Below are 57,671 nucleotides of genomic sequence, written 5' to 3'. Positions count from 1 at the left end.
GACAAACCTTAGTGGGGGAGGCGGTGTTGATTGGGGCAATACTGCTTCTGATCTGGATCCCAATGATATTGAATCAATGACAGTTCTCAAAGGAGCGAATGCTGCTGCTTTGTACGGTAGCCGTGCAACAAATGGAGTTATACTTATTACCACTAAAAAAGGATCCAAAGGCCGAAAATTAGGTGTGGATTTTAACTCATCCATAGTAGCTAATAAACCGGGATATTGGCCCAAATATCAAAATCAGTACGGCGGAGGATGGGACGGAGAAGAATATATCTATAAGAAGTTCCTTGCTGCAAATCCCGGATCTACGATGAGCTATAATGATTATGCTAAAAAATATTCATATAATTATGTAGACGGAAACGGCGGCGGCGTAAATGATGCATGGCCTATCAACTGGGGACCGCGCCTGGATATCGGGCTTAAACTTGACCAATGGTCAACGGGGCCCAACAGCCCGTGGGTTTCAAGGCCCAATAATTACAAGGATTTCTACAGCACACAGGTTACAACTGTGAACAGTGTTGCTGTTACTGCAGGCAGTGACAAAGCTACCGGCAGACTATCATTTACCAATGAGAGTACACCGCAGGGAATTTTACCCAACACGGATCAAAAACAAAATACAATAAATACAAGTTTTACGCTTAACCCAACGGATAAGCTTTCGATAGTTACAAATCTAACCTACTTGCTAAAGTCCAGCAATAATATCCCTTATACGGGTTATACCGGAGTAGGGGTTGATTTTGCATGGACTGAAAGAGATTTTGATACTAAGTATTTATATCAGCAATTCAAGAAAAATGGTAATGTTTCCATGTGGCCAACGCAGTCGGATAATTATTACTATTATTATCATAACTTGAATGGATTAAATAGAGAAAGAGGGTACGGTAATGTAAGTGCAACTTATAAAATTACAAATTGGCTGTCGGCTATGGCGAGGGGAGGAGTTGATTTTTATAGAGAAAGACGTAAATCAATTACACAATCTGGTACGGAAGGAAATGTTAGAAAAGGCCGGGGCGGGCAGTTCAATCAGACAGATATTTTTACTAAGGAACAAAACCTCGATTTTATTTTAAGTTTCGATAAAACGTTAGGTAATATTCGGATTGACGGACTTGCAGGAGCTAATTACCGGGATAATACTTACAATAATACATATCTGGCAGCGAGTGACCTTACCGTTCCCGATTTATATACCATATCAAACGTGAAAGGCGCCCCCACCGCCTCAATGTACGACCAGGAAAAAAGAAGCAATAGTGTTTTTGCAGAAGCAAATGCGTCTTATAAAGATTTTCTTTACTTAGGAGTTACAGGACGTAATGATTGGAGTTCAACGCTACCCGCCAACAATCGTTCTTATTTCTATCCCTCTGTAAGCATGGGGCTTGATATCACAAAAGGTTTCGGAATTACATCGGATATTTTAAGTTATGCCAAGATAAGGGGCAGTTGGGCAAAGGTCGGTGGAGATACGGATCCTTACCAATTGAGCAGAACTTATAGTGCGAGCTCTTTTAATGGTATTTCAGTATTTGCGCCAAGTTTAACGTTACCACCAACTAACTTAAAACCCCAGCAGACAAAATCATATGAAATAGGTACTAATCTAAGATTCCTCAGAAATAAATTATCTCTTGATGTAACCTATTATGATCAAACTACTATCAATCAAATCATAAGTGTTTCTACCTCCAGCACCACTGGTTTTACGGGAATGCTAATAAACGCGGGCGAAATTGAGAATAAAGGTGTGGAGGTTATGTTCAACGGAAAATTGCTAGAAGCAAAGTCAGGACTCGATTGGGATATTTCTGTTAACTGGGCTAAAAACAATGATGTTGTTAATAAGCTTTATGGCGGGTTACAGTCCTACCGGATTTCCCCGGGATTTGGAGGATGTGTAACAATGGCAATTCCAGGCCAAAAGTGGGGCAGCCTGTGGGGATTGCCATTTGTAAGAGACGTTAAAACCGGTAAAATTGTGGTAGATGACAGTGGCATACCGCTCACTACTAATGTAGCCAAGAACTTTGGTACCGTTACTCCTGATTGGATAGGAGGTGTAAATAATTCATTCCGCTATAAGAATATCAATTTGAGTTTTTTGGTTGACATGAGAAAGGGAGGCAAATTCTTTAGTACTACTGCATGGCATTCATATCCAACGGGCAGCTATACGGTGACCACCGCCAATCATGTCAGAGAAAATGGGATGATAGTTGACGCTGTAAAGCAGGATGGAAGCCCCAATAATGTACGTGTTTCTGCCGAGGATTATTTTGGCGGAGCGTGGGTTTGGAACAATCATGAATATTCTATTCTCGACGGAACTTACATTAAGCTTAGAGAAGTCGTTCTTGGATATAACATAAATGTTAAAAACATTCATTGGCTCACAAAACTAAACCTTTCCGTTTTCGGAAGGAACCTTGCAATACTTTACCAGGACAAAAGTACGCGACAATATGGAATAGACCCTGAGGTAGGACTTGGCGGTGGTGATTACGGAGTAGGGTTTGAAAATTTCCAGATACCAACTACGAGAAACTTTGGTTTTAAACTTTCTGCGGGATTCTAAATTTTCTTAAATAAGAAGATTCACAGAAAATAAAAAATCTAATAATTTAAATACTTTGGAAATGAAAAAAATATCAATTATAAAATTACTATTTATCAGTATTACACTGTTGGTTGTGAGTTGCACTAAGAAATTTGATTCGATAAATGTAAATCCAAACGCACCTACGGTAGTTCCTGCTACTAATATATTGGCCCGTGGAATTTTATCTTCTGCAAGTACCTTGTTTGGGGAGAGGCTGGATATTTATTATACCGGTTCTTACGCCGGCCAGACTGCTGCCATTGGACTTGGAGATTATGAATATCGGGTAGATATTAATAATAGTATGTGGCGGGGAATGTATATCGCCATGAGTTATCTTGTGAATGCGGCAGATGTAGCAAAGAAAGCAGGAAATACCAATCTTTATGCGGCTGCAATGACAATAAAAGCATACGACGGACAAAAAACAACCGACATGTGGGGTAACATTCCCTATACAGAGGCCTTTCATTTACAAGATTCCGGCATATTGTATAATCATTATGACGACCAGGCAACCGTCTATAAAGCACTATTGGCAGAGTTAAAAGAGGCGGCAGAAATTTTTAAATCCGGAGGAACCGGCTCAATTGGTGTAGGCGACCTTATTTTTAAAGGAGATTTAGCAAAATGGAGAAAGTTCTGCAATTCACTACGTTTAAGGGTTGCTATTCGTATGTCATTGGTGGATCCAACCACTGCTAAGTCAGTCATTTCTGAGATATTGGGTGATCCGAATTCTTATCCTGTAATGACCGACAATGTTGACAATGCTTACCTGTGGTTCCCAGGTGTTTCGCCTGATCTGGAGTACTGGTATCAGCGTTTAGGTACGAGCGGAAGTTATACAGATCAATACAGGATGAATGACGTGTTAATAAGCGCGCTAAAAAATAACAACGATCCACGTCTTCCCGTATATGCCCGTTTGGATAATAACGGGGGCTATAATGGCTACAAATTTGGCGCTGGCCAATTGAGTGATCCAAATAACAATGGAAATAACGTTTCCGGAATCGGACAAAGATTTGCTAATAACCCTGCTGGTTTTTCTCCATTTATGAATTGTTCGGAAGTAAGTTTTATCAAAGCAGAGGCTTATGAAAGAAATCTGGCAACAGGAGACGCACAAACAGCATATGAAAACGGAATCAGGTTGTCATGTAAGGAAAATGGGATTGACGACGCCTCAATAGCTACGTTTCTTACCCAGCCAGAAGTAGCATGGGGAAGCGGTAGCACCTCAAATCTTGAAAAGATTTATTTGCAAAAATGGATCAGCCTTTTCAAGCAAAGCGAGGAAGCCTGGTCTGAGGCAAGAAGAACTGACATACCGCTTATGACGAATATTTCAAAAGATTATTCAACCAAACATAATCGTCCTCCATTCAGATTAGCTTATGCCGATGAAGAAAAAACCTTGAATCCGAATTTTCCAACTAATATCGTTGAAACAGATATTTTTTGGGGAACTCAGGTATGGTGGGACACCAGAACAGGAGTTCATTAATATTCAATTTAGTTGTATCCGGCTGATTTGTACTTATACTTTTAAGTTCGATGCTGGTTTTGTTTATATATAATGCAAATGTGAGGTAAAAGGCATTCATAATGGACTATTAGTTTTAAACGCAGTTTTTCAAATTGCTATCAATAATTTACTAAGACCCTGGTCAGGTACGACTAATCGATATTGACATGAAAAGAGTTGCTATCAGCATATTTCTCATCCTATCTTATTCTCTGAATTCACTTTATTCCCAAGACATAATTACTCCTGCGGCAATCGATCAAAAGAATTTCGATCCTTCAACCTTACTTTGGTATAAGACTCCGGCTTCTGCCTGGGAAGAGGCACTTCCGGTAGGGAACGGGCGGCTTGGCGCGATGGTATTTGGAAAATACGCTGAAGAAAGAATTCAGTTGAATGATGATACTTATTGGTCAGGAGGCCCTTATTCAACGGTTGTTAAAGGAGGATATAAAAAATTGCCTGAGATTCAAAAGGATATTTTTGAGGGGAGGCCTTTAGACGCACATAAACTTTTTGGAAGATATCTTATGGGATATCCGGTAGAACAGCAAAAGTACCAGTCCCTGGCAAATCTTATTCTCTCGTTTAAAAATGAAAAAGAAGTTTCCGGCTATAAACGCTGGCTGGATTTGAACACAGGGATAACTTCTGTTCAGTATACAGCACATGGAGTTACGTATAAAAGGGAAGTCTTCTCTTCAGTTCCGGATCAAACAATTGCTATTAGAATTACGGCTGACAAGCCTGGAAGCATTTCACTTACTGCAGAATTGAGAGGTGTAAGAAATAGTTCAATGTCAAACTATGCAACTGATTATTTCAGGATGGATGGTGTGGGGAATGACGGTTTAGTGCTTACAGGAAAATCAGCTGACTATATGGGGATCGAAGGTAAACTTCGTTATGAAGCAAGGCTAAAAGCAGTGGCAGACGGAGGTACGGTAAAAGTAGATGGTGTTGATCTTATAGTTGAAAATGCAAATGCAGTAACGCTCTATTTTGTAGATGCTACTAACTTTGTGAATTACAGGGATGTCACCGGTGATTATCACGCAAAAGTTGAGAAATACTTAAAAGATATTGAAGGCAAATCATATAAAAATATCAAAGATGCTGCTGTGGAGGATTACCAATCTTTATTTAACAGGGTGACCCTGGCGCTTCCTGCTACAAAGAACTCATTTCTTCCAACTGATGAGCGCATAAAGAACTTTTCTACAGAATCCGATCCTCAACTGGCTTCACTTTGCTATCAATTCGGCAGGTACGTTCTTATTTCTTCTTCCCGGCCTGGGACCCAGCCAGCAAATCTCCAGGGAATTTGGAATGATAATATGAATCCTCCGTGGGATTCTAAATACACCACTAATATCAATACGGAGATGAATTATTGGCCGGCAGAAACCGGAAACTTATCTGAATTAACAGAACCCCTTGTAAAAATGGTCAAGGAACTTACAGACCAGGGAAGCCAGGTGGCGAAAGAAGAATACGGTGCCCGGGGGTGGGTTTTACATCAGAATACGGATATATGGAGAGTAGCGGCACCAATGGACGGACCGACCTGGGGAACATTTACTGTTGGAGGTGCATGGTTAACGACGCAACTTTGGGAACATTATTTATTTACTTTGGATAAAAATTATCTTAGAGATATTTATCCGGTTCTAAAAGGATCTGTTGAATTTTTTATGGATTTTTTGGTCGAATATCCCAACAATAATAAAAAATGGTTAGTTACTTGTCCTTCTACATCGCCTGAAAACCCTCCAAAAGGACCAGGTTACCGATATTTCTTTGATGAAGTAACCGCCATGTATTATTTTACAACTATTTGTGCGGGCTCGTCTATTGACATGCAGATATTGACAGACTTATTTGGCGATTATATTAAGGCTTCAAAAATTCTTGGAATTGACCATGAATTTTCAGATAAGGTTGAAAAGGCGAGAGCGAGGCTGGTACCACCCCAGATTGGTTCTAATGGAATGTTGCAGGAGTGGACGGAGGACTTTGATCAGTTGGAACCCAAACACAGACACATCTCTCTACTATATGGCCTTTATCCCGGAAATGTTATTTCAGTTAAAAGAACGCCATCGTTAATAGAGCCGGTAAAAAAAGTTCTCGAAGAAAGGGGAGATGAAGGAGCTGGTTTTTCAAGAGCATGGAAAATGAGCATTTGGGCTCGTCTCTATGACGGAAATAAGGCTTATAAGATTTTTAAGGGCTATTTGGATAAGCAATGCTTCCCGCAATTATTTGCAAAATGTTTTACTCCCATGCAGGTAGACGGAACACTGGGGGTAACGGCTGCTATAACCGAAATGTTAATGCAATCTCATGAAGGGGTTATTGATTTGTTACCAGCTTTACCTGATGAATGGAGCGAAGGGAAATTCCATGGAGTTTTTGCCAGGGGTGCCTTTGAGGTAAATTTTGATTGGAAAGAGCATAAGATTATAAAAGCCGTTGTTTATTCTAAGCAAGGTGGTTCTTGCAAACTCGATGCAAAAGTGCCGATCGTGGTATTTTGTAACGGGCAGAAAATACCCCTAAAAAATGTTGGAAATGGGGTTGTGGAATTTTTAACAAAAAAAGGAGAGCATTATAATATAAATGCAAAATGAATAAGATCGATATAATAAGATTAATTTCATAATCAAATTATTTTAGAAATTAAGCCGATCTTATTTTATTGTTTTCCAATTCATATTTTCTTCGGTTGTTGCGCTACCTGAAATAATATACCCAACGAATGTTACAAAGATTTGAAGGGGTAATTTTCCAGCAAATGCAGCCGCCATTAAAAGCTTTGGTTTTTGGATAAGTTATTATTCAGGTGCACGGCCGTTACTTGAAAACTCGCCCTCAGTCTTCAGATCAGGGTGCCTTCGACATGGATACCACCGGATAATAAGGGCATAATCAACCCTTTGTTCCACGGGAACGATAGTAACAAAATGTATAACGAAATTAAAACAGGTATAATTAATTAAAGAACAAATGAGAAGAACACTTAAACTAATTAGCCCCTTATTCGTAGTCCTTGTTTTTTTTGTAAATACTTATTTACATGCTCAGGAAAAAAGAACTGCATTGACCCTTGAAGATATCTATAAAAATGGGACTTATGAACAAAAAGGTTTTGGACCCGTTCGGTGGATGAAAGACAACCAAGGTTATTCTACTTTGGAAAATAACAAGGAATTTGGCGGGAGTGATATTGTCCGTTATGATGCTTCATCCGGAAAAAGAACAGTTTTGGTATCAGCAAAACAACTCATTCCAACAAATGAAACGAAACCATTATCAATTGCCAATTACGAATGGTCAGATAATGATGGTAAGTTATTAATTTTTACCAATACCCGAAGAGTTTGGCGATACAATACCCGTGGAGATTACTGGGTACTCAATCTTAAGACAGGTAAACTGCAGCAGATTGGTAAAAATGTAGAACCTACAACATTGATGTTTGCAAAATTCTCTCCGGATGCTTCAAGGGTAGCTTATGTAAGTAAGCAAAATATTTATGTGGAAGACCTTGCCACTGGAATGAATAAACAAATTACTTTCGACGGGGGAGCAAATATTATTAACGGCACATTCGATTGGGTGTATGAAGAAGAACTGGATGACAGAGATGGATTCAGATGGAGTCCTGATGGAAATTACATCGCTTATTGGCAATCCGATACAAAAAATATTGGAACATTTTACCTGATAGACAATATTGACTCTATCTATTCAAGACCAATACCATTACCTTATCCCAAAGTGGGAACAAAACTTTCTGCGGTAAAGGTGGGGGTGATTTCAGCTGCTGGTGGCAAAACCAAATGGTTTAAGATTCCCGGAGATCCTGCTAACAATTATCTGACTCGTATGGATTTCATACCACATTCCAGTGAAGTGATGGTACAGCAACTAAACCGCCCACAGAATTCAAACAAAATATGGATCGGAAACGTAAAAACGATGGCACTCAAAAATATTTACACAGAAACTGATCCTGATTTTCTTGATCTCCATGATGACATTCGCTGGCTTGATGGGGAAAAGTATTTTACCTGGACGAGTGAGAAAGACGGATGGAAACAATTGTATAAAGTTTCAAGAGATGGAACAGAATCAAAAATAATTACAAAAGGTAATTTTGATGTGGTACAGATAAATTGTATTGACCCTCAAACTGGTTATGTCTATTACATTGCCTCTCCGGACAATTTTACACAACGCTATCTTTACAGAAGCAAAATAGATGGTAGCGGTGAAGCTGAAAGAGTTACTCCCGCCAGTTATGCAGGACAAAGCAGTTATCAGATTTCCGGAAATTCGGAGTGGGCTATTCAAACTTTTCAAAATACAACTACGCCACCTGTAATATCGTTGATCCATCTTCCTGATCACAAAGAAATGAGCACACTTCAGGATAATCATGAACTGAAAGAAAAATATGCTGACCTGCATTTAAACCCAAAAGAATTCTTTAGGGTTGACATAGGCGACATTACGTTGGATGCATGGATGATAAAACCGAAAAATTTTGATCCTTCAAAAAAGTATCCTTTACTTTTTTATGTTTACGGTGAACCCGCCGGTGCTACGGTTCAGGATAATTGGGAAGGTGGCGCTCTTTGGGATCAGTACATGGCGCAACAGGGATACCTTGTAATGAGTATAGACAATCGTGGCACCAAAACGCCACGGGGTAAGGCCTGGCGCAATTCTATTTATGGACAGATTGGTATTCTTGCTTCACAGGATCAGGCTGGTGCGGCAAAAAAAATTTTCACCATGTATCCGTTCATTGATACTTCCAGAATTGGTATCTGGGGATGGAGCGGGGGCGGTCAAATGACGTTAAATTGTATGTTCCGTCATCCTGATATTTATAAAACGGGGCTTGCAGTTTCTTTTGTATCTGACCAACGTCTTTATGATGCCACCTATCAGGAAAGATACATGGGTTTGCTTACTGATAATGCCAAAGGCTATCATGATGGTTCTCCCATCAATTTTGCGCAAAATCTTCAGGGTACCCTTATGATTATTGCAGGCACCGGTGATGATAATGTGCATTATCAGAATTTTGAAATGCTTTCGAATGAACTTATAAAAGACAACAAACTTTTTTATATGATGTCCTATCCTATGCGTTCTCACGGCATTTATGAAAGAGAAAATACTTCGCTTCACCTACGTGAAACAATGGCAAAATATTGGAAGGAGCATCTTTGATGTGATTAACCCTTTAATAAAAAGTTATGGAAAGCCTCCCAAGTATATTTAATGATGTGATAGGTCCTGTGATGCGTGGCCCCTCAAGTTCTCACTGTGCTGCTTCCTTGCGGATTGGCAGGTTGTGCAGGGACCTGGTGGAAAATAATATAACGAATATTTTAGTTGAATTCGATCCGAACGGCTCTTTAGCGGACACGCATACAGGCCAGGGATCCGATATGGGACTATTTGGAGGCTTCCTGGGATGGGAAGCAGATGATGAACGGCTGCCGTCGTCGGATCAGCATATTTCTGAAGTCGGAATAAAAGTTCAATTTGGTATAAGAGATCTTAACGCGAAACATTTAAATACGTATCACATTACTTTGAGTAACCGTAGAGAAACCAGGACCGTAACGGCTATTTCCACAGGCGGTGGCATGATTGAAGTTATAGCCATTGACGGAATTGAAGTTTCTATACTGGGTGATTTTTACGAAACGCTGATTTATTGCAAGAGGACGGACAGGATTTTGGAATTATTAAATAGTGAGATGTCTTATGACTATTTAATTGTGCATGATGGAAATCTGGTGTTGATTGAAATAAAAGCGCAAAGTTTTCCTAGTGAAATACTTCAGGCACAATTGAACTCTATGGAGGATGTAATATCCATAAGAAAACTACGCCCGGTGCTTCCTGTCCTGTCAAGAAAAGGTATTAAAGTACCCTTTTCGACATGTAATGAAATGCTGGATTATAATGAAGATAAAAATCTTTCTTTATTGGAACTGGCTATTCTTTATGAAAGCGAAAGAGGAAACATTTCTCAAGAAGAAATTTATGAGAAGATGAGAAAGATAGTACGTATTCTAAAAGATTCCATTAAGAATGGGCTGCAGGGTACGCAATATGCTGATCGGTTGTTAGGTAGTCAGTCTGTAAATTTCAGAAATCAATTACAAAACAAACGGTTAATAGAAACAGGTGCGCTCAATATTGTTGTGATGTATGTTTCTGCATTAATGGAAGTGAAGAGTTCAATGGGAGTTATTGTAGCGGCTCCTACTGCCGGTTCATGCGGAGCACTTCCAGGTGCTGTGATTGGAACTGCCGATTTCCTCGGAGTTTCAGAAGACGAAATCATTAAAGCCATGTTGGTAGCGGGTATAATTGGAATATTCATTGCAACCCAGTCCACTTTTGCAGGAGAGGTGGCGGGTTGTGGAGTTGAGTACGGGTCCGGAGGTAGCATGGCTGCGGCAGGCCTTGTCTATCTGGCGAAGGGATCGCTTGCTCAATCTGTTGCTGCAGCTTCGCTGGTATTGCAAAGTACCCTTGGTACAACATGTACACCCATTGCTAATAGAGTGGAAGCGCCGTGTTTGGGAAATAATGTGATGGCAGCAACGATTGCTATATCGTTTGCGAATATGGCACTCGCGGGATATGATGAATTAATACCATTAGATGAAGTGATCGAAACGATGTACGTAATTGGTAAAGGAATACCGCACGAATTTAAATGCACTAATATAGGTGGGTTGTGTGCTACAAGAACCGCTAAAATTTTGGAAGCCAAATTAAATACCAAACAATGAATTCTTACGATGGGTAATCTTAATTTAAATATAACAGTAAAAAATATCTGGAAATAAACTTGGTAAAAAGAAAATTGAAAGTGCATTATGTTTGATAAGGAAATTTATATAAAACGAAGGAAGATATTAAAAGAACAGGTGGGCAACGGCCTGATCTTATTATTAGGAAGCGAAGAAAGTAGCATGAACTATAAGGATAATCTTTATCCATTCAGGCAGGACAGTACTTTTTTATATTTTTTCGGAATTGATCAGCCGGGTTTAACCGCGTTAATTGATATTGACAATGATAAAGAGATTTTATTTGGAGATGACCTTACGACCGAACAAATGGTTTGGACAGGATATAAGGAACCTTTGCAGTCAATAGCTGATAGGGTCGGTATCCCTGAGGTAAAAACGAAAAAACATTTGAATGCTGAAGTTGCAGTGGCACTAATGCAAAAGCGTAAAATTCATTTTCTGCCGCCCTATCGGCCGGAACAGGTTGCAACACTAAAGCACTTGCTGGGAATTGAGCCCCTGATAATGCCGAATCTGGCTTCTGTTGAACTCATACATGCTGTCGTTAATCAACGATCATACAAGTCTCCCGAAGAAATTGCGGAGATTGTCAATGCAGTCAATACAACCGTTGACATGCAACTATCAGCTATCAAAATGGCTAAGGAAGGAATGACAGAAGCCCAACTTGCAGGAAATATCCAGGGCATTGCTATAGGGGCGGGGGGTAATCTTTCTTTCCCTACTATCCTTACAATGCACGGGGAGATATTACACAATAGCTATAGCCAATCAGTTCTTAGCGACGGTAGCATGGTCTTATGTGACTGCGGAGCCGAAACGGGTATGCATTATGCCGGTGATCTAACCCGGACTTTCCCGGTAAGTAAAAAATTTACCAATATTCAAAGGGAGCTTTACGACATTGTTTTTACTGCGCACAAGGCGGCCGTTGAATTATTAAAACCGGGCATATTATTTAGAGATGTCCATCTTTTTGCCTGCGAAAAACTAGTTGAAGGATTACATCAGCTTGGACTAATGAAAGGAGATATAAAGGAAACTGTTGCCCTGGGAGCACATGCACTTTTTTTCCCTTGCGGACTTGGCCATATGATGGGTTTAGATACCCATGATATGGAAAATCTGGGAGAGCAATATGTTGGTTACAATAAATCAATAAAACAGAGTACGCAATTTGGCCTAAAATCTTTGCGCCTCGGAAAGGAACTCGAAGAAGGTTTTGTTATTACGGTAGAGCCTGGATTGTATTTTAATCCGGACCTCATAAATGAATGGTCAGCAGAAAAAAAGTTCGAATCCTTTATTAATTATGATAGGCTAGAAAATTTTAAAAACGTGAGCGGGATCAGAATTGAAGAAGATTTTCTCATTACCACGCAGGGAAGCCAATTGTTAGGAAAACCTTTGGCTAAAACGGCAGACGAAATCGAAGAACTCAGATTAACGTGAACTTATCAGCAAATAAATCGTAAAGAATGGAAATTCAAAGTAAACAGAATAATGGAAAATTGATTGTATTGTTTATACTCCTCATCATATTATGTCAAAATAATCTGACAGCGCAACAGAGGGATATTTCTTATGTTCCCAAACCGTGGCTGGCTAGAGTTTGGGTGCCGGAAATTCCGAACGATTGTCCTTTCAAAAGATCGAACGACTTTTCAGCAATTGCTTTTCTTGGAAACCATGTTAGCTACACGGATGCAGACACGTGGTATCCTTCCTGGGCCATAGATGGTAATATGTACAGTGGATTTGCAGATGGAGAGATTGGGCTGGAAAGTACACATTCCAGCGGCGGAGTTAAAGCTAATACCGGAAATGCGAAAATAGAAGGCGATGATCCTATGCATCTCAAAATATCCTCCCTGGGATTACAATATGCATCTGCTTTGCCTTACCAGGGAAGATATCCATGTGCTAATCTGGTGTACAATGGAATATGGTATTATGGTACTTATGGAATCGACTTCGATCCTAATCCCGATAATAAAAAATATAGTTGGGCGATCTGTGGCCCTTTGCCAGGATTTCGCATATCCAAAGACTATGGTAAAACCTGGATACCCTGTCCATATACTCTTGACAATCCTTTGTTTCCTGAATCGGGTAAGAACGGAAATTTTGTCAAGATGGGCACGCCTCATTTTGTTGATTTTGGTCAAAACCTGGAAAATTCTCCTGATGGCTATGCCTATCTTGTTGGTCATGGAGGCGCTAATGATGATCCGTATCCCCGTGTGGCTAATAATAGTTGGATAGCCGGAGATGCAGTTTATATGGCCAGAGTTAAGCCTTCACCGGAAACCATAAATAGCCTGGATAGCTATGAATTTTTCGCTGGCAATGATAAAAACGGCAACCCTGTGTGGTCACATAATATTTTAGATATAAAACCAGTTATGGAATGGATGCATCATATGGGGTGTACCAATATTACTTATGATAAACCGCTCCATAAATATCTAATGTGTGTAACCGACGGATGGCCTGGTATAGAAAATATGAACTCCTATATTCTCGAATCGGATAATGTTACCGGCCCTTACAAACTGATCACCTATATGAAGGACTTTGGATCGCAGGGATATTTTATGACCATTCCGTCAAAATTTATCGCTCGGGACGGTAAAACATTTTGGCTTAGTTACTCTGCGAATTTCAGCCAGGATTATTTTGGCGATATTACCAAAGCTAACCCGGTTGGCAGCCGTTATGCCTGGAATTTGCAGCAGGTGCAAATGGTAGACAACAAACAAGAGCAAGCCCTTTTGATGAAAATGAAAACGGGAGAACCTGATCCAATAAAAAGTGATAAAAACATCGGTCTTCGGGCAAATGTTGTGGTGTCATCCGCGCTGCGGGATGCCCGGCCTATGACAGAGTTACATCAATATTTTGGTGAAGGCGCAGTAGATGGCGTTGTAGACCCTGAGTCTAAGAACAAATTAAATGAATGGGTTAGTGATGGCGAAACGAATACAGCCTTCATCAGATTGAACTGGAAAGAACCTCAAAAAATATCCAAGATATGGCTTTTTGACCGCCCTGATCTCAAAAACCAGATCACATCGGGCATGTTGGTATTTAGCGACGGATCTACTATCAATGTTTCTGCTTTACCAAATAATGGTAATGTAACAAAGGAGATAACGTTCCCTGAAAAGAAAGCTACATGGTTGGCATTTATTATAAAAAGCGTTTCTAAAACAACTACCAATGTGGGGTTGGCAGAAATAGCAGTATTTAAATAAACTTTGTTTTAACGACCGATCAAGCAGATATAGTTTCCCAGTAAATCAAAGGGAAATATTTTGTTAAGTCATTTGAAAATTCTTGAAATGAAAGCTGTTGTTTTAAATGAACCTGGATTTCTTACCAATGCTAATGTTCCTTCACCCGGGGAACCTCAGGCGAATGAAGTGTTGTTAAAGGTAAAATGTTTGGGTATCTGCGGAACTGATCTCCACGCTTATAAAGGAAGACAACCTTTTTTTACTTATCCGAGAATTCTCGGTCATGAAATTGCAGCCGAGGTTATTTCCTTTGGGGATCGGGTTACTAATTTAAAAAAAGGAGACCTGTGTACCGTATTGCCCTATCGAAATACTATAATTGATCAGGCAGTAAGAACCGGAAAGGTCAATTGCGGAAGCGGTTTATCTTATATGGGAGTTCATGAAGATGGCGCTATGCAGGAATATTTTATCCGGGATGCGAAAGACGTCTTTGTTACTAACGGGCTTAGTCCTGAGCAGACAGCGATGATCGAACCACTGGCCATTGGCAGCCATGCTATTGAAAGAGCAAATATAAAACCTGACGATATTGTGTTGGTGGTGGGAGCCGGGCCTATCGGTATTACTGTAATAACGATGGGCATTTTAAAAGGGGCAAGTTTTATAGTTGCCGATACAAATGAAAACAGATTGAATTTTGTAAAAGATAATTATCCGGGCGTAACTACTTTAGTGGCAGATGAACACCTAATAAATGCTATCGGCAACCTTTACAATGGTAACAAGCCTACTGTAGTAATTGATGCCACCGGAAACAGTAACTCTATGCAAAAATGTTTCGATTATTTAGCTCATGGCGGAACAATTGTTTATGTGGGATTATTTATTGGTAACCTGGAATTCTTTGATCCCTTGTTTCATGCAAAAGAGATTACGCTTAAATCTTCGAGGAATGCGTTACCCGAAGATTTTAAAAAGATAATCAGGCTGATGCGTTCCGTTCATGTTACCATTGGTCATCTGGTCACTCACAGGCTTCAATTTGATTCTTTAACAGAAAGTTTCCTTCAATTGTATAACCCGGATGCCAATGTTATTAAAGCCGTCGTTGAATTTTAATTTATGAATGATAACAACTATGGAACGAATCGATAGCCATCAGCATTTCTGGAATTACGATCCGGACCGTCAAAACTGGATGACCGAAGAAATGGGTATTTTAAAGAAAGATTACGGACCTCAGGAACTTGCCGTATTACTTGAAGAATGCCAGGTGCAGGGATCGGTGGCAGTACAGGCCAGCCAAACAGAATGTGAAAATGAATTCCTTTTAGGGCTGGCAGAAAAAAATGAACTTATCAAAGGAATAGTAGGTTGGGTTGACCTGCAAAGTAAATCAGTTTCCGATAGACTTTCCTATTACAGTACCGGGAAAAAAATTAAAGGGTTTCGACATGTTATTCATGACGAGCCTGATGTCGACTTTATGTTGCGGCCCGCTTTTTTACATGGTATTAAAGCACTAAGATATTTCGATTATACCTATGATCTTTTAATTTCTCCTATTCATTTAACTAACACATTACAATTGGCCAGGCAATTCCCTGATCAGCCTTTTATAATTGATCATATCGCCAAACCAAAAATCCGGGACAAAGAAATTTCCGGTTGGAAGAAGCAGTTGGCGGCTATCGCGTCACTCCAAAATGTCTGTTGTAAAATTTCAGGAATGGTTACGGAAGCGGCGTGGCACAATTGGAATCCGGAAGATTTTATTCCTTACATGGACTCAATAGTTGAATTGTTTGGAACAAAAAGAATTTTATATGGATCTGACTGGCCTGTCTGCACCCTTTCAGCATCCTATGCAGAGACCTACGAAATTGTAAAAAGTTATTTTGACAAATTTTCTGGTGATGAGCAAGATGACTTTTTTGGCCGGAACGCAAATAGATTTTACCATTTATAATAGACTATCACTCAAATGGAATTAACGCCAACATATAAGCCTGATATTTATAAAAGCAACTTTCCAGGCGAGGGTAGCAGGCTAGTCTACGGCACATCCGGGTTGGGAGGTGTTTGGGGTAAAGTAGAGGAGCAGGAAAGCATTGATTGTATCCTTTATGCACTCGAAAATGATATCTTTAGTTTTGACACCTCGCCCTCTTACAGCAAAGCTGAACTGTATCTTGGGAAGGCGCTGGCAAAATGGAGGGGCGAAACGCCTTTTGTTAGCACAAAGGTTGGCCGCCTAAAGGCTGAAACAGCCTTCGATGCCAAGTTAGATTATTCGCCAAAGGGAATGCGTGAAAGCCTTATGCGCAGTCTTGATTTGTTGGGGCTTAACCACGTGGACCTTTTGTTTTTACACGAGCCTCAATGGGTTCCCATCGACAGGATCAATGAAATTTTGGAAACACTGCTTTCATTCAGGGAAGAAGGATATACGAAGATGCTTGGTATTGGCGGCAATCCATCCGGATTATTTGCAACTTATATAGACAATAGATATTTCCAGGTTATTTCCAGCTTTACCAAAATGGATGCCTGCAATCTTTCCGCTTTTGAGGACATATTGCCCAAAACGATTCCACAACATATTAGTTTCTATGCGGCCTCGTCATTGCATTTTGGTCTTTTGGGAAATCGATTTGAGCATTTTGTTGCACAGGGAAATAAGGGATATGAAGACAACATCTCGTTGAAAGACATTGAAAGAGCAGTTCGTGTAAATGCGCTGGCATTAAGAAACGAAATACCATTGGCAGAACTGGCACAACGGTATCTTTTTTCAGTTGAAGAGGCAACTCGGGTTGTTATGGGTGCGAGAAAACTCAGCCAGGTCACTGATACCGTTTCCTGTTGGAAAGTGGGTGCATTGTCTAAATCTTTATTTGATGAAATAACGCAAATAATTCTTGGAACTTGATGGCCTTACCTGGATGGAAACTATTTTGATTTAACAATATTAAATCAGCCCTCCTGTTAAGCACAATTTCTGATCTACTCATAAATCATAAACTTATTTCGAATGAAAAAGCAATCAAATCGAAGATATAATTATGCAATAACAGTTTTATCTACGATCATTTTCCCTCTTATTTCTTTTGCCCAACAGCCTGTAAAAGTCTTCATACTTGCCGGTCAATCTAATATGGTCGGGCATGGGGAAGTATATGCAAATGCAAACAGAAGGGCTGTAGGTTCTTTAGAGTATGAGGTTAGCCATGATACTTCCGGATTGTATAAGAGCATAATAGATAATGAAGGACATTGGAAAGTTCGAAAAGACGTTTGGGTACGATTTGACAGAACGGACGGCTTAAAAAAAGGAGATCTTACGCCAGGGTGTGGCGCCTCAGACAATGAGATCGGACCTGAATTCCAATTTGGAAATGTGATGGGCGATTATTTTCCTGAGCAGGTTTTACTGATAAAAACAGCGTGGGGTGGTAAAAGTCTTGGTGTCGATTTTCGTCCTCCAGGTTCGGGGGGAACAAAGGGATCGTATTATAATAGAATGATTGAAGATATACACACGGCTTTGAATAATCTGCCAGGTGAGTTTCCGGAATATAAAGGACAAGGTTATGAACTTACCGGCTTTGTCTGGAACCAGGGATGGAATGACGCAGGAGACTCTAGTTTGTTTAAGCAATATAAAACTAACATGATTCATTTTATCAAAGATGTTCGTCACGATCTTCAGTCTCCCCAATTGCCCTTTGTTTTAATCAATTGTGGTCAGGGAGGTTTTCGACCAACGCCAGATAAATGGATGAGCAATGTTCAAAGGTTCATCGTGAAAGCACAGGCCGATGCGGCTGCCGATCCGCAATTTTCCGGCAATGTCGCATTAGTGGATAGCAGGCCATTTTGGAAAGATAGCCTGCGATCCCCGGCAAGAGAAATACATCACTACAACCGGAATGCCGGTACTTATTTCTTAATGGGAAACGCAGCGGGCCATGCCATGATAAATTTATTGAATCATGATAAGGCTGGGAACGTCTCAAAGATTAGCACTAATGATGATAATTCAAACGGGGAAATAAATAATAGCGGTTTGATGGGTTACATTTCCTTCCGTACATCTCCTCAGCCAGCGGGCTATGCGTCCGGTATCGGTTTTTATTCAGCGGTGTATCCGATGCTGCCGGAACCTATTGCCAATTTTCAGATCGGCCTCGCTTCCACGTGGATCACCCCCGATAATTCCGATGATCTAACTCAACCTTTATGCCCGCCGGGATCTTATGCCAGAGAAAACTGGGGCGAAAGGCGTGGCCCCACATTCAAGGATGTTTTTCAGACGATAGAGGGCGGCTTAGGCATTTGGGGTAGTACTCAGTTTCGCTCCGGATACACTTCTCCCAAATTCCAGATCGTAGGCGTTCCCGATTGTTACTCCGGTAATTACCTAATATCCCCCGGTTGGGGAAACAGTACTACCGCAACACCGGATAGTCAAATGGGAGTTGCTCAACTTAGCAATCGTTTGCTTATTCCACCCGACGGAATTACTTTTAAAGGACATCCCAACGGTGAATTGTTTGGTTATTCCTGGATGGCTCTGCCCTTTTCCGATGTAAAAAAAGAAACCCCTCCCACTGGCAACCAGTACTGGACTCTTTTTTTCGCCCTTTCAAATTTTAAAGGACCTGTAGCCTTTATCATTCCCGAATCATGGAGCAAGATATCAGCTAATTATTCCTTCGATTATAACCGTGGTCTCGATAGCCGTGGCGGGCGATCCGGCGGTGGAGCTCAGGAAATAAATACCGTGCCGTATTTTGAAATGAAAGATTCCAAGGGAACAAGCTATTCCAGGATACCGGAATTTCTATATCCGGTGGATGATAACAATAAGACTCTTCTTATACAAGATGTAAGATATTATTCCAGCAAAGCATTGGCCGATGCCGTGGAAAATTGGCGAAAAGGCGGGCCTGCATGCTCCGGAGAATTCTTGATTTCAGATTCGTCAAGTGTTTTGGCAAAGCTAAAGGCATCAGCTTTAAATTTCCACCAGACAAACGAAAAGATTCCTTTAACCGGTTTTGATCAGTTGGTACAAACTGCGGTGTTTGATGATTCAACCGCTTTTGGTCTTAAATGGCTTCATTCAGAGATGAGCAATACGAGGGCGTTACCCCAATATTTTAAGCAAGTAAACAATAATCGTATAGCCGTTTCCGCCAGAGAGGTCCCGGAAGATTTGGTTAAGAAAAAATTTGCTCCTGTCAGGAACGGGAAGATCTATACTTCGCCTGACTCCGGCGCATGGACTAATCCCGGTTCGGCACGCGGGCCATACTATGCTTATCTCACAGATGGCTCCCGTGTTACTTATTACTGGTACCGGTTTATTGATCAGCCGGCTTTGCAGCAATATAAAAATATCTGGAGCGATTCAGTAAAGGCAACGATGCAATCTCTTATGGAAAAGATGCATAAAAACTGGACTATCAACAGGGATTATATGCCCGCACCAGGCAATGGGAAATCTCTTGTATCGATTGATCCTGGTTTGATAGTAACTCCACCGCAAGGCCTTGAAATAGGATATGTGCCCATTGTAACAAGACAAGAGGAAAGTCATCGGGAAATTAGTAAGGTAAAAGCTGCAAGATAAATTGAATATGAAGCAGGTTAAACGGTGCAAAAAAAGGTAATAATTGTAAAAATCTTGATATTTAACGATTATTATCTTATATCATGAGGTTTAATTTTGAACATAAATAAAAACTAACTTTTATGAAGGCTTTAAAATGGGAAGGTATTTATTCCGCATTGCTTACTCCTTTTGACAGTGCAGACAACATTGATTTTAAGATTTTCGAGAGAAATATTGAAGCACAAACAGAAGCGGGCATTGACGGATTAGTGCTCGGCGGTTCTCTCGGTGAGTCAAGTACATTAACTTATGAAGAGAAGAGGGACCTGCTTACCTGCGCCAAAGAATTGGTACAAAAAAAATTACCGGTAATCTTAAATATAGCGGAGCAGTCAACGCGGGAAGCTATAAAAGCAGCTCAAAACGCGGAAATTAACGGTGCCGATGGTCTCATGATTTTGCCACCCATGCGTTATAAAGCAGATGAATCAGAAACAGTCGAATATTTTAAAAATATTGCTGCAAATACTTCTTTACCGATTATGATTTACAATAATCCCTATGATTATAAGATTGAGGTTACCTTGGAAATGTTCGATCAACTTGAAAAGATTTCTGCGATTCAGGCAGTAAAGGAATCAACAAGGGATGTATCCAATGTTACCAGACTAAAAAATAAATTCAAAAACAGATTTAAGATTCTTTGCGGAGTTGATACACTAGCTTTTGAGGAGTTGGCATTGGGTGCCGATGGGTGGGTTGGAGGACTGGTTGATGCTTTTCCTGTGGAAACGGTTGCGCTTTATAAACTGCTGAAAGCCGGCAGGTATCAGCAAGCTTTGAATATATACAGGTGGTTTTTGCCGCTCCTTGAGTTGGATACCCATTCAAAATTTGCGCAGTATATAAAACTTGCGGCTACTCAAACTGGCTTAGGCAGTGAATATGTAAGAGCGCCACGTTTAAGGCTCATAGGTTCTGAAAGAGAAAGGATTCTTACGACAATAAATAATGCCATCAAGACAAGACCTGAAATAGCTGATGATTTCTATTTAGCAATAACGGAGAATGGTGAAGGCCTATAAATAAGGTTTATAAAGCGGCATGAAACAAGATGGGACCTGCAAATTTTTCTAATTCAATATGGGAATGATGAGCATCCCGGCCAAGTATTCATAGGCCGTAGAAGGAACGTTTTTATGAAATACATATCTTTTCCTTCCTTGGAACATTAATACCCCTCAGGAGATAAAGATTTAAATAGCGAGATTTTGATAGATTTAAAATCGAAAATCATGTGTTCAAAATTTAGGGTATTATTTTTTTGCATTTTCTTTTGCCCACTATTGATTTTTTATTCTCAACTGAAAGGGCAACAAGGTTCCAATAGATCTGGTAAATTGCCCACACAATTTTCTATAAAGGATTATGGATTAAAAGACTATATATATTTATCCAAAGATCTTCCACATTCTGAAAACAAGTCCTGGAAACTTGTATGCCAAATGCCCTATAATTGCCAGTTTCAGCCCTGGATTCGCCTGAAAAGCCCCGAAGGAAAAAAAATAAGTCTGAACTCGAGTAATCCGTTGGTCTTATATCTCACAAAAACAGAAGAGGTTGCTACCCAGGCTGGTGTTAACACCTATGAGGCGAAGAATTGGATAAGTGGCGAAGGTGCAGTTTATACGATACCTGCGGGGGTAACGGTTGAAGCTGTAAAATATCGTGAAACGGGATATGATACAAAAATTGCCGGATCCTTTGAATGCAACGACGATGATTATAATCTTCTTTGGAAAAAGGGGGCAAGAACAGCTTATATATGCATGAGAGACCATTTTTATGATTGTCCTGACAGAGAGAGAGTAGGATTTTGGGGAGATGGGACTCCGGAATTAGATCAGTGCTTTTACGCTTTCGATACCTCATCTTACGCATTATGTAAAGATCTTGTTCTACGACCTTTAAAAGCGGGGTTTTATCCGGGACAGCAACTTGAGTTTCTTGGTGAATATGGTTTGTGGTTTTATTACATGCATACGGGGGATATTCAATCAATTGGTTCTGTTTATGAATCGACCAAAAATTTCCTTTTTAATACTTATAAATTCGGCAATAAAAATCAGTGGTTCGATTGGGGAAATGAAATAAAAGATATTGCTGTTATTGAAAATTGTTTTATGTATATCGACCTGAAGACGTTAAAGAAAATGGCTTTACTTACCGGTCATGCTGATGATACCGTTGCAATTAATTTAAGACTTGATACAATAAAGACCACTTTTAATAAACAATTCTGGAAAGGCAATTATTATATGTCTTCACAGGTAAATTCACCAGATGACAGGGCAAATGCGATGGCGGTAAATGCCGGATTAGCAGAACCTTCCAAATGGAATACGATCTATATTAATGTCCTCACAAAAGTCAACAACGCCAGTTGCTTTTTTGATCGGTGGATTTTTGAGGCACTCTGTACGATGGGAAAGCAGGAGTATGCCCTATTAAGAATGTATGATCGCTACAAAACCATGATACCCTGTAGCTTCTCAACATTATGGGAGCATTATGATCGCTGGTGGGCAACAAGAAGAAATGCGTTTGACGACGCATCATCACTAAATCATGGATGGAATCCTCCGGTCATTTTACTTTCCCAGTCTATAGCCGGGATTTCACCGGAGAAACCCGGATGGGAAGAGTACCATGTTTTCCCCAGGGAAGCATTTTTAAATTCGATCAACGTCGTAGTTCCATCAGTTAAGGGCGAAATAAAAGTTGAAATGAAAAAAACTACCACTGAGTACTCATTGCAACTCAATTCTCCTTTACGCACAATGGCTATTGTGGGTATACCCAAAGGGTCTTTCTCGTCACTGAAGTCAATAAAAGTAAATGGAACAAATATCTGGAATGGATCTTATACCGGGGGCATAAAGGGCATTTCCTGGGTCGGGGAAGACGCAGCGAATATTAAATTCAAAGTTTCCCCAGGCAAATGGAATTTTTTAGGGCTGGGATCATTGGTAATTAATTCACCGAAACCTGTAAGAAACCTTTCCGTAAATGGAATTAAACTAAATAAGAAATCATGGACGGCTAAAGCCTCTGTGAAAGATAGTACCTTTCTTTTCAGCGGGGACAATATTCCCGTTGATGTGTCAGCTGCGAATGCAATTGATGGGGATCATTGGACGGGATGGCGGGACATGTCCCACAAACAATATGCCGGGCAATGGTTCATGATTGACATGAAAAAAAAGCAAAAATTTAATCACATCGTCCTCGATAATACCTGGGCGCTTTGGGATTCTCCTAACCATTACATTGTAACAGTTTCGAAGGATGGAAAAGAATGGGGAGATCCTGTTGCCTCAGGGACAGGAAAGCTGGGCATTACCGATATCACTTTTCCAAGTCAGAAAGCCCAATTTATAAAGATTACACAAACAGGCCAAGATTCAACTTATAATTGGTCCATTTATGAAATTGATATTTATCGGAAAAAATAAGTTATAAACGTTATGAAGTTCTTTTTTCGGTCATCTATAATAAATATCGGAGAGAGACGTGGAACCTTGTTTTATGATGATTCGATGCAAATAAAGAATTGAAAGTAATTGCATATTCGCGAAAAAATCATTCTGATCAAATATCTGTGGAGAAATCAGCTTAATGAATTGATAAGGATAGTTAGTACAATTATGAGAACTGGATGATAAGAATAAGAACAACCTTCTCGAGTTTTCTCGGAGGTAGGGTTAATCCGGTTGAAAATCTAATCTGATTTCTTTAGGTTAGAAATTACTTATTATAAATCTAACTGATCAGTAAATACTGGTTTAAATATTTTAAAAATGTTGCGGTGTTCAATAGAATCATCAAAATAACGACAAAGCCTAAAAGCCGTGCTTGCGGTAGTTTTATAGGAGCTCTATTGCTCATATTTGCTAATGTATTTATTCCTCAAAATACTTTTTGCCAGGAAAAATTACAACCCAACGTCATTTTTATTTTAGCTGATGATTTGGGTTACGGTGATGTAAAGTCATTTAACCCGGAAGGAAAAATACCTACCCCCAATATTGACCGCCTTGCATCTGAGGGTATGAAATTTACAGATGCTCATTCCAGTTCTTCGGTATGCACGCCTTCGCGTTACAGCATCCTGACGGGTAGATATTCTTGGCGTTCGAGATTGCAAAGATCGGTCATGGGGGGATTTGGACCACCCTTAATCGGGGCTAATCGAATGACTGTTGCATCCCTTTTTAAAAAGAATGGGTATTATACAGCTTGCTTAGGCAAATGGCATCTGGGATTAACCTGGCCTATAAAGGATTCAACCCTCAAAGATGGCTGGGGTATAGATTATTCAAAGCCGGTAAAAGATGGTCCTACCACATTAGGGTTTGATTATTTTTATGGTATAAGCGCATCTCTTGATATGCCCCCTTTTATTTTTTTAGAAAACGATCATACTTTAGGCATCCCTACTGTAACCAAGACGTGGATGCGTCCTGGGCCCGCAGAAAAAGATTTTGAAGCGAAAAATGTAGTACCTTCTATCACTCATAAGGCAAAGGAAGTAATCGTAAACGGGTTTACAAAAAAACAGCTTTTTTTCTTGTATCTCGCCCTACCCTCTCCTCACACTCCTATCGTTCCTGACAAGGATTTTAAAGGCAAAAGCGGAGTTACGGATTACGGAGATTATGTTATGGAAACGGATTGGGCAGTTGGACAGGTGATGCAAACGCTTGATTCCCTCGGTATAACGGACAACACTATTGTATTTTTGGGAAGTGACAATGGATTCGCACCTTATGTATTGCCTCATTTCAATGTTGAAAAGCTGGGGCATTTTCCAAGTTATATTTTCAGGGGATACAAATCAGATATATGGGACGGAGGTCATAGAATTCCTTTTATAGTTCGCTGGCCAGGAAAAATACAAGCGGGATCTGTGTGTAATAAATTGGTTTCATTAACTGATTTTATGGCTACAAGTGCAAATATTTTAGGGAAAAGGCTGCCACAGAATGTTGCTGAGGATAGTTATAGTTTTTTGCCATATCTTTTGAATAAAACAAAAAAATCTATTCGCCCGGCAATAGTATATCACTCAATTGAAGGATACTTTTCTATACAAGAAGGCGACTGGAAATTGGAATTCTGTCCCGGATCTGGAGGATGGGAATCCCCTTCGAATAAAGAAGCATTTAAAGAAGGATTACCGCTGGTTCAACTATACAATATGAAGTCTGATATTTCGGAAAAATTAAATGTGGCATTACAGCATCCGGATATTGTGAAACGGCTTACGAGCTTGATGGAACAATATATTGATAAAGGAAGAAGTACCCCGGGTAAACCACTAAATAATGATGCAAAGATTGATTTATGGAAAAAAGGATATATGGAATAGTAAACTTAAATTAAATGAAAAAATATAAGTAGAAAAGTAATGTGAGCAAAACACCGTTAAGTTCTTTTTAAAAGTTCAGGAAAGGGTTTTATTGTCTTCATTGAAGCCCTTTCAAATTTTTGACTTAATAGCAAAATGATTTTGCTTTTTTAAATGGAGTCCGGTAATCGGGAAATGAATGCAAATCGAAGCAGATCTAAAAGAATGAGATAATCGCCTCGTCGTTTCGGAGAATCTCTTTAGCCTTAGGGAATATATGAGTAAAAACGTACGTGTTAATCATCAGATAATAACGCGGAAAAGTGGTAATTGCCCGATCCAAGTTGAAATACCGATTCGTTATTTTCTTTACCAATAGAATGAATTGTACGTGCATCAGAAATAGCAATTCCTCCTTCTTTTAAATCATCCAGCCCGGATGGAATATAAACCACGGCGGTGGCATTTACCGGGATAGTAATATCCATTGTAAATGTTTTACCGGTCTTCTTCCAATATGAGCTAACCTCTCCCAGCATTGATTTATATGAGGCTTTTGCCCAGCGCAAATCAGCTATCTGAGGTTGAATTATTATCTGGTTATAGCCTGCCGCTTTCTCAGCCGGACGAATGCCGGCTAAATACCTGTAGAACCATTCGCTCACCGTGCCAAACATGGGATGATTGTGCGAATAGGTGTTGTCGCTTAATGACCAATGTTCCCAAAGAGTGGTAGCTCCATTAGCTCGCATATAGCCCCACCCTGGAAAGGTTTTCTGGGTTACCATTCTATAAGCAATATCATTATTTCCTGTTTTACCTAATACTTCCAGTAAAAATTTTGTTCCAAATATACCGGCAGCGATATGATTTTTATTAACAATAGTAACATCATGCAACAAAACTTTCAGTACAGCATCTTCTGAACCATCAGGAATAAGGTTAAAGTATAAAGCATAAGCCTGGGCAGCAGCTGTATGAATATCGACATCGCCCGTCGAACGGTCAAAAAATCTTGAAATAAATGCAGCCTTTATCATTTCTGTTAAGGAAGAATATTTGGTAAAGTCATCGCTTTTGTTCAACATTTTTGCAAACTTCGTGAGCAACATTGTATTATAATAGAAAAATGCTGTTGCGCTCAGAGCGACCGCTTTCGGCTCAAGACTTTCGTGATCTCCAATTGTTATGTTTATGATACCATGATCAGCATGCCGGTTCATAAAATCCACCCAGTTTTTTGCTGTTTGATATTGCTGCCGTATTAATTCAATATCTCCATAATACTGATAAAGACGATTTAATAAAACCGGAAGAACTGAGCCCCATTCCACAGGACCCGATTTTCCACCCAAGCCATCACCGGCAACCCCTACAAACGGAGCCGTTTCAGTCAATCCTCCATCGGTACGTGCTGCATCGGAAAAATCATTTACAGTTTTTTCGTAAAAACCTGACATGTCAAAATTATTCATAAAAGCTTCACATGTTGCTACTATATCTCCTCCATAGCCGAAACGTTCCCTATGCGGGCAGTCGGACTGTACACTAAATATATTACTCCTAAAGGTGTTTCGACACACCTGTTGTAATTGGTTGATGAATGGATCCGAACATACAAAACTGCCCGCATCGGCCACATTCGAGTATAACACCAGGCCCTTAATATCTTCCTTTGTTAGCATTCCCGGATAACCCGTCAATTCCGCATACCGAAATCCATGAAAGGTAAAATGCGTTTGGAATATTTCTTCTCCCGTTCCACCTGAAATAAATATATCCCTGGCATAAGCGGTGTCCGGTGCACCAACGCCTCCTTCTCCTTTGGATTTTATCTGGCCTGCAGTACTGGTCATTACATTAAGAGAACCATTTGGATATAAAAGTTCTCCATACCTGATGTTAATAACTGTACCTGACCTCCCTCTTATTTTTAACCTAATTATTCCACCAAAATTTCTTCCAAAATCCACGATATATTTCCCGTCCTCTGTCTTGTTAATTTGAATGGGCAAAATTGTATCTGCTGCAACAATTGGAGGTTGTTGTTCGGATCGTAATTTACCACCAGGTGTTTTTCCAAATTTTGCTTGCCTCCAATTGTCTGTTTTCAGACCAGCTTTATTCCACCCCGGGATTTCTTTACGTGCATCATATACTTCTCCCAAATAAATGTTGTTGCGAATAACAGGGCCGGAAGTCACCTTCCAGGTATTGTCAGAAACAATTTGATCTGTTGTTCCATCGGAATATTCAATATTCATTTGCATAATGAATTTTGGATTACCCACAGATAGACTTTTTCTTAAGTCTATTCGTCCCCACATTTTCAATGGCAATGGGTTATACCAGCCGTTCCCTAATGATATTCCGAGGCAATTATCGTCTGCCTTTAAATAAGATGTAACGTTGTAAGTACTATATAAAATTCTTTTGGAATAGTCTGTCCAACCCGGGTCGAGCAATTTCTTGCCAATCCGTTTCCCATTCAGATAAGCTTCATAATAACCTATACCGCTCACGTACATTATGGCCCTGCTTATTTTCTTTTGTATCTTAAATTCTCGCCTAAAAAGTGGGGCCGGATTGTCATCGTAAAGGATGCTGTCATCTGGTGAAAACGATTTTGTATCCTCGATCCATTTTCCTTTCCAGTCCGAATCAGTTAATAAACCCATGGTCCAATTTGCAATCTGACTCCATTTTGACATGTGATGATAATTATCCCACACTTGCACACGCCAGTAGCAGCGCATATTAGATCTAAGCGTCTTACCGTTGTAAATTATATTATTAGATTGAGAAGTGTCTACTTTTCTGCTATCCCATAGATCTGGTTTGCCCGAAAGGAGTTTGTCTGTGCTACTTGCAACCTGAATGCGAAAAGCAGTTTGGTATTGTCCGCGTTCATCAGTAGTAATATTCATAATCCAGCCCAAACGTGGATGAAGCATATCAAGTCCCAAAGGATCATTCTGGTATTCACAACTTAGGGCCTGAACCGATAATTCTTTATTAATTTTTTTCCCTTTCCTGATTGGGCTCGCATAGCCGATAAGCGTTAGAGATAATGATGAGACAAGCAACAGTATACGATGAAATTTATTTACATCTGTTGTACTGATTAATTTATTTCTGTTTAACATATCCTATGATTTGAAATTATTTCAATAAAATTATTCAGAAAAACTATCATGAATGATGTGTGGCAAAGCATTGAATAAATAGCTTTCTTATTCTCTCAAAACCCCCAAAGAGATTAAGAATTTATCGGCTTCAATTAGAGTTTTGTCAACAAAATCTTTTTTATTAAAAAAACCGTGATCTTCACCTTCATACAAAATTAAATCGCAGCGGCTACCTACTTTTTTCATCACAGTTTGGTAGTACCGCATAGTGGCCACCGGAATCAAATGATCCTTTGTCCCCAAGAAAATAATAGTTGGGGGAGCTCCTTTATGGATATTATGCAAAGGGGAAAAGTTCTTATATGCTTCACCTATTCTTTCATATCCGTAACCGCCAGGGCCATTATCAATCACAGGATTGAAAAGTATCAGGGCATTTGGTATACAGCTAACAGACTGGTCATCTGTTAACTCATTATATCCATCAACCAGCGCAGCTCCAGCAGCCAGTTGGCCCCCAGCAGAGCCTCCTGATCCTATTAAAGAATCTTTATTGATGTGAAATCTGTCAGCATTTTCCCTTACAAATCTAATTGCCGATTTAGCGTCTTTCAAAGATTCAAATGGTGTCGTTCCTTGTTTGGATTCAGTTCTATAATCTGCTAAAAAACAAACCATTCCTTCCTTCACGAAATGTTTTGCGAAGATTTTGAACTGATTAACATTTCTGGAAATCCAACCTCCGCCGTAAAAGAAAACTATGCAAGGGTATTTTTTACCTTTTTCCATTGAAGGAGGGTATAAAACTTCCATTTTCAAAATTGTACTATCGATTTTCTTATAAATGACAAAATTGTCTATGCCTTCTTTCTGCTGAGCAAAAGTTTCAACACATAGACAAAATAGCAAGATGAAAAAAATAAAATTTTTTATCATGGGAATATATCAATTTGGATGATTAGAAGTGTTTGCCCGTATAATTGAATTCATTGTAAATTCAATTAACGTGGTTCTTGCTCGATATAATCTTCAATTCAAATTTATACTAATGCATGACCATTAAGAGTTCGTTTTTAATCAATAATTAACCAATATTACCCAAAATGGGTTCCAGGGCAGAAAACCATAGATGGCAGAACGAGAATCAATATTCAAAAACTGGTTACTTATGAATTTCCGGCTATTTAAAATTATATAGCTGATTATGCTTAGTTAATTTTTTCCAATAACCTGATACGTAGAAATGATTGATTAATTTTTAAGATCACCAGGGTGAACGTTTTTTTTGAATTTATCAAGACCAAACATGGAAGGTTGATAAGGCCGCAGCGTTTCTACATCACCGCAGGGAGGTATCATTTTTTCCAATCCAACAGCCCATAGCGATGCGTTTACCAGTAACCTGCGTAGGTCTTCATTCTGAAGATCTATTCCTGCTCCCATTGTGGTGGTGAATACCCTTTGCTTTATTCCTTTTTCATTTACTAAGGTTCTTGTCCAGGCAACAGGCATAATTGACTTATCCAGGTTAACCGGTGCTTTTGCATCCATACCTTTTGTACACTGACCATAAACGAGCACTTTTGTATCCTCAGGTAATTCTCTTACTTCATAAACGTCTGTTGGGCACCAGATATCTTTTACCCCGTTAAGTATAGGATTCTTTTCGTTCTGCGCAATGCCGTTAATTAAACCTCTTGTTCCTTCGCTTCCATGAAGGCCATGATGGTCGATCCATGTTTCACCTAAAATTCTGCGGCCGAATCCATCTACCCATCCTGATTCCCCGCTTCTGAAATCATATTTGGCGTAAGGGCTTTTTAGATTTCGTTTATAATTGAAAGCGTGTGTGGAGGTACGAAGGGCAACAATGGGTTTACCCGACTCAACATACTCATCGATATATTTCATTTGTTCATCAGGCAATTCCCTGAAACGAATCAGCATGAACATCAGATCTGCACTTTCAAGACTTTCAAGGCCAGGAATGTTCGCTAGATTATTCGGATCAATATTGCCTGTTGCAGGATCGATAGAGAACAGTACGGTACAGTTGAAACCGTATTTTCGAGAAAGTATTTCTGCCATCATAGGCAAGCCTTCTTCCGAACGGTATTCCTCATCGCCACAGATAAAAACGATATGCTTTCCATATCCAGGGCCTTGTGAACCTTCGAAGGTCAGCAGGTTTGCGGATTGTCCGATTGAAGCAATATTTAGTAATAAAATACAACCAATGATAAATAATTTTTTCATTTAAGTGTGTTTAGCGCAAAAAATTGATCAAGTTCTGGTACTTTCAGATTAATCTGATTTTATGATTATTGAATTCTTTATTTTATTCGCGAATTAGATAACCGGATAGGATATTTCAATCAAAGCCCAAGTTCTTGAATGACTTTATCATAATCGGGATTACCGGAATAATATTTCTTTAATACTAGTGCATATGGCGTGGCTTTATTTATTTGATTGGACTGCATGTATAAAATACATAGTGCATAATTAATATCTGCGTCTAATGGTGAAAATTCCAATCCTTTAACAAACATAATTACTGCTTGTTTTATTTTATTATTCTGCTCCAACAGCAACCCATAATTGTAATACACTCTGGGGTTTTGTGTTTTTAATGCTACTGCCTTTGAAAGGCATTCTTCCGCTTTCGTTGGATCCTTCATTTCATTGTAGAGTAACGCCATGTTGAAATAAATACGATCGTTTTTTGGATCCGTCAATAAAGCGTCCTGTAATACTGTTAAGGCTTTATTGTTTTCACCTTTTATATTATATAGTACTGATAAATTCAAACGGGCATAATTCAGGGCAGTATCTTTTTTCAAACCCAGCAGGTAAAACTTTTCGGCATTGTAATAGTCATTGAGCTTTAAATAATAATCTCCCGCCAACGCATCTCCCGTTGCAAAATCTGTTTGGTATAAAGTATACTTTTCCAATTCATTTCTTGCCTTGGTAAAAGCAGTATAGTAAGCCGGGGGTATCTGGCTGGAGGGGATAGTAATAAATAAATCTGCTGCGGCAATGCGAACTGCCCTGACATTATCAGTGAGGGCAGGGCCGGTTGCATCCATCCATACTTGTGCAGGAAAATCGGCAAGGCTTCGTAAAGCCTCATACCGGATCTGTGCATTTTTATCCTTAAGGCTTTTTATTAATGTTTGAGAACTGTTATTGGTGTTTATATTTTTTAGATAATACAGGGCAGTTGCCTTTATAATAGCGGGTGTAGCTGTGTCATTTAATAAGCGCATAATGTGGCCTTCGCTATTGGCATCTTCTTTACTCGCCGGAATCAGATCTTCGGCAAAATGATAGGTTCGGTTAGGGCCATACCATTTAGTAATTGCATTGGCTGTCCATGTTGCTGACTTATCTTTGTGACAATTATTGCAGGCATTCGGAGTGCCGTATTTTACCGATAGATCAGGCCGGGGAATGCGGAAAGTATGGTCGTACCTGAGATCATTACCCATGTAAATCTTTGAAGGCATGTGGCAGCTTTTGCATTCTGCCCCTATTGTTCCTGTCTGGTGAAAAGTATGCGAAATATCATCATAAGTTTTGGCATGGCATTGCAGGCATAATGCGTTGTTTGTATACAAAACTTTGCCGGAATGCGGGTTGTGGCAATTGCTACATTCCACGCCACGGCTATACATTTTACTTTCTAAAAAGGAGGTGTAAACATAATCTTCATCTTTTGCCTGTCCATCGGCATAGTAAAATTCTTTCGTAGGGATCTGAGGTATATAGTTATCAAGGAACTCTGATGATACTGGCTTATCGGCACTAACTTCTGATCTGCGTGAGTGGCACGGGGAGCAAGTGTTAATTTGGGTTAAGTGGTCACCGGATTTTGTCATTTGCAGGCAGGAATTCTTTACCTTTTTCCCATTCTTATAGCCGTCGCTTTTTATATAATCGATATGCAATTGACCTGGACCATGACAACTTTCGCAACTTACCGTCATCACGCTGTAGGTGGTATGATACGTATTATTTTCATAATCGTAATTTTTCTGCAGGTTGGTGCTGTGGCAGGCAGCACACATGGTATTCCAGTTTTGGGCATTGCCTGTCCAATGCAGCCAGTCGTGTGAAGGGATTTTCTGACCTGCATATTGATGAAACCATTTTTTATTCTTTGAATCCCAGCTTTGCCTTGTAACCTGCAATTTCTCTCCGGGAAATGAAATCAGGTATTGTTGAAGCGGATAATAACCAAACGTATATTTTATTTCATAATCGTGATACTTGTTATCATTTCCCTGTGTATTGATAAAATATTTTTCACCTTTTTTAAAAAATTTGCTGGTAATACCGTCTGCAGAATAGGACGTATTATTAAAGTCACCTTCAACTGTTGAATCATTGGCTACTTGCATGGCTTTAAAATGGTCGGACGATAGCCAATCTTTATATTGGCTTGCATGACAACTTTTACATGCCTGGTCACCCACATAGCTATTTACCTTTTGATCATTTGTTTTCCCGCTATTGGTCGTACATTGCTCTATCAGCATAATGCCCCCGCCAAAAAAAGCCAGCATCACTATGAGCGTAATATTTCCCCTTTTCATCTTTTTAAAAGTTAAGTAGCTTTTTGATTGCAGTGACAATTTTATTCTTCATTAACTAGTCCACAACTTGCTCTCAATAGATTTGTATCATAAGACGTTTTTTTATTACATGAAACCCCTAAAAAACAAATATTTTGTCGGCATTATGGTTTCATAACAACCATATTGTGCCAGTAATTCCTGTTTTTTTCTTAACTACAAGTACATCCCGACTAAAATATCTTAAAGTCTTATATAAACTTTGTTCGCATACACCCAATCTTTTAAAACAATATTGTTGTTATTATAGCATCCCTTTTCAAATGCAAAACTTCAAGGGCTATTTAGATCAGGAGACGGTTGCTGCTGAAAAAAAAACTTTCACTAATTGGCTGATCAAAGATGAAATATTTTATGATTTTTTTGGATAAAACAATTGAGATATTACTGGGTAATAGGGGCTATTTCTTTTTGTTGATATCATAAATAAGCAATTAGCCTAAGATCGAAGCCATATTTCATTTTATTCATTCTAAAAAGTGAGCGTCTTTTTCTCAATGTTAGCAATCCTCGTTTCCAATTATTAAACTTCGTCTATTACAAAAGTATATCAAAGGATGTCCAAAACAGTTCATTTTTTAATCAATAGTTTACCAATATTATCCAAGATCATGTACACCACATCTTTGAACGAATAAATCTATTATATTGTATGCCAAGAATTTTCAATTTTTAAAAGGGGTTTGTCTCAGGTCGTTCGTTATTTAAATTTTGAGAAATGCGAAGTCCAGCAACATTTTTTTTGGTATCCAGTTAGTATCGTGTGGAATGAAAATCAATTGTTGGGCACCACGAACTGTGCTTATGAATTAAAGAATCTCAAAAAATTTATGAGTTTTTTTTAAAGTGCTTCAGAAAATACATTCTGGAATAGATGTTAAATACGAAAAACCCCGGTAAAATAAATGCTTGACATTTTAAAATACAAAAGAATGAGCCGGCAAAACAAAATACAATTGTGTGTGTTTTTATTGTGCGTACTGACAATATCGTTGAATTTATTCGGGCAAAAAAATATTGAATCAGGAGGAATTACACCTAGGAAAAATAACCGAAGGCCCAATATCATATTTATACTGACAGATGACCAGCGATGGGATGCTTTGGGAGCAATGGGCAATCCGATCATCAGAACTCCAAATCTAGATAAACTTGCGACAGCAGGAATTCTGTTCCAGAACGCATATGTAACAACTTCAATTTGTGCCGTTAGCCGGGCCAGTATTTTGACCGGTCAGTATCAATCTCGTCATAAGATAAGTGACTTCAAAACCGACCTGAATGCAGAAGCCTTTTCGACGACCTATCCTATTCTATTAAAGGAATCCGGTTATAAGATTGGTTTCATAGGGAAGTTTGGCGTAGGACATCATCCACCAGGTCAGCTTTTTGATTTTTGGCGTAATATCGCTCCGGCGTATGTAATTAAAGGTAAAAATGGCCGAAAAATTCATAATACGGATACAGTGAGCAATGCCATTCAAGAATTTTTAGATCATTCCGATCTTGATAAACCGTTTTGTCTTTCAATAAGTTTTAAGGCGCCACATGAGGAAGATGGTGATCCGCCTATATATATCATCCAACCAAAATATAAAGATTATTATAAAAATGTTACTATCCCGGAACCGGTAACGGCAAAACCCGAGTATTGGAATCACTTTCCCGATTTTTTCAGAACAGACAGTAATTTTGCAAGAGCAAGGTGGAAGGGGCTATTCGGAACTCCGGAATTGTATCAGAAAAATGTAAAAAACTATTATCGCCTCATAACGGGAGTGGATGATGTAGTTGGTGATATGATCAAAAAGTTAGATCAATTAGGTATTGCTGAAAATACTATTATCATATTGATGGGAGACAATGGGATGTTCCTGGGTGAGCATGGTATGGAGGGGAAATGGTATGGATATGAGGAATCAATCAGGGTGCCTCTCTTTATTTACGATCCTTTATTACCTGATAAAATTAAACAGATAAAGCCACAACAAATAGCATTGAATATTGATATTGCTCCAACTATCCTTTCGTTAGCGGGTCTTCCTATTCCAAAAAATATGCAAGGCGTAAATCTTATCGATGTTGTGGAAAATAAAATACCGGAACGGAAAGATTTCTTTTATCAGCATTATTTCGTTGGTAGTCCTGGAATTCCAAAAGAAGAGGGAGTAGTAACAAAGAATTTTAAATATATGAAATATATTGAACACAACTATGAGGAGTTGTTTGATATAAAACATGATCCTCATGAAACAACGAATTTGGCGAATGATACAAGGTATAAAAAGAAATTAATTCGATTAAAAGAGCGATATAATGAACTTAAAAAGGCGATTGAATAAATTTCGTAATGGGCTACGAACGAATTCTATGCAAGATTAAGATTGGGAGGTTATTATTACTTTAGCTCACAAATCCGTTGAAAATGCGAACATTATTGATGGCTAATGGAAAGGGGTTTTTATTCTACAGTTCAGGTTAAGGGAGAATAGACATCTATAAAAAAAGATAATTATTGTAAACATATGGATATTTTAGGATTAGTCAGGAGAGCCCTGAAAACCTAATTTTGAAAAGGAAATGGTTGGGCCCGTGTTTAACTTGTCAATTTGTGAATCAAGATTGAGGCAAATATTTGATCACCTGTTTTAGACATAAAATTTAACTTTTCTAATTTAACCCTAATACTGATTATGAGAAACCCATTATTATTAGTCGCATTTTTATTTTCTTCCACGATTAATGCCCAAAAGCGTCCGAATATCGTTTTCGTTTTAAGTGATGACCATGCTTACCAGGCAATCAGTTCTTACGGATTTGGATTAAATCATACCCCCAACATAGATAAATTAGCTCAAGAGGGTATGTTATTCACTAATGCATTTGTTGATAATTCGTTGTGTGCCCCCAGTCGTGCTTCTTTCATTACAGGAAAATACAGTCATATTAATGGCATCCAGGGAAATCGTGACTTAGTCTTTGATGGCTCACAAGTTACTTTTCCAAAGCTTTTGCACAATGCGGGATATCAAACTGCGATTATAGGTAAATGGCACCTTATATCTGATCCAACCGGCTTCGATTACTGGAATGTCCTTCCGGGACAGGGAGATTACTATAATCCCGACTTTATTAATAATGGCGTTAAGGGTAGGGTGGAAGGATATGTTACTGACCTGACTATGGATTTTGCCTTGAATTGGCTGAACACACGAGACACTTCCCGTCCATTTTGTGTGCTGATATGGAATAAAGCACCACACCGTCAATGGATGCCACCGCTAAAATATCTTCACGAGTTCGATAATAAAAATATTCCAGTTCCATCTACTTATTTTGATGATTATAGTACCCGTACAAGAGCGGCACATGAGCAAAAAATGAGAATTGATCAATGGTTATCTCCCAATTATGACCTGAAAGAGAATTTTAATGTGGAAGAACCCTATCAAAGATTGGATAAATATTGGAAAGCCATATTTGACCGCTTAACCCCTGACGAGCAAAAAGAATTTGAAGATGCCTACACACCCAAGAATGATGCCTTCCGAAGAAGTAATCTAAAAGGTAAACAGCTGGCGATTTGGAAATACGAACGATTTATCAAAGATTATCTGAGTTGTATTCAGTCGGTTGATGATAACGTGGGAAGATTAAACGCTTATCTGAAACAAAATGGATTAGATAAAAACACCATCGTCATCTATTCATCGGACCAGGGGTTTTACCTCGGCGAGCATGGCTGGTTTGATAAAAGGTTTATGTATGAACAATCGTTTAAAACCCCTCTTATCATTAGATGGCCAGGCGTGGTAAAACCAGGTTCTGTGAATAAAGACCTGGTAATGAATTTAGATATTTCAGAGACTTTGCTCGATGCTGCAAAAGTAAATATTCCATCAGCTATGCAGGGAGAAAGTATACTGCCATTGTTGAAAGGTGAACATCCGGCTTCCTGGAGAAAAGCTGTGTATTATCATTATTATGATTCGGGAGGGGAGCACAATGTGGCCAAACATGTTGGCGTAAGAACCGATAGGTATAAGCTTATTTGGTTTTATGAAAATAAAGAGTGGGAATTATATGATCTCTTGAAAGATAAGAATGAATTACATAATGTTTATAACGAGCCTAATTATAAACAAATACAAAATAAATTAAAAGAGGAATTACACCAAATGGAAGTTAAATATAAGGATACTGAAATGATTGGTAAGAACTAAGATCAGACATTTATAAGCTGATGAGGAGCTGGATTTTATTCCCTTTTTTTACAAGCCGATTAATAAATTAAATTGGACAATTCAATTTTCTTGAGGTAAAAATATACTCAATTATTTAAGCATATCATTTAAGATAAAATGTGATTTATTATCAATGTTAGCATAAAATAATTTTCAATTAAAATTTTCCATTCTTAGCTTTAAAAAGAATATAAAATTTCATTTTTAACCATATTCTCCTTTAGAAAAAAAAAGTGCATGAAAAAGATAGTCATTTTTTTATGTTTATCTCTGATTGGCTTTAAGGCTCCTTTCGCACAAACATTCACACATGCTGATACGTTACGCGGAAGCAACGGCCCGGGAAGAGATTGGTGGAATGCTACCAAATATAGCCTTTATGTAAAGTTTAACTTGGAAGATAGTACGATAAGCGGTTACAATGTTATTTCGTTTAAGGTTTTAAAACCGCATTCAATTATGCAAATTGATCTGCAGGAACCAATGATACTTGATAGCATCGCTAATGAATTAAAATATGAAAATGGAACAGTTCAAAACATTTTGTATGACACGGACCTTAAAAGAGACGGAAATGCATACTTCATAAATTTCACTAATAACATGTTTAAAAAGGGGGCTATAAATAACATAACAGTTTACTACCACGGTAAACCGCGAACTGCAAAAAGGCCACCATGGGACGGCGGTCTAATTTGGGCAAGAGATAAGGGTGGTAATCCGTGGATAACAATTGCCTGCCAGGGCCTTGGGGCCAGCGTGTGGTACCCCTGTAAAGATTACCAGGGTGATGAACCTGATAGCGCGGAAATGCATATAATAGCTCCATCAGACCTGGTTGCCGTAAGCAATGGAAGAATGAGAAGTAAGGTAAATAACGGTGACGGCACCACAACAACAGCTTGGTCAGTAGTGAATCCGATTAATAATTATGATCTCATTCCCTATTTGGGCAAATACGTCCATTTCGGAGAAATTTACCATGGTGAAAAAGGCCCCCTGACAATGGATTATTGGGTATTGGATTCAGATTTGGTTAAAGCCAAAAGTCAGTTCAAAGACGCAACACGAATGATGAAAGCTTTTGAATATTGGTTTGGCCCTTATCCATTTTACGAAGATGGGTACAAACTCGTTGAAGCTCCACATCTCGGTATGGAACATCAAAGTGCTGTAGCTTATGGGAATCATTTTATGAATGGTTATTTGGGCAGAGACGTTTCCGGAACCGGTGTTGGATTAAATTGGGATTTTATAATTGTTCATGAAAGTGGACATGAATGGTTTGGGAATAACATCACTTCAAAGGATATTGCGGATATGTGGATCCACGAAGGGTTTGCAAGCTATAGCGAAGCTCTTTTTACTGAATATTATTATGGTAAAAAAGCGGCGACTGGTTACGTCGCCGGGATTAGGAAAAACATTAAGAATGATAAACCGATTATTGGGCCCTATGGGGTAAATAAGGAAGGCACCGGAGACATGTATTCCAAAGCCGACAATATGATTCACCTGATTAGGCAAATCATCAATAATGATGAAAAATTCCGGCAGATATTAAGGGGGCTTAATAAAGCATTTTATCATCAAACGGTTACCTCGAAACAAATTGAAAATTATATAAGCCAAAATTCGGGTATCGATTTTTCAAAAGTGTTCGATCAATATTTGAGAACCACTAAAATTCCCACCTTAGAATATAAGATCAACAATGGGATTTTGTCATACAAATGGACTAATGTAGTTCCGGGATTTCGCATTCCCTTGAGAATATATAATGGCAAAGGTGAGTTGCAATTTATATATCCCGCGGAAAAAATGAAACAGATAAAATTGGGGATAAGTGAATTAAAGATTGATGAAAATTTCTACATCTATACCAACCAAATCAATTAGTATGATCCATTCTTGAAGATATTTTTAGCACAAACAAGAACTTAATTTATTTAGATCACTTTACTTTTCAAAGATCGATTTATTATTACTTTTAAATGATATTGGAGTTATTTACCATGTAAGGATAATAATCGTAAATAGCAGGGTATTTAAAGTTTATTAATTTGTTATAAGAAATTTAATTTCGGGAATCAGATGCTCTCATAGAAATATGCAGAACATTCTTTAGAATATTAGTGAGATTTTTCCTTTTAAACAGAACACATTTAACGAAGTTACAAGTTCTTAGTTTGCAGTTTTTGAATCAGGCATTTGTGACAAACAAGGGCTTAAGGCAACATATAATTTTACTTTTAAAATATTATAAACTTGGAATTTAGATATGGCATCATTTTTTTAATATTGATTGTGATATCTGGTAGATGTATTTCCCAAAAAAAAGCAGTTAACAGGCAGCCTAATATTATCATTTTTCTTGCAGATGATCTTGGTTATGGGGATTTGGCCTGTTACGGAAATCCTATCATTAAAACACCTAATATTGATCAATTGGCTAAGGAAGGCGTACTCCTTACGGACTGCCATTCCGGGGCACCTATTTGCTCTCCAGCCAGGGCTGCTTTGCTCACAGGCAGAAACCCTTACCGGCTCGGCTTCTATTATCTTGCCAATGCTAAATCATTTATGAAATCAAAGGAAATTACCATTCCTGAAATGCTAAAGAAAAAAGGGTACCAAACCTGTTTTTTTGGAAAGTGGCACGTGTCTATACTTGAGAAGAATAAAGTGAATCAACCGGGACCTTCTGAACAGGGATTCGATTACTGGATGGGAACTTCTCACAATGCCTTTGACGGGCCTGCCAATACAAAGGATTTTATAAAGAATGGAGTTCCTGTCGGGCAGGTTAAAGGCTGGTATTGCGATGTTATTGTGGATGAGGCAGATAAGTGGCTGACGGAAAAGAGGGATAAAAACAAACCCTTTTTCCTGTATATAGCTTCCCATGAACCTCATACACCTATCTCTCCGCCAAAGGAATACAGTGATATGTATGATAATTCCACCGTCGATTCGCTGGAAAAAACAATTAATTACGGTCATGTCGAAAGAACAAAAAGAAATATTTCCCGGAATAAGAAAGAATATTATGGAACAGTTACCCAGCTCGATAATGCTTTTGGCAGATTAATGAAAACAATTGATCAACTTGGTTTGAAAGGCAATACTTTAGTTTTTTTTACCAGTGATAATGGCCCCGAAGATCCGGTTTCTTTTGACGAATCCAGGGGCAAATGGGATGATCCCATACGGGATAAATGCTTCGGTACCCCCGGCATATACAGGGGAATGAAAAGATATGTTTACGAGGGTGGCCACCGTGTTCCGGGAATAGCCAGATTCCCCGGAGCGATAGCAAAAGGATCTTACAGCGATAAATTGTTTGATGGCACTGATTTGTTTCCCACGATATGTAAATTAATAAACATCCCCTTGCCTGAGGGGGTTCATTATGACGGAACAGCAAACTTCAATGCCTTTCTTAATAAGAAAACAAAAAGAACGGAACCGGCCGTCTGGTTTTATCCCAACTGGGAAGATACCTATTTCCGGTTACCGGAGATGGAAATCAGATCAGGCGATTACGCATTAATAGGATGGTTGCCACCTAAGCCTGATTCCATGAAACTTAATGACTGGTTTTTTAAATATGGACCGGTGAAATATGAATTATATAATTTAAAAAATGATCCCGGTCAACAGGATGATTTGGCTGGAGAAAAGCCTGAGATTGTAAATTCTTTATCAGGAACTATGGCCAAATTGTGGAAGGAGATGCGGGATGAGGGAAGACAAAATAAACAATGAAAGGGAATTTAAGTTTGAAAAAAGATGCGAAAAATCTGTTTTAAAACTACTTAATGATCCTTACATATGGCAGAGAGGAAAAATTTGTACGCCAAATTGTAGAGTTTCTAAGCAATGAGCTTATTTGAAGAAAGGGTTGCATTTATCAAATAAAAAATTGATAAAATATTGGACGCAAAAAAAATGAACTTGAGAAATATAACATCCGAATTTTTAAGAGTTTTATCATCATTATATGGCATCTTGCTTTTACTGGCAATTTCGCCAAATATTTTCGCGGCGCGAAATGAAATGGGATTTGCATCTTTTTTGAGGCCTGATACAAATAAGGAAAACAGGCAAAAGGGAGTTAATATAAGGATTAATAGAATGAACCTCGGGGCCGTGATGAAGAGGGTGGATTTTAAGGAAAGTTTACTTAACTACCATAGTCCTTTTCAAGTTAGGATCTCAAAAATGTCAGATCGTGCACCATCTGAAAATAAGCTGGGTATTAACATTGATTCGGTTCTTAAAAAGGTCGAACTTATTCCTATAATGATCAATGGGGATAAGAATAACAGGATCAATATTGTTATTATGAATAGGTGGACATCGAAAGATAAAGATCCCTATAACTCGCAGGAAATGAAAAAGGTGTTTTTAAATGATATCAACGAATCATTAATAGCTGCATTAACCCCCGGTAATTCAAAAGCACAAACAGCCTATGCTAATTACAGGCAATTTTTTAATGTTTACGCGTTGTGGTGGCCGGATATCCCAGAATGGGATAAGGGAGTTGATATAAGTGTGGCTGATAGTTTAAGAAACAGGTTGTTTTTGCCGTGGAAGGACGAGAATACTGGTTGGGTTACTATACTGGCCATGCCGAACGTTCGAAATGGTGGAGGAGGTGCTGGAAGAAATCTTGAAGATAGGATCGGCGATGCGGTAATTGCTGGCAATGGGATAGGAAAGATGCTACATGAAATATCACATACATGTGGGAGCCTTGGTGATGAATATTCAGGACCCCAATCGGGTACTTCTCAATTTCCAACTTATAATTCTACAATAGAATATAGGCGGGACAAAATAAAATGGAGAAAATGGATTGACACGAGTACGCCTCTTCCAACCCCATATACAGAAGAATATATGGATAAAGTTGGTGCCTTTGAAGGAAATCAATATCATCTAGCTAATTATTTTAGATCGACGGCACAGGGATGTATAATGGGAGCCGGGGTATTTGATAATACTGAGAAAATGTGCCCGATCTGTGAGCAGAGATTAGCAATGCGGGTTTACAGTCTTGTCAATCCTATTAACAGTTTTTATCCCTCCGAAAATGAGATTACTATAAATGGAGAGACCGTTAATCATTTTGCCATTGACCATATCAGTCCAGAGCCGAACACACAAGTTGTAAGGTGGAGTCTTAATGGTAAAATAATTGCGATAGGTACAGATTCAGTTAATATAAAATTTGGAAGTATTTCCGATTATGAATTAATCTGCACTCTTACAGATGAGACTTCTTTAATTCGTCCTGATCCGCCGTATGCCCAATATCCAAAAAGGGAAATAAGGTGGAATATTCATAATTTGAAACCAGTTTCACCTTCTCATGACCTTGAAGTTAAAATTGAGTTCTTCAATAGAGTTGGTAAGTCAACAGGTAAATCAGAGTTGAGATCAGTCGTATCAGGAGGCAAACCGCCTTATAGCTATAAATGGTCAACCGGTGATACAATGGGTAATTTAAATAATGCCATCCCGGGAATATACAATTTGTTAGTTACCGACAGTGAATTTAGAATGAAGGAGTGTTCTTATTCAGTTTATGGGAATCATATGGGAATTCAAAGTTTCAAAGAGAAATCACAGGGAATAAAAAATACCTCAGGTATTCTCAAGGTGAACGAGAATACTACTGCTTCTGATAAAAACTGTGATAACGGCAAAATTGAATTACAAGTCAAAGGTGGGACGGAACCATATAGTTTTGTGTGGGCTGATGAAAAATGTGATTACACAGATAATATAATTTATGAAGCTGAAAATGCTTCTCTCGCTATACCGGGGCATATCACTAAGAATTATTTTGGGGCAAGCAATAATACCTATGTCAGTTTTAATGGCAACGAAGGATTCATATCCTGGAAGATCGATGTAGCCAAAGAGGGAGTTTATCCTATTGATATTATTTATGGAAGTACCGGCTTTGAAAATAGTCAAGTTAATATGTCTGTTAACGGAGGTCGAAGATTTCCAATTAATATTAATTCAACGAGGCCCTTGAATACAGGCTGGGATGAAGTATCGCTCAAAGCAAATTTAAAACAGGGAGCCAACTGGGTAACCCTATCATCTTGCGGACAATCCGGGCCAAATATTGATTATTTGAGAGTACCCGCCAGTTTCAACGATTTAGCAGTTATAGGCAAAGAAAGAAATAACCTTAGACCGGGTCATTATAAAGTTCTGATAAAAGACAGTAAAGGTAATGCAATCGTTAAATCGATATTTGTAAATGAGGCGGATTCGTTTACAATTACTAAACCTGAATTAGTAAAGGTTGGAAAGAAATCAATTGCGATTAAAGATCCCTTACCGGGATTTACCTATGAATGGTATCAAAATGATGCGCCTTTGTTTTACCAGGAAAAATTTGAGGAACCATTAGTTATCGGCAACGAATTTTCTCCTGTCGGACCCGGTAACTATTTCATTGCTGAAAAAAATAATCAAACTAATGCCGAAAGCAGTAATAGAATTGGTATTGCAATAGGTAAGAGTAATACTGGGGATGGTTTTAGGGAAATTAATCCGTTATCATTAGGCAAAAAAGACATAGTTCTTTGGCTTGATGCAAATGATGTTGATGCAAATGCAAAAAAGAATAGTCCAACTCCCGGACGTGGCCCCATAAATTGGAAAGATAAAATCAGTCCGGAACTGGGGCAACTTTTAGTTAATTACAAGCCCAATGAATTAAATGGAAAGGGGGTATGCGGATTTGATGATGTATGGGTTCAAAGCCTCGGTAAAGAAGCAACGGGTTTTCGAACTATTATTATGGTATATAAAGAGAGCGATATGTCTTACCCGGGGAAAAGCCCTTTCATAGGACTGAGCAAATACATTGGAAAAAGTAGCGACACCAGGGAGAGACTTTTCGATCCCCAAGTAGCAGATGAAAAAACAAAGGAAGGGAAAACTTATTTGAATGGTAAAAGGGTGGATCCTTTCCTTACTCCAAACCCAATGGACTATTGTATACTTATCGTGGAACTTGGATCAAAAGCAACTGATAGTATTATGAAAACGGAGGGCTATTGGGAAGGCTCCCTGGCTGAAATACTACTCCTTAACCGGTTATTATCTGAAAGTGAAAGAAAAGGAATCGAGGAGTATTTGAGGAAGAAGTGGATTTCGTCAGTTGATCTGGATTTTTAGGATTAAACGGGTTTTCATGACCTTAAAAATTTTAAATTTTTTGTAGTAATAATACTGATTCATAATCGGAATTTTAGGATACAATGGGATTCATATTTAATATTTAATATTTAATATTTTGAAAAAAGTAAAATCATTTTCTACAGGGCACTTGGTAATCTTTTGCTGTTTTTTACTTTGCGTCTGTTCGTCTGGAAAGATCGTAAAAGATGATGGACTAGCGCTTACTCCTCCAATGGGTTGGAATAGTTGGAATATATTTCAGGCTGATATTAATGAAACAAAGATTAAGGAAATTGCAGATGCAATGGTAAGTACGGGAATGCGGGATGCCGGATACCAATACCTGGTATTAGATGATGGCTGGATGGCAAGCGAGCGTAATAAAGAGGGAACATTGTATGGTGACCCCGAAAAATTTCCTTCGGGAATGAAATCGCTTGGGGATTATATTCACAGCAAAGGATTAAAATTTGGAATTTACGAATGCAGAGGGTATCTCACTTGCCAGAAATTGCCAGGAAGCTACAATCATGAAGAAGAGGATATGAAAACTTTTGCTTCCTGGGGAGTAGACTATGTGAAACTTGACGGCTGCTATGCAGAAAGAAACAAAAGACCCAGTGATGTTGATCTTAGCATATATAGTGCTGCCATAAAAAAATCCGGCAGGCCCATGGTGCTGAGTATATCAGATTTTGGCAATGGATCATGGGCCTGGGGTGCCAAAGATTATGCGCATCTCTGGCGTACCTCTTACGATATCAGTCCCAATATGGGCTCTATTTTATATTGCGCTAACACATCCGGAGGAAGCGGAGTTATTGATTCAGCTTTTAATGGCTTATGGCAATTTGCAGGCCCGGGCCATTGGAACGATCCCGATATGCTCGAAGTTGGCAATCTAAAATCTGTAATCCAGGACCAACTGCATTTTAGCCTTTGGTGCATATTGGCTGCGCCGCTCATGTCTGGCACTGATTTGCGAAAAATGCCTGATTCGCTTAAAAACATTCTAACAGCAAAAGAAGTAATTGCCGTTGACCAGGATCCAAGAGGATTTCAGGGTTATAAAGTATTTGATAATGGCAAACAGCAGGTATACAATAAGCCTCTTTCTGATGGCACCACCGCTGTTTTATTATTAAATACCGCTAAAGAAAATGCTGATATAAAAGTGAATTGGGATCAAATCGGATTGCAGGGAAATCAGAGAGTAAGGGATTTATGGAAACAAAAGGATCTTGGATATTTCAACAATTTTTTTGTAGCTAAAGATCTTGCACAATATGGCCACCTGTTAATAAAAGTAGGCACTCCCGGAGGCAAAATGATTGCAGGCCCGAAACCTGTTCCAGTTGAAAAATATACGGTAACAAATGTGGGCACTACCTGGTTGAGTGATATTTATTATTTAATGAAACAGGGAGGAGCTCCAGTAAAAAATAAAAATTATAAAGGCAAAGAAATTTCAGTTGCAGGGGTCCGATACAAGAAGGGATTAGGCTGCCAAACCAATTCAAAAATTATGTATAGGCTCAATGGGAAAGCCCACCGCTTTCAAGCAGTGGTTGGAATTGATGACGAATATAAGGGCGATGCAACAGCTCAATTCAAAGTCTATAATGGAGATTATTTTGGCGGGCAGGTTCTCTTTGATAGCGGTAAAATTGGGAAAGATTCATCCGTTCACATAGATATTAATGTGGAAGGAGTTAAATATATTCTTCTTGAAATAAATGGAAAAGAAGTGCCGGCTGACTGGGCAGATGTAAAAGTTATTGCTAAGAAAAATAATGCTAATTAAAAAGTATGAGATACATTATAAAAAATTCCGTTATTCTGATTGTATTATTATTTGCATTTTGTAAGAGTAACGCGGGCGATAGAGCGAAGAAACAGCCAGATAAAAATGATACCGAACTCAGCAATGTTTACAGCCTGGCAAAAAGAGTATTGGAAAATAGATCAAATGATTTTGTTTTTCAGCTAGAAAAAAAAGCCAACGGCAAAGATTTTTTTGAGATTTCAAAAATCGGGAAAAAAATCCTGATCAAAGGAAACAATGGAGTTTCTTTGGCTTCAGGACTCAATTGGTATTTAAAAAAATATTGCAATTCTCAATTTACAGTTATTGACCAGCATATTGCTCTTCCGGCAATATTGACGCAACCATTATCTCCCGAAGTGATGTACACGAAGTTTAACAAGAGATATTTCTTCAATGTTTGCACATTCAGTTATACGATGGCGTGGTGGGACTGGAAAGACTGGGAGCGACAGATAGATTGGATGGCTATGAATGGAATCAATTTTCCATTGGCTATTACCGGCCAGGAAGCTGTTTGGACGGAAGTATATAAAGCATTAGGATTAAGCCAAAAGCAGATTGATAATTTTCTCGTGGGGCCAGCTTATTTGCCCTGGTCATGGATGGGAAATATTGATGGCCTGGGTGGCCCGCTGCCAAAATCATGGATAGAAAAGCATAAAGTGCTGGAACAAAAAATACTTAAGAGAGAACGTGATTTAGGCATGACCCCGATTTTGCAGGCATTTACCGGACACGTACCTGAATCGATAAAGGAAATTTATCCCAATGCTAAACTTCATCAGACCGGTAACTGGTCTGCTGGCTTTGGAGGAACTTATTTTTTAGATCCTTCTGATACGTTGTTTCAGCGAATTGGAAAATTGTTTATTCAAAAACAAACTGAAATGTATGGAACGGATCATTATTACTCTGCTGACTGTTTTAACGAAGTAAACCCAGACAGTAATGATCCTGGTTTTTTATCGAATATGAGCCGGTCAGTTTATAAGTCAATGGCAACTGCCGATCCTAAAGCTGTATGGGTAATGCAAGCATGGTTTTTATATTACAGCATTGATAATTTCTGGAGAGAACCGCAGGTGAAAGCGCTATTGGGTGCAGTGCCCAACGATAAGATGATCATCCTGGATTTATGGGGAGAAGTGCATCCGGTTTGGAAGAAGCAATCGGCTTTTTACGGAAAACCCTGGATTTGGAATGTACTTCAAAACTTTGGAGGCAGAACCAGCATGAGCGGGAGACTTCAGGATATGGCAACAAATCTGAAGGATGTTTTGAGCAGCCCCGATAAGGGAAATTTTTCAGGTATCGGTATGGCTATGGAGTACTTTGGAAATGACCCGGTAGTACAGGAATTTGTAATGAACATGGTATGGGAAAAAGATGTGCCTGATGTAAAACAATGGATAGGTAACTATGTTGCAGACAGGTATGGAAAGAAAAATGAATTTGCCAGGAAAGCCTGGCAAGGTATGCTTGAAACGGTTTATAATTCTAATAAACAAACTGGTACATTTTTATGTGAACGTCCCGGTTTTTATAATTCTAAATTGGCTTATCGTACCAGTCCGATACCGGATTATGATAATAAGATTTTAGGTGAAGCTTTAGATAATTTATTAAAATGTTCTAATCAATTTAAAAATCTGGACACCTACCAGTTTGACGTTGTCAATCTTACAAGGCAATATCTGAGTCCTTTAGGTTACTATTGGATTTTGCAATTAAAGGATGCTTATGATAGGAGGGATCTGGATAGATTTTTAAAGATCAAAGCCCAATTTATCGAACTAATAAAAGATTTTGATGTACTGTTATCAACCAGGAAGGAATACCTGCTGGGTAGATGGATATCAACAGCAAAAAAATGGGGAGATACTCGAAGTGAAAAAGATTTGTATGAGTGGAATGCCCGGAATATAATAACGCTTTGGGGAGAGAAATGTACGGAGGGTCAGTTTGATGATCTGAACAATTATGCCTATAAACAATGGGCAGGCATGTTTACCAGCTATCATCTGGTGCAGTGGAATAAATTTTTTGATGAAGTAGAAACTGCTTTGAAGAAAAATGAAAATTGGGACCGTGCCCCATTCCTGGACTCTTCCTGCCAATGGGAAAAGAACTGGTCATCTCAAAAAAATATATTTCCTACAAAGCCCCAGGGTGACCCGATTGAAGTTTCCAAAAGAATGTATCAGAAGTATTTGAGTTTTATAGTGAAATATAGTAAATGATATTCTTTTCCATTGGTGCTTTTGAATTAGGATAGTGCTAGGGCGATTTAAAAAGCTAAAGGCTCCTGGCATATAACGACTATCTAAAAACGTTTTCAGATTACATTGGAAAATGACTATTGGAAAGTATTGTTAGATAAAATTCGTTTATGAATAGTTAAATTTTGCATACTGCCTCATAGGTATAAGTTTTAATTTCACCATTCAAATACCCACAAGAAATATTCCTTCTCTTATGATTTTAAAAATCTCCGAGTTGCGTCTATTACAATTTTTTTGGCTTTGAAGTCATAGTTTGCACTTGTTTTTATAATCGAATTTTAATTTTATACAGAATAAATGCTAATCGTTAATTCACAGGCCCCAGAATATTACAGATAAACGGGTTACAATACATGCTGCCGAATTTAACCGAAAGTTTTATGTTTAAAATTAAAGGCATCAAAGAGCATCAAATTATTCACTCAAAATAAAAATAAGTTCGGATGAAACCATTAAGACTAATTCAAATCAATATCTTTCTGCTGATATTTTTGTTTATCTCCTTTTCGGGTATCGCACAAAGGCAAATAACCGGAATTGTAGTGAATGCTGATGGAAATAGTGTTCCCTCTGCAACAGTTACCGTAGCTGAAACGAAGGAAGCAACCACAACAAATGACCAAGGTAGATTTTCAATAAAGGCAGCTACTGGTCAGCACTTAGAAATTAGTTCAGTAGGGTATGATAATTATTCTGTTTCTGTTGGAAAAAGTAATGAATTAAACATTATTTTGCAATCTTCAAATAAAGAATTAAGCGAAGTAGTTGTAACCGCTTTGGGAATTAAGAGAGAAAAAAGATCTCTTGGGTATGCAACTGCACAAATTGATTCAAAAGATTTAACTAGCAGCCAACCTGTTAATTTAGCCAGCGGCATTATGGGCAAGGTCTCAGGTATGAATATCAATCTTGTAAATAGTGGAGTAAACCCTGATAATATTCGTATCACATTAAGGGGCAACAGATCTTTCCTGGGAAATAATCAACCATTGATCGTAGTGGATGGTGTACCAGTAGATAATACCTATTTGGCACAGATGAATCCTGATGTGGTTGAGTCGATAAATGTTTTAAAAGGTGCTACAGCTTCGGCATTATATGGTTCAAGTGCTGCAAATGGTGTATTACTTATCACTACAAAATCGGCTAGAAAAGGAAAACCGACCATAACCGTCAATAGTTCGGTATCTTTTGAGAAAATTTCATTAATTCCTCAATTTCAGGAAGAGTTTGGTCCAGCTTCAACAGAATTTTTAGGTAATGATGCTCTATCTTATAGTGACCCCAGAACCTTCAATAGTGGATATGTTCCTTACGAGAATCAAAGCTTGGGAAGTCCTTTTAGTTTAGGATCTCCTTTTGGAGGCGATTCGGTTGTTATTGGAATTCCTTCACCTGACGGTAAAATACAAAAATTGCCATACAAAGGCCGGCCTGGTGAATTTCAGAGATTTTGGAACACCGGAAATACTTATCAAAACGGGGTATCATATTTAGGAGGTGATGATAAAAGTGCCTTTTTGTTATCTGCACAAAATATCACCAGAACAGGAATTCTGCCGGGAGACAAGTATAATCGCAACAGTTTTGGGTTCAAAGCTTCCAGGCAATACGGCGCTTTCAAAGCAACAGCTAATGCAAGTTATAGTTCATCACACACTTCTCAGGGTAACTTATATCAAGCCTATTTAGCTGTTACAAATATTGCACCTATGGTGCCTTATGCAAGCTATAGAGATGTTAATTCGCCTTACAAGTTCTCAGATATCAATACCTATTATAATGCTTATGGTATCAATCCTTACTGGTATCTTAAGAATCAGAGAGATAATGCTTATAGAAATGATTTATTAGGTAGTTTCGACTTTTCCCTGGATGCTACCAAATGGATGAATATTGATTACTTAATCGGCTTACAAGACTATTCCATCAATGATGTAGCTACACGGGCGGCTTTTAATTTCAGTCCGTATGCAATATGGATGGCAAACAATACACTGGGAGGCAATATGAGCATTTTTCAGGGAACTACTCCTCCAAGCTTAGCCAATTCAACTATCTCTGACAATAAATTTTATTCCAGTTTGAAGATTACTCTTCATAAAAAATTCGGAGATATTAATACTCAGTTAATACTCGGTAATATTATTAACCAGGATCAATATCAACTTTTATCAAATGGATCAACCACCTTGTTGAATATTAACGATTTTTATAACGTTAATTTTCGTCAAGGTGTTCCTAACGTGAACCAAACGATGAGTAAAATGCGCAATTATGGAAATTATGCTGACCTGACTTTAGGGTATAGAAATTTCCTTTTCCTGCACGCAAGCGGACGTATGGATGCTACATCGCTGCTGAATGCGGACAACAGAAATTATTTCTATCCTGGAGTAGATGCATCCGTGGTGTTAAGTGATGTTATTCCCGCTTTGAAAAACAGTAAAACAATTTCCTTTTTAAAGATTAGGGGTGCTGTTACAAAAACGGGAAATATAAATGTGAGCCCATATCAGGTTCAGACAGTTTTCTCTTCCGGGTCGGGATTCCCATTTGGTCAGCTTCCAGGTCTAACAACTTCTACGTCGGCTACATTTCCTGGTCTGAAACCTGAGTTTACGCTTTCTAAAGAGGTAGGTGGCGAAATCGGTTTTCTCGAAAACAGAGTTAATTTGCAATTTAGCTATTTTCAGGAGAATACAACCAACGAAACAGTTCCGATAGACGTTTCTAATGCGACAGGTTTTACCCAATCTTTGATAAATGTTGGAGAAATGGATAATAAAGGGTTGGAACTGGATTTAAATGTTACCCCTGTAAAGCGAAATAACCTCAGATGGGATGTGGGTATCCACTTTACACACTATCAGAATAAAGTTGTAAGCTTAGGTGCGATCAATAGTTTAAAAATTTCCGATCCTTCGGGGATTACTAATTCGTATGCTGTTGTAGGAAAGTCTTATCCACAGCTTTTGCTGACTGATTTTGCGAGAGACAGCATTGGACAGTTAATTGTTAATGCTAATAATGGTCAGCCTTCTAGGGCGAACACGTTGGTAGATTATGGAACAACTAACCCAACTTACTCACTGGGCATAAATACTTCGTTAAATTACAAGCGTTTTACACTCTCCGCAGTTGCTGAGTACAAAGGGGGCAATGTAATTTATAACGGAACGGGATTATATATGGATGTATTTAATATTTCTCAGCGTTTTGCCGTATTTGACCGTTCAAGATTTTCTTATCCAAACTCGGTAATTAAGGAACCTAATGGAAAGTATGTTGCTAATCCCAATAACCAAATCTATGATTTTTCTTTGGGTGCACCTGGGGGGGTAAATTCAATTTACATGACCAGCGGTGCTTATTGGTCGTTAAGGAATGCTAGCATTTCATATAGTCTGCCTACAAATATTACAGATAAATTAAAATATGTGCAGAATATATCTGTGAGCCTGGTGGGAAGCAATTTGATTTTAATAGTGCCCAAGGGAAATATTTGGACAGATCCGTCATACGGCGAGTCTACTGGTAATGCCACAGGTAGCAACAGCCTTCATCAAGCTCCCCCAACCAGGACCTACGGAGCAGATCTAAAAATTGTGTTCTAATCAAAAAAAAATTAATATGCAAAAGAAATTAATATATTGTAGTTTGTTATCTGCCGGATTGTTAATTTTAGGAAGTGGATGTGAAAAGAATTTTCTGGATATCAATAATAATCCGAATGCTCCTGCGCAGGCAGATCCGGCTTTAGTATTTACGAACGCGTTAACTCAGACGGCTTATATAGTAAGTGTCGACTATTTATATATGAATGGCACCCAAAATTATTATGGTAACAGCGTTCGTGCAGCCCCTCCAGGTCCGAATAATTCCAATAATTTCACTAGTACTGATTTTGTCACAAGTTGGACTGATAATTATCATAATCTGAATGACTATGCTTTTATAGAGCAGAGTGGAGTTGCTGCAAATAAATGGTTTCTTGTAGGAGCTGCTAAAATTATGAAGGCGCTGAATTTTCAGATGCTAGTGGATACTTATAATGATGTACCATATACAGAGGCTCTTCAGCTGGGTAAAAATATTCTTACCCCTAAATATGATAAGGCGCAGGATGTCTATAATGCTTGTATTCAACAGCTTGATTCAGCTGTAGATATTCTGGAAAATACCACACTGATTTCTGAATATAACCCGGGAAATGCCGATGTAATGTTTAAGGGCGACGCTACTATGTGGATTAAGTTTGGCAATACTTTAAAACTACGTATGCTGTTGCATGAAATCGGGGTAAGCAGTCAACAAAGTACCATACAGGCGGAAATGCAAAAAATAGCGAGTGACCCTACTGGTTTACTTGGTCCTGGTGAAAGTGCTATGGTAAATCCAGGTTATGCTACGGATGCGGCCACCCATTTGAATCCCTTGTATTCCCACATTGGGTATTCTATTACAGGAGCAGCTGCTTTAGTAGGGGCTGCTGGTAACAGCTACTTTATTGATAAATTAAATGGTTACAACGATACTAGACTTGGATATTTCTATGGTACCAACGTTGCTGGGATGATTGAGGGGAATCCGCTTGGGGCTGGTGGCAATTCAGCTGCAAGTTATTTCGGAGGCCCACTGAATAAACTGAATGCTAATAACAATCTTCCATTTAATTTTAAACCGCCTATAGGATTTTCAGGAACTATACCGAAAACATGGGGGATATTGCCAAGCCCTTCACAATCATCTATCATATTATCATCCTGGGAAAGCTTATTCCTTCAGGCGGAAGCAGTCCAGAGAGGGCTATTACCAGGGAATGCAGGTGATCTATATGCTGAGGCGATTACTGATAATTTTATTTACCTGAATGTTTTTACTGATGGAAAAACATTTAATGCGCATCCTAAGGATTGGGCAGCAGCATATTTGTCACAAAATATAGCAAATGTAGGGTGGCAGGCCAGCAGTGCAAACCCTTTGCAGGCCATTCTAATTCAGAAATACATTTCCTTATGTATTACTGATCCGTTGGAGTCGTGGACAGATTATCGAAGGACAGGTTACCCGAAAGATTTACCTTTTTCAGCCTCTAGTAGCAGGCTTTATGATTATCCTTATCGTTTTATTTATCCTCAGTCCGAATATAACACCAATAGCAAAAATGTAGCCGCTGAAGGGGCTATAACTCCTATCTCTCCAAAAATTTTCTGGATGCCCTAAATTAATATAAAATAATAAATTATTATGAAACAACTAAAGCATAAATTTTTTAAAGGATTATGTATATTGAGCGTACTTTCTTTGCCTTCCTGTTTAAAAGATAACCCGAAAACATTTACATTAGATGGGGTTGCTACTTCTTTTAGCGAGCTTAATCCAATAAACTATTTAAATAAGACCGCAAATGGCGGAAGCTATCTTGCGAATCTTAATAGCTATTTTATGACTTTACGGTTAGATAGCAGTGGCATGGCAACGGATTCTGTTCAGTTGCAGTTAGGAGGTCCTATACTAAACAAGGATGTTACTGTGACGGTTGATTTAGACAATACTGGTTTCAGTGCGTTCAATGCCAAGAATGGTAACGCTTATCAATTATTACCAACAGAATTCTATACAATTCCCAATAAGCAAGTCACATTCAAGGCTGGAACCAGAGATGAAAATATTTTTATTCAGTTCAAAAATACCAACCAAATTGATTTTTCAAAAAAATATATACTTCCTATTATAATTACAGATGCCCAGGGATATGATATCAGTGGAAACTTCGGGTCAACTATGTATGCTCTTGTCGCAGGTAACAAATACATGGGTTTGTATAACTCAGTTGGACAGCGAGTAATGGGGAAAAACACTTATTCAATTAATGATCTAAAGTATGTACATGATTTATCAGGCCTTCTTAGCCTTTATAATAATTACCCTTCTGCTGGTGGGAATGGGGTAACTTTGCCCACCTCCCCTGTCCCTAACAAAGTAGTACTCAACGCTGCAGATCAAACCATTTATGCATCAATAGGTCAGCAAATGGACTTGACAGTAAATCCGGACAATTCAGTAACTGTTTCAAATGATTACCTATATGGGTTTGGAATTCAAACATATAATATTGTGTCTGGCCCCTCTTCTTATGACCCTACTAATCATATTTTTAATCTAAGTTACGGATTTAAGGACCCATGGACAGGCGATTCTGCCGTTGTAAAGGAAACTATGACATTAATTAGATGATTTTCACCAATTACATTAAGTTATGGCTATAATATCCAAATTTGATACTCCCTAAAATATAGGGAGTTTTCTTTAGAAAAATGAAGGTACCCTGATATACTAGAGTAAAGGATAACGGAAAATTTGATGAGATCTTTTTATGAATTTGTTACTTGGTACTAATTCTATCGCTTGGATCCAGTCAAGCCAAGATAGTTATCGTGGACGTCCTCGATTTGGTAAAATTTCGAGAAGCTATTGCTACCTATTTTCTAAAAGCTCAAATGACTTGGGGGCTTTAGTTTGTTGACGTTGAATGATACCAAGTAAATCTATCTAAAGTTGAAAAAGTAACTCTAGGTTTAGTAACCACAATACTGAATGTTTTAGGTATTTCAAAGAGTTGTTTTGTTTATACGATTAATCTTTATTATCCTTTAAAAAAATTTCTTAATTAATTAGAATGAAAAATATTTTTTTAGCACTTGCAATCTTTATTGCCAGACCAATTATGGCAATACCCACGCACACGACAATTGATCCTGCAAAAGGCCTTATCCTTCAAAATAATTATGTGACTTACATTTTTGAACCATATGGACTCGGATTGTCAGGAATGATTGATAGAAAGACTGGATTTAATCATATTGAAAAGGTCGAGGGGAAGCATTTGTTATGGGAAGCAGAATTTGGTAAAGGCACCATGAGACCTAAGATTGATAATAATTATAAAGACTGCAGTAATATTAAGCTTTTTACTAAAGCAAGTGGTGACCAGATTGCCATACTTCAATGGAATAATATAAGATTTTGGGAAGAGGATAGTGTAGTAAATATCGAGGTTACGATTGAGTTGCCAAAATCAAACGGTATCGCCAAATGGAGGATATTCGTACGAAATCGTTCAAATTATTGGGGATTATGGGAAGTTGCCTGTCCATCTGTAAACGGATTTCCTGCAGGGGGATCGTATGATCTTGCACTTCCGGTAGAAGGCTCGGGAGGTAATTTTTTAATAAACTGGACGGGATCTTTCAAGACCCGCTCTCCTTCAGGTTTCATTCCTATGCAATTTATGTCATTTAATGCTGGTAGTAATGCAGTATATTTTTCAAGTATGGACGGAGAATCGTGGGCAAAAGATTTTAGTGTTGATTCCAAAAAAAAGACTTTATCACTGGTAAGGTATCCTGAAAATATGGGAGTAACCGGATCCGAACTCCCGGATCAATATGCCGTAGCTTTTGGGCCCTACCAGGGAGGCTGGATTGATGCTGCTTATCGATACAGGGCATGGGCACTCCAACAGAAATGGACCCAAAAAGGCTCTATTTCACAAAGACCCGATTTCCCCAAATCTGCCATTAATATTGGTTTTTGGATCCGGGATACGTGGATATGGGATCTTCCCCCGGATGTAGATAAAAACACCGGAAACCCTACAACCTGGAAACGTGATATTGGCGATCCCCATCAAATGGATATGCCATTCCTGAATGCCATGAAAAGAATGAGTGTCCCAATTGCCTTTCAGTGGTATGGATGGAATGAGCACCTTTTTGATAATAATTATCCTCACTTTCTCCCTGCACTTTCAGGTTTTAAAGAACGTGTAAAAGAACTTGTTGACTCAGGTGCGCTAATTGTACCTTATATAAACGGACTGAGTGCTGATAGCAAGATACCTGATTGGGATAAATACGATCCTTACGCTATTAAAGATGAAGAAGGCGGCCTTAGACAAAAATTTTACTGGGACGGTGCTGGGAGGCTTACCCCGATGTGTCCCAGTCAGGTGCCTTGGCGTCATACTATTTCTAATCTCATAGATAAAATGGTTTCTCAATACGGAATCAATGGAATCTATGTAGATGAAGTTTCCGACAATTCACATGAACTTTGTTTCAATAAAGATCACTTGCATCCTTTGGGTGGTGGTCATTACTGGGCTGACGGCTATCGTGACTATTACCAGGATATTTTGAATGTTGCTCACCAGAATGGCAGGGATGTAATTGTAACCTCCGAAGGTGCAGACGAGATATTCTTTGACTTGGTTAATGCAAATTTATATACTGCAAAACCATCTGAACGTGAAATACCTTTACAGCAGGTTGTATATTCCGGTTATACTCTCTTTTATGGCAGTGTTTGCGATTTCAAAAAAAGTAATCAGCTTTTTAATTACGCTGTTGGACAAGGATTTATTGATGGCAGGCAGATCGGATGGATGGATTTTGATTTGTTCCGTCGTCCTGAATATTCCGCTAAAGTCGATTTCCTGCGTCAGTGTGCAAGATTAAGAATGGTCACACAAAAATTTCTTACATATGGCAGGTTATGGAAACCTTTAACCCCAACTAATTCTGTCCCGGATTTTGAAGAAGAATTTAGTGAAGGTGGTTTACACAAAGGTAAAGTACCTTCAGTAGAAGCCCGGTTGTGGCAATCTGAAGATGGAGATCTGGCTGTATTCATTGCTAATTACACAGATCATGAAATTCCTTTTTCTTATGCAATTGATCCAAGTCAATTTGGACTTTCTGCCAATAATTATACTCTCTCTATGATCACTCCTGAAAAGGTAATTAGGTTGGAAAAAACAGGAAACAAAATAAAACGAACAGAGTCAATGGAGCCCAATACTGTAAAGGTTATAGAAATTGCTGTAGAAAAATGAAAATAATAATTTCTCATTAATTTGATATTGAAGGAGACCCTTCGGTTATTCTTTATCTGAGCAGCAAGCCCAAATTATAGGCAAGTAAAGAATTGCTTTTTATTTCTAATCAGATTACTGGTATAAAAACACAAGAACAATGTTCTTTCTGGTTA

General features: G+C 38.6%; 29 protein-coding genes (1 of these 29 running past the window's edge). 25 read left to right on the top strand and 4 right to left on the bottom strand.

Translation table 11 applies throughout. The annotated features are described in order from the left end of the window. From FW778_RS19600 to FW778_RS19535, 14 genes are all read left to right on the top strand, one after another. Positions 1-2,599, top strand: partial view of a SusC/RagA family TonB-linked outer membrane protein gene (locus FW778_RS19600; RefSeq protein WP_150416562.1) — the 3' portion only. The gene continues 578 nt to the left of window position 1, outside the view; only the last 2,599 of its 3,177 coding nucleotides appear in the window; its start codon lies beyond the left edge, outside the window; it ends in the stop codon at positions 2,597-2,599. A 61-nt stretch (positions 2,600-2,660) separates the two neighbouring features. Next, positions 2,661-4,133, top strand: a complete 1,473-nt coding sequence (locus FW778_RS19595) for a SusD/RagB family nutrient-binding outer membrane lipoprotein (protein ID WP_150416561.1) — start codon at positions 2,661-2,663, stop codon at positions 4,131-4,133. Positions 4,134-4,321: 188 nt separating this feature from the next. Continuing rightward, complete coding sequence (locus tag FW778_RS19590) at positions 4,322-6,787, top strand: glycoside hydrolase family 95 protein (protein WP_150416560.1); 2,466 nt, start codon at positions 4,322-4,324, stop codon at positions 6,785-6,787. Between the two features lie 376 nt (positions 6,788-7,163). Continuing rightward, positions 7,164-9,401, top strand: coding sequence for a S9 family peptidase (locus tag FW778_RS19585; RefSeq protein WP_150416559.1), 2,238 nt, complete (start codon positions 7,164-7,166; stop codon positions 9,399-9,401). A 26-nt stretch (positions 9,402-9,427) separates the two neighbouring features. Next, positions 9,428-10,984, top strand: a complete 1,557-nt coding sequence (locus FW778_RS19580) for an L-serine ammonia-lyase, iron-sulfur-dependent, subunit alpha (protein ID WP_150416558.1) — start codon at positions 9,428-9,430, stop codon at positions 10,982-10,984. 87 nt (positions 10,985-11,071) lie between these two features. Next, a complete protein-coding gene (locus FW778_RS19575) occupies positions 11,072-12,460 on the top strand; it encodes an aminopeptidase P family protein (RefSeq protein WP_150416557.1) in 1,389 nt (462 codons plus the stop codon). A gap of 26 nt (positions 12,461-12,486) precedes the next feature. Beyond that, positions 12,487-14,265 carry a DUF7402 domain-containing protein gene (locus tag FW778_RS19570; protein WP_150416556.1) on the top strand — a complete coding sequence of 593 codons (1,779 nt, stop codon included), beginning with the start codon at positions 12,487-12,489 and terminating at the stop codon, positions 14,263-14,265. Between the two features lie 87 nt (positions 14,266-14,352). Next, positions 14,353-15,369: a zinc-binding alcohol dehydrogenase family protein gene (locus FW778_RS19565; protein WP_150416555.1), complete on the top strand. Its 1,017-nt coding sequence runs from the start codon at positions 14,353-14,355 to the stop codon at positions 15,367-15,369. A 7-nt stretch (positions 15,370-15,376) separates the two neighbouring features. Further along, positions 15,377-16,219, top strand: coding sequence for an amidohydrolase family protein (locus FW778_RS19560; RefSeq protein ID WP_235906479.1), 843 nt, complete (start codon positions 15,377-15,379; stop codon positions 16,217-16,219). A gap of 15 nt (positions 16,220-16,234) precedes the next feature. After that, positions 16,235-17,182, top strand: a complete 948-nt coding sequence (locus tag FW778_RS19555) for an aldo/keto reductase (protein ID WP_150416554.1) — start codon at positions 16,235-16,237, stop codon at positions 17,180-17,182. A gap of 102 nt (positions 17,183-17,284) precedes the next feature. Further along, positions 17,285-19,888: a sialate O-acetylesterase gene (locus FW778_RS19550; protein WP_150416553.1), complete on the top strand. Its 2,604-nt coding sequence runs from the start codon at positions 17,285-17,287 to the stop codon at positions 19,886-19,888. Positions 19,889-20,010: 122 nt separating this feature from the next. Further along, positions 20,011-20,955 carry a dihydrodipicolinate synthase family protein gene (locus FW778_RS19545; RefSeq protein WP_150416552.1) on the top strand — a complete coding sequence of 315 codons (945 nt, stop codon included), beginning with the start codon at positions 20,011-20,013 and terminating at the stop codon, positions 20,953-20,955. 210 nt (positions 20,956-21,165) lie between these two features. Then, positions 21,166-23,385 carry an alpha-L-rhamnosidase-related protein gene (locus FW778_RS19540; protein ID WP_150416551.1) on the top strand — a complete coding sequence of 740 codons (2,220 nt, stop codon included), beginning with the start codon at positions 21,166-21,168 and terminating at the stop codon, positions 23,383-23,385. 353 nt (positions 23,386-23,738) lie between these two features. Further along, complete coding sequence (locus FW778_RS19535; protein ID WP_202552371.1) at positions 23,739-25,301, top strand: sulfatase family protein; 1,563 nt, start codon at positions 23,739-23,741, stop codon at positions 25,299-25,301. 275 nt (positions 25,302-25,576) lie between these two features. Here FW778_RS19535 and FW778_RS19530 read toward each other — a convergent pair whose 3' ends face one another. The 4 genes from FW778_RS19530 to FW778_RS19515 form a co-directional block, all read right to left on the bottom strand. After that, positions 25,577-28,426, bottom strand: a complete 2,850-nt coding sequence (locus FW778_RS19530; protein ID WP_150416550.1) for a family 78 glycoside hydrolase catalytic domain — start codon at positions 28,424-28,426, stop codon at positions 25,577-25,579. 87 nt (positions 28,427-28,513) lie between these two features. Further along, positions 28,514-29,344 (bottom strand): alpha/beta hydrolase, encoded by an 831-nt coding sequence (locus tag FW778_RS19525; RefSeq protein ID WP_202552370.1) that lies wholly within the window; start codon positions 29,342-29,344, stop codon positions 28,514-28,516. A 315-nt stretch (positions 29,345-29,659) separates the two neighbouring features. Beyond that, the gene (locus tag FW778_RS19520; RefSeq protein ID WP_150416549.1) at positions 29,660-30,664 is read right to left on the bottom strand and encodes a ThuA domain-containing protein; all 1,005 of its coding nucleotides are present in this window, start codon (positions 30,662-30,664) and stop codon (positions 29,660-29,662) included. Between the two features lie 119 nt (positions 30,665-30,783). After that, on the bottom strand, positions 30,784-33,009 hold the full coding sequence (locus FW778_RS19515) for a multiheme c-type cytochrome (protein ID WP_150416548.1): 2,226 nt from the start codon (positions 33,007-33,009) through the stop codon (positions 30,784-30,786). Positions 33,010-33,980: 971 nt separating this feature from the next. Between FW778_RS19515 and FW778_RS19510 the strand changes: the two genes are divergently transcribed. From FW778_RS19510 to FW778_RS19460, 11 genes are all read left to right on the top strand, one after another. Then, positions 33,981-35,390 (top strand): sulfatase family protein, encoded by a 1,410-nt coding sequence (locus FW778_RS19510; protein ID WP_202552369.1) that lies wholly within the window; start codon positions 33,981-33,983, stop codon positions 35,388-35,390. Between the two features lie 351 nt (positions 35,391-35,741). Next, on the top strand, positions 35,742-37,271 hold the full coding sequence (locus FW778_RS19505) for a sulfatase family protein (RefSeq protein ID WP_150416546.1): 1,530 nt from the start codon (positions 35,742-35,744) through the stop codon (positions 37,269-37,271). Positions 37,272-37,529: 258 nt separating this feature from the next. Further along, positions 37,530-39,191 (top strand): M1 family metallopeptidase, encoded by a 1,662-nt coding sequence (locus tag FW778_RS19500; RefSeq protein ID WP_150416545.1) that lies wholly within the window; start codon positions 37,530-37,532, stop codon positions 39,189-39,191. Between the two features lie 369 nt (positions 39,192-39,560). Next, a complete protein-coding gene (locus tag FW778_RS19495) occupies positions 39,561-41,060 on the top strand; it encodes a sulfatase family protein (RefSeq protein ID WP_202552368.1) in 1,500 nt (499 codons plus the stop codon). Positions 41,061-41,249: 189 nt separating this feature from the next. After that, positions 41,250-44,504: a M64 family metallopeptidase gene (locus FW778_RS19490; RefSeq protein ID WP_202552367.1), complete on the top strand. Its 3,255-nt coding sequence runs from the start codon at positions 41,250-41,252 to the stop codon at positions 44,502-44,504. Between the two features lie 118 nt (positions 44,505-44,622). Next, on the top strand, positions 44,623-46,311 hold the full coding sequence (locus tag FW778_RS19485; RefSeq protein WP_150416543.1) for an NPCBM/NEW2 domain-containing protein: 1,689 nt from the start codon (positions 44,623-44,625) through the stop codon (positions 46,309-46,311). A gap of 5 nt (positions 46,312-46,316) precedes the next feature. Beyond that, positions 46,317-48,575 carry an alpha-N-acetylglucosaminidase gene (locus FW778_RS19480; RefSeq protein WP_150416542.1) on the top strand — a complete coding sequence of 753 codons (2,259 nt, stop codon included), beginning with the start codon at positions 46,317-46,319 and terminating at the stop codon, positions 48,573-48,575. Positions 48,576-49,060: 485 nt separating this feature from the next. Beyond that, positions 49,061-52,234: a SusC/RagA family TonB-linked outer membrane protein gene (locus FW778_RS19475; protein ID WP_150416541.1), complete on the top strand. Its 3,174-nt coding sequence runs from the start codon at positions 49,061-49,063 to the stop codon at positions 52,232-52,234. Between the two features lie 16 nt (positions 52,235-52,250). Then, on the top strand, positions 52,251-53,843 hold the full coding sequence (locus FW778_RS19470; protein WP_150416540.1) for a SusD/RagB family nutrient-binding outer membrane lipoprotein: 1,593 nt from the start codon (positions 52,251-52,253) through the stop codon (positions 53,841-53,843). Between the two features lie 24 nt (positions 53,844-53,867). Beyond that, entirely contained in the window at positions 53,868-54,857 is a 990-nt protein-coding gene (locus FW778_RS19465; protein WP_150416539.1) for a BT_3987 domain-containing protein, read from the top strand. 442 nt (positions 54,858-55,299) lie between these two features. Then, positions 55,300-57,516, top strand: a complete 2,217-nt coding sequence (locus tag FW778_RS19460) for a DUF6259 domain-containing protein (RefSeq protein ID WP_150416538.1) — start codon at positions 55,300-55,302, stop codon at positions 57,514-57,516. The last annotated feature ends 155 nt before the right edge of the window (positions 57,517-57,671 follow it).

Origin of the sequence: Ginsengibacter hankyongi, assembly GCF_008710285.1 — a bacterium.
Lineage (GTDB): Bacteria > Bacteroidota > Bacteroidia > Chitinophagales > Chitinophagaceae > Ginsengibacter > Ginsengibacter hankyongi.
This window is presented reverse-complemented; position numbering and strand designations above follow the sequence as displayed.

Coding starts and splice junctions, on each gene's coding strand:
- FW778_RS19595 (WP_150416561.1), top strand. CDS start 2,661: ATGAAAAAAATATCAATTATAAAATTACTATTTATCAGTATTACACTG.
- FW778_RS19590 (WP_150416560.1), top strand. CDS start 4,322: ATGAAAAGAGTTGCTATCAGCATATTTCTCATCCTATCTTATTCTCTG.
- FW778_RS19585 (WP_150416559.1), top strand. CDS start 7,164: ATGAGAAGAACACTTAAACTAATTAGCCCCTTATTCGTAGTCCTTGTT.
- FW778_RS19580 (WP_150416558.1), top strand. CDS start 9,428: ATGGAAAGCCTCCCAAGTATATTTAATGATGTGATAGGTCCTGTGATG.
- FW778_RS19575 (WP_150416557.1), top strand. CDS start 11,072: ATGTTTGATAAGGAAATTTATATAAAACGAAGGAAGATATTAAAAGAA.
- FW778_RS19570 (WP_150416556.1), top strand. CDS start 12,487: ATGGAAATTCAAAGTAAACAGAATAATGGAAAATTGATTGTATTGTTT.
- FW778_RS19565 (WP_150416555.1), top strand. CDS start 14,353: ATGAAAGCTGTTGTTTTAAATGAACCTGGATTTCTTACCAATGCTAAT.
- FW778_RS19560 (WP_235906479.1), top strand. CDS start 15,377: ATGATAACAACTATGGAACGAATCGATAGCCATCAGCATTTCTGGAAT.
- FW778_RS19555 (WP_150416554.1), top strand. CDS start 16,235: ATGGAATTAACGCCAACATATAAGCCTGATATTTATAAAAGCAACTTT.
- FW778_RS19550 (WP_150416553.1), top strand. CDS start 17,285: ATGAAAAAGCAATCAAATCGAAGATATAATTATGCAATAACAGTTTTA.
- FW778_RS19545 (WP_150416552.1), top strand. CDS start 20,011: ATGAAGGCTTTAAAATGGGAAGGTATTTATTCCGCATTGCTTACTCCT.
- FW778_RS19540 (WP_150416551.1), top strand. CDS start 21,166: ATGTGTTCAAAATTTAGGGTATTATTTTTTTGCATTTTCTTTTGCCCA.
- FW778_RS19530 (WP_150416550.1), bottom strand. CDS start 28,426: ATGTTAAACAGAAATAAATTAATCAGTACAACAGATGTAAATAAATTT.
- FW778_RS19525 (WP_202552370.1), bottom strand. CDS start 29,344: ATGATAAAAAATTTTATTTTTTTCATCTTGCTATTTTGTCTATGTGTT.
- FW778_RS19520 (WP_150416549.1), bottom strand. CDS start 30,664: ATGAAAAAATTATTTATCATTGGTTGTATTTTATTACTAAATATTGCT.
- FW778_RS19515 (WP_150416548.1), bottom strand. CDS start 33,009: ATGAAAAGGGGAAATATTACGCTCATAGTGATGCTGGCTTTTTTTGGC.
- FW778_RS19510 (WP_202552369.1), top strand. CDS start 33,981: ATGAGCCGGCAAAACAAAATACAATTGTGTGTGTTTTTATTGTGCGTA.
- FW778_RS19505 (WP_150416546.1), top strand. CDS start 35,742: ATGAGAAACCCATTATTATTAGTCGCATTTTTATTTTCTTCCACGATT.
- FW778_RS19500 (WP_150416545.1), top strand. CDS start 37,530: ATGAAAAAGATAGTCATTTTTTTATGTTTATCTCTGATTGGCTTTAAG.
- FW778_RS19480 (WP_150416542.1), top strand. CDS start 46,317: ATGAGATACATTATAAAAAATTCCGTTATTCTGATTGTATTATTATTT.
- FW778_RS19475 (WP_150416541.1), top strand. CDS start 49,061: ATGAAACCATTAAGACTAATTCAAATCAATATCTTTCTGCTGATATTT.
- FW778_RS19470 (WP_150416540.1), top strand. CDS start 52,251: ATGCAAAAGAAATTAATATATTGTAGTTTGTTATCTGCCGGATTGTTA.
- FW778_RS19465 (WP_150416539.1), top strand. CDS start 53,868: ATGAAACAACTAAAGCATAAATTTTTTAAAGGATTATGTATATTGAGC.
- FW778_RS19460 (WP_150416538.1), top strand. CDS start 55,300: ATGAAAAATATTTTTTTAGCACTTGCAATCTTTATTGCCAGACCAATT.